Origin of the sequence: Arthrobacter sp. 'calajunan' (assembly GCF_046940185.1) — a bacterium.
Classification (GTDB): domain Bacteria; phylum Actinomycetota; class Actinomycetes; order Actinomycetales; family Micrococcaceae; genus Glutamicibacter; species Glutamicibacter soli.
Window position 1 is genome coordinate 114236 of the sequence record NZ_JBKZDY010000008.1, and the last position, 56235, is coordinate 170470.

General features: G+C 65.3%; 54 protein-coding genes and 2 pseudogenes (1 of these 56 running past the window's edge). 34 read left to right on the forward strand and 22 right to left on the reverse strand.

What is annotated here, in order from left to right; all coding sequences use genetic code 11:
* Positions 1-93, forward strand: partial view of a DUF3073 domain-containing protein gene (locus tag RF641_RS13380; RefSeq protein ID WP_082123962.1) — the end only. Its footprint begins 126 nt before the window's first position; the window shows 93 of its 219 coding nt (coding positions 127-219); the start codon falls outside the window, past its left edge; it ends in the stop codon at positions 91-93.
* A 164-nt stretch (positions 94-257) separates the two neighbouring features.
* A complete protein-coding gene (locus RF641_RS13385) occupies positions 258-1178 on the forward strand; it encodes a Sir2 family NAD-dependent protein deacetylase (protein WP_424573387.1) in 921 nt (306 codons plus the stop codon).
* A 5-nt stretch (positions 1179-1183) separates the two neighbouring features.
* On the opposite strand, the gene RF641_RS13390 is transcribed toward RF641_RS13385, so the two are convergent.
* From RF641_RS13390 to RF641_RS13400, 3 genes and pseudogenes are all read right to left on the reverse strand, one after another.
* On the reverse strand, positions 1184-1957 hold the full coding sequence (locus tag RF641_RS13390) for a helix-turn-helix transcriptional regulator (protein ID WP_272926297.1): 774 nt from the start codon (positions 1955-1957) through the stop codon (positions 1184-1186).
* Between the two features lie 36 nt (positions 1958-1993).
* Positions 1994-2122: a hypothetical protein gene (locus tag RF641_RS13395; RefSeq protein WP_272926295.1), complete on the reverse strand. Its 129-nt coding sequence runs from the start codon at positions 2120-2122 to the stop codon at positions 1994-1996.
* A 623-nt stretch (positions 2123-2745) separates the two neighbouring features.
* A pseudogene (locus RF641_RS13400) lies at positions 2746-3366 on the reverse strand (transposase); the annotation flags it as partial.
* 280 nt (positions 3367-3646) lie between these two features.
* Between RF641_RS13400 and RF641_RS13405 the strand changes: the two are divergent.
* Positions 3647-4072, forward strand: a complete 426-nt coding sequence (locus RF641_RS13405; RefSeq protein WP_053798616.1) for a hypothetical protein — start codon at positions 3647-3649, stop codon at positions 4070-4072.
* A gap of 118 nt (positions 4073-4190) precedes the next feature.
* Here RF641_RS13405 and purM read toward each other — a convergent pair whose 3' ends face one another.
* The 5 genes from purM to RF641_RS13430 all read right to left on the reverse strand — a co-directional run bounded on the left by purM (position 4191) and on the right by RF641_RS13430 (position 8782).
* Positions 4191-5333, reverse strand: coding sequence for a phosphoribosylformylglycinamidine cyclo-ligase (gene purM, locus RF641_RS13410; protein WP_053798615.1), 1143 nt, complete (start codon positions 5331-5333; stop codon positions 4191-4193).
* A gap of 84 nt (positions 5334-5417) precedes the next feature.
* Positions 5418-6941, reverse strand: a complete 1524-nt coding sequence (purF, locus tag RF641_RS13415) for an amidophosphoribosyltransferase (protein WP_047119857.1) — start codon at positions 6939-6941, stop codon at positions 5418-5420.
* A gap of 104 nt (positions 6942-7045) precedes the next feature.
* Complete coding sequence (locus tag RF641_RS13420) at positions 7046-7372, reverse strand: hypothetical protein (RefSeq protein ID WP_047119856.1); 327 nt, start codon at positions 7370-7372, stop codon at positions 7046-7048.
* A gap of 4 nt (positions 7373-7376) precedes the next feature.
* Positions 7377-7757, reverse strand: coding sequence for a sterol carrier family protein (locus RF641_RS13425; RefSeq protein ID WP_047119855.1), 381 nt, complete (start codon positions 7755-7757; stop codon positions 7377-7379).
* A gap of 41 nt (positions 7758-7798) precedes the next feature.
* The gene (locus RF641_RS13430; RefSeq protein ID WP_082344814.1) at positions 7799-8782 is read right to left on the reverse strand and encodes an asparaginase; all 984 of its coding nucleotides are present in this window, start codon (positions 8780-8782) and stop codon (positions 7799-7801) included.
* A 98-nt stretch (positions 8783-8880) separates the two neighbouring features.
* Here RF641_RS13430 and purD point away from each other — a divergent pair, with 98 nt between their 5' ends.
* Positions 8881-10167, forward strand: a complete 1287-nt coding sequence (gene purD, locus RF641_RS13435) for a phosphoribosylamine--glycine ligase (protein WP_424573388.1) — start codon at positions 8881-8883, stop codon at positions 10165-10167.
* A gap of 14 nt (positions 10168-10181) precedes the next feature.
* Positions 10182-11087 (forward strand): phosphoribosylaminoimidazolesuccinocarboxamide synthase, encoded by a 906-nt coding sequence (locus RF641_RS13440; protein ID WP_047119853.1) that lies wholly within the window; start codon positions 10182-10184, stop codon positions 11085-11087.
* 83 nt (positions 11088-11170) lie between these two features.
* Here the strand turns inward: RF641_RS13440 and RF641_RS13445 are convergent, their stop codons facing one another.
* The 4 genes from RF641_RS13445 to RF641_RS13460 all read right to left on the reverse strand — a co-directional run bounded on the left by RF641_RS13445 (position 11171) and on the right by RF641_RS13460 (position 18244).
* The gene (locus RF641_RS13445) at positions 11171-12979 is read right to left on the reverse strand and encodes an ABC transporter ATP-binding protein (protein ID WP_424573389.1); all 1809 of its coding nucleotides are present in this window, start codon (positions 12977-12979) and stop codon (positions 11171-11173) included.
* Positions 12976-14811: an ABC transporter ATP-binding protein gene (locus tag RF641_RS13450; RefSeq protein ID WP_120989088.1), complete on the reverse strand. Its 1836-nt coding sequence runs from the start codon at positions 14809-14811 to the stop codon at positions 12976-12978. Before RF641_RS13450 ends, RF641_RS13445 begins: the two co-directional genes overlap by 4 nt.
* A gap of 161 nt (positions 14812-14972) precedes the next feature.
* Positions 14973-15926 (reverse strand): metallophosphoesterase, encoded by a 954-nt coding sequence (locus RF641_RS13455; protein ID WP_047119850.1) that lies wholly within the window; start codon positions 15924-15926, stop codon positions 14973-14975.
* Positions 15927-16039: 113 nt separating this feature from the next.
* A complete protein-coding gene (locus tag RF641_RS13460; RefSeq protein ID WP_424573390.1) occupies positions 16040-18244 on the reverse strand; it encodes a transglycosylase domain-containing protein in 2205 nt (734 codons plus the stop codon).
* A 151-nt stretch (positions 18245-18395) separates the two neighbouring features.
* Between RF641_RS13460 and RF641_RS13465 the strand changes: the two genes are divergently transcribed.
* The 3 genes from RF641_RS13465 (at position 18396) to RF641_RS13475 (ending at position 20036) form a co-directional block, all read left to right on the forward strand.
* Positions 18396-18551, forward strand: a complete 156-nt coding sequence (locus RF641_RS13465) for a hypothetical protein (RefSeq protein WP_113607488.1) — start codon at positions 18396-18398, stop codon at positions 18549-18551.
* Positions 18552-18583: 32 nt separating this feature from the next.
* Complete coding sequence (locus RF641_RS13470) at positions 18584-19060, forward strand: RidA family protein (protein ID WP_424573391.1); 477 nt, start codon at positions 18584-18586, stop codon at positions 19058-19060.
* A gap of 82 nt (positions 19061-19142) precedes the next feature.
* Positions 19143-20036: an NUDIX hydrolase gene (locus tag RF641_RS13475; RefSeq protein ID WP_244910888.1), complete on the forward strand. Its 894-nt coding sequence runs from the start codon at positions 19143-19145 to the stop codon at positions 20034-20036.
* A gap of 86 nt (positions 20037-20122) precedes the next feature.
* Here RF641_RS13475 and RF641_RS13480 read toward each other — a convergent pair whose 3' ends face one another.
* Positions 20123-20800: a Crp/Fnr family transcriptional regulator gene (locus RF641_RS13480; protein WP_047119846.1), complete on the reverse strand. Its 678-nt coding sequence runs from the start codon at positions 20798-20800 to the stop codon at positions 20123-20125.
* A 204-nt stretch (positions 20801-21004) separates the two neighbouring features.
* On the opposite strand from RF641_RS13480, the gene RF641_RS13485 reads away from it, so the two are divergent.
* Complete coding sequence (locus RF641_RS13485) at positions 21005-22195, forward strand: MarP family serine protease (RefSeq protein WP_424573392.1); 1191 nt, start codon at positions 21005-21007, stop codon at positions 22193-22195.
* A gap of 36 nt (positions 22196-22231) precedes the next feature.
* On the opposite strand, the gene aroQ is transcribed toward RF641_RS13485, so the two are convergent.
* Positions 22232-22684: a type II 3-dehydroquinate dehydratase gene (gene aroQ / locus RF641_RS13490; RefSeq protein WP_047119844.1), complete on the reverse strand. Its 453-nt coding sequence runs from the start codon at positions 22682-22684 to the stop codon at positions 22232-22234.
* A gap of 168 nt (positions 22685-22852) precedes the next feature.
* Here aroQ and RF641_RS13495 point away from each other — a divergent pair, with 168 nt between their 5' ends.
* Entirely contained in the window at positions 22853-23491 is a 639-nt protein-coding gene (locus RF641_RS13495) for a hypothetical protein (RefSeq protein WP_113607485.1), read from the forward strand.
* A gap of 97 nt (positions 23492-23588) precedes the next feature.
* Here the strand turns inward: RF641_RS13495 and acs are convergent, their stop codons facing one another.
* The gene (gene acs / locus RF641_RS13500) at positions 23589-25565 is read right to left on the reverse strand and encodes an acetate--CoA ligase (protein ID WP_424573393.1); all 1977 of its coding nucleotides are present in this window, start codon (positions 25563-25565) and stop codon (positions 23589-23591) included.
* Positions 25566-25801: 236 nt separating this feature from the next.
* Here acs and nth point away from each other — a divergent pair, with 236 nt between their 5' ends.
* Together nth and RF641_RS13510 are read left to right on the forward strand one after the other, a co-directional pair.
* Positions 25802-26584, forward strand: a complete 783-nt coding sequence (gene nth, locus RF641_RS13505; protein WP_286163394.1) for an endonuclease III — start codon at positions 25802-25804, stop codon at positions 26582-26584.
* Positions 26581-27258: an NUDIX hydrolase gene (locus RF641_RS13510; protein ID WP_424573394.1), complete on the forward strand. Its 678-nt coding sequence runs from the start codon at positions 26581-26583 to the stop codon at positions 27256-27258. The genes nth and RF641_RS13510 overlap by 4 nt, the downstream gene beginning before the upstream one ends.
* A 25-nt stretch (positions 27259-27283) precedes the next feature.
* Here RF641_RS13510 and RF641_RS13515 read toward each other — a convergent pair whose 3' ends face one another.
* Positions 27284-28948, reverse strand: a complete 1665-nt coding sequence (locus tag RF641_RS13515) for a bifunctional 3'-5' exonuclease/DNA polymerase (RefSeq protein ID WP_424573395.1) — start codon at positions 28946-28948, stop codon at positions 27284-27286.
* An 87-nt stretch (positions 28949-29035) separates the two neighbouring features.
* Here RF641_RS13515 and RF641_RS13520 point away from each other — a divergent pair, with 87 nt between their 5' ends.
* The 7 genes from RF641_RS13520 (at position 29036) to RF641_RS13550 (ending at position 33680) form a co-directional block, all read left to right on the forward strand.
* Positions 29036-30175 carry a hypothetical protein gene (locus RF641_RS13520; protein ID WP_424573396.1) on the forward strand — a complete coding sequence of 380 codons (1140 nt, stop codon included), beginning with the start codon at positions 29036-29038 and terminating at the stop codon, positions 30173-30175.
* Entirely contained in the window at positions 30172-31413 is a 1242-nt protein-coding gene (locus RF641_RS13525) for a TadA family conjugal transfer-associated ATPase (RefSeq protein ID WP_424573397.1), read from the forward strand. The genes RF641_RS13520 and RF641_RS13525 overlap by 4 nt, the downstream gene beginning before the upstream one ends.
* The gene (locus RF641_RS13530) at positions 31413-32102 is read left to right on the forward strand and encodes a type II secretion system F family protein (protein ID WP_424573398.1); all 690 of its coding nucleotides are present in this window, start codon (positions 31413-31415) and stop codon (positions 32100-32102) included. Before RF641_RS13525 ends, RF641_RS13530 begins: the two co-directional genes overlap by 1 nt.
* Before the next feature lie 119 nt (positions 32103-32221).
* Positions 32222-32647 carry a type II secretion system F family protein gene (locus tag RF641_RS13535; protein WP_424573399.1) on the forward strand — a complete coding sequence of 142 codons (426 nt, stop codon included), beginning with the start codon at positions 32222-32224 and terminating at the stop codon, positions 32645-32647.
* Positions 32648-32773: 126 nt separating this feature from the next.
* The gene (locus RF641_RS13540) at positions 32774-32956 is read left to right on the forward strand and encodes a DUF4244 domain-containing protein (protein WP_047119835.1); all 183 of its coding nucleotides are present in this window, start codon (positions 32774-32776) and stop codon (positions 32954-32956) included.
* A 2-nt stretch (positions 32957-32958) separates the two neighbouring features.
* Positions 32959-33297: a TadE family type IV pilus minor pilin gene (locus tag RF641_RS13545; RefSeq protein WP_424573400.1), complete on the forward strand. Its 339-nt coding sequence runs from the start codon at positions 32959-32961 to the stop codon at positions 33295-33297.
* Positions 33294-33680, forward strand: a complete 387-nt coding sequence (locus RF641_RS13550; protein ID WP_424573401.1) for an Rv3654c family TadE-like protein — start codon at positions 33294-33296, stop codon at positions 33678-33680. The genes RF641_RS13545 and RF641_RS13550 overlap by 4 nt, the downstream gene beginning before the upstream one ends.
* A 9-nt stretch (positions 33681-33689) precedes the next feature.
* Here RF641_RS13550 and RF641_RS13555 read toward each other — a convergent pair whose 3' ends face one another.
* Both RF641_RS13555 and RF641_RS13560 read right to left on the reverse strand, forming a co-directional pair.
* Positions 33690-36020: a DEAD/DEAH box helicase gene (locus RF641_RS13555; RefSeq protein WP_424573402.1), complete on the reverse strand. Its 2331-nt coding sequence runs from the start codon at positions 36018-36020 to the stop codon at positions 33690-33692.
* A 119-nt stretch (positions 36021-36139) separates the two neighbouring features.
* Positions 36140-36796, reverse strand: coding sequence for a GNAT family N-acetyltransferase (locus RF641_RS13560; protein ID WP_047119831.1), 657 nt, complete (start codon positions 36794-36796; stop codon positions 36140-36142).
* A 163-nt stretch (positions 36797-36959) separates the two neighbouring features.
* On the opposite strand from RF641_RS13560, the gene trhO reads away from it, so the two are divergent.
* Positions 36960-37859 (forward strand): oxygen-dependent tRNA uridine(34) hydroxylase TrhO, encoded by a 900-nt coding sequence (trhO, locus tag RF641_RS13565; protein ID WP_047119830.1) that lies wholly within the window; start codon positions 36960-36962, stop codon positions 37857-37859.
* A 91-nt stretch (positions 37860-37950) separates the two neighbouring features.
* Here trhO and RF641_RS13570 read toward each other — a convergent pair whose 3' ends face one another.
* Entirely contained in the window at positions 37951-38538 is a 588-nt protein-coding gene (locus RF641_RS13570) for a GNAT family N-acetyltransferase (protein ID WP_120989098.1), read from the reverse strand.
* Between the two features lie 74 nt (positions 38539-38612).
* Here RF641_RS13570 and RF641_RS13575 point away from each other — a divergent pair, with 74 nt between their 5' ends.
* The 7 genes and pseudogenes from RF641_RS13575 to RF641_RS13605 all read left to right on the forward strand — a co-directional run bounded on the left by RF641_RS13575 (position 38613) and on the right by RF641_RS13605 (position 47885).
* Positions 38613-40202 (forward strand): DUF7059 domain-containing protein, encoded by a 1590-nt coding sequence (locus RF641_RS13575; RefSeq protein WP_053798596.1) that lies wholly within the window; start codon positions 38613-38615, stop codon positions 40200-40202.
* Between the two features lie 23 nt (positions 40203-40225).
* Positions 40226-40876, forward strand: a complete 651-nt coding sequence (locus tag RF641_RS13580; protein WP_052772456.1) for an ArsR/SmtB family transcription factor — start codon at positions 40226-40228, stop codon at positions 40874-40876.
* Between the two features lie 152 nt (positions 40877-41028).
* Positions 41029-43818, forward strand: a complete 2790-nt coding sequence (gene topA / locus RF641_RS13585) for a type I DNA topoisomerase (RefSeq protein WP_424573403.1) — start codon at positions 41029-41031, stop codon at positions 43816-43818.
* A gap of 30 nt (positions 43819-43848) precedes the next feature.
* Entirely contained in the window at positions 43849-44865 is a 1017-nt protein-coding gene (locus RF641_RS13590; protein WP_047119825.1) for a Ppx/GppA phosphatase family protein, read from the forward strand.
* 55 nt (positions 44866-44920) lie between these two features.
* Complete coding sequence (locus RF641_RS13595) at positions 44921-45742, forward strand: sugar phosphate isomerase/epimerase family protein (protein ID WP_181728120.1); 822 nt, start codon at positions 44921-44923, stop codon at positions 45740-45742.
* 4 nt (positions 45743-45746) lie between these two features.
* The gene (gene proC / locus RF641_RS13600; protein ID WP_047119823.1) at positions 45747-46589 is read left to right on the forward strand and encodes a pyrroline-5-carboxylate reductase; all 843 of its coding nucleotides are present in this window, start codon (positions 45747-45749) and stop codon (positions 46587-46589) included.
* 120 nt (positions 46590-46709) lie between these two features.
* Positions 46710-47885, forward strand: a pseudogene (locus RF641_RS13605) (FAD-dependent oxidoreductase).
* Positions 47886-47897: 12 nt separating this feature from the next.
* Here the strand turns inward: RF641_RS13605 and RF641_RS13610 are convergent.
* Together RF641_RS13610 and RF641_RS13615 are read right to left on the reverse strand one after the other, a co-directional pair.
* Positions 47898-48569, reverse strand: a complete 672-nt coding sequence (locus tag RF641_RS13610; protein WP_047119821.1) for a potassium channel family protein — start codon at positions 48567-48569, stop codon at positions 47898-47900.
* A complete protein-coding gene (locus RF641_RS13615) occupies positions 48562-49995 on the reverse strand; it encodes a TrkH family potassium uptake protein (protein ID WP_047119820.1) in 1434 nt (477 codons plus the stop codon). The genes RF641_RS13610 and RF641_RS13615 overlap by 8 nt, the downstream gene beginning before the upstream one ends.
* A gap of 202 nt (positions 49996-50197) precedes the next feature.
* On the opposite strand from RF641_RS13615, the gene RF641_RS13620 reads away from it, so the two are divergent.
* From RF641_RS13620 to RF641_RS13640, 5 genes are all read left to right on the forward strand, one after another.
* The gene (locus tag RF641_RS13620; RefSeq protein WP_047119819.1) at positions 50198-51367 is read left to right on the forward strand and encodes an acetoin utilization protein AcuC; all 1170 of its coding nucleotides are present in this window, start codon (positions 50198-50200) and stop codon (positions 51365-51367) included.
* Between the two features lie 180 nt (positions 51368-51547).
* The gene (locus tag RF641_RS13625) at positions 51548-51922 is read left to right on the forward strand and encodes an ArsR/SmtB family transcription factor (RefSeq protein ID WP_231735915.1); all 375 of its coding nucleotides are present in this window, start codon (positions 51548-51550) and stop codon (positions 51920-51922) included.
* A gap of 194 nt (positions 51923-52116) precedes the next feature.
* On the forward strand, positions 52117-53460 hold the full coding sequence (gene gdhA, locus RF641_RS13630) for an NADP-specific glutamate dehydrogenase (RefSeq protein WP_047119817.1): 1344 nt from the start codon (positions 52117-52119) through the stop codon (positions 53458-53460).
* 265 nt (positions 53461-53725) lie between these two features.
* Entirely contained in the window at positions 53726-53950 is a 225-nt protein-coding gene (locus tag RF641_RS13635; protein ID WP_047119816.1) for a helix-turn-helix domain-containing protein, read from the forward strand.
* Between the two features lie 139 nt (positions 53951-54089).
* Positions 54090-54188, forward strand: coding sequence for a 30S ribosomal protein bS22 (locus RF641_RS13640; protein WP_005504750.1), 99 nt, complete (start codon positions 54090-54092; stop codon positions 54186-54188).
* Between the two features lie 104 nt (positions 54189-54292).
* Here RF641_RS13640 and RF641_RS13645 read toward each other — a convergent pair whose 3' ends face one another.
* A complete protein-coding gene (locus RF641_RS13645; protein ID WP_047119815.1) occupies positions 54293-55099 on the reverse strand; it encodes an HAD family hydrolase in 807 nt (268 codons plus the stop codon).
* Between the two features lie 71 nt (positions 55100-55170).
* Between RF641_RS13645 and RF641_RS13650 the strand changes: the two genes are divergently transcribed.
* Both RF641_RS13650 and RF641_RS13655 read left to right on the forward strand, forming a co-directional pair.
* A complete protein-coding gene (locus RF641_RS13650) occupies positions 55171-55407 on the forward strand; it encodes a glutaredoxin family protein (protein ID WP_047119814.1) in 237 nt (78 codons plus the stop codon).
* 60 nt (positions 55408-55467) lie between these two features.
* Positions 55468-56103, forward strand: coding sequence for a redox-sensing transcriptional repressor Rex (locus RF641_RS13655; protein ID WP_082124070.1), 636 nt, complete (start codon positions 55468-55470; stop codon positions 56101-56103).
* Positions 56104-56235 lie beyond the last annotated feature (132 nt).

Below are 56235 nucleotides of genomic sequence, written 5' to 3' on the forward strand. Positions count from 1 at the left end.
GATACTGGGCGTAATGATTCATCGTATGACGACGATTATTCGGATTACGACGAGTTGACTAAGAAGTATTCGGGAGAAGGCGAAGACGACTAAGGTCGTCGACGTTTACCGGGATACTTTTAGCTCGGGGTGCCACACCTGTGCAGTAAGTGGTACAGCTCTTCAATACATTTTTACGATAAGCCGCAGCGAATAAGCTAAATTAGCTTTGAGGTCGCTGCGGCCTTTGTCGTACCCGGAACGGTGAAAGGTCGAACATGAGCACGCCCGAGGAACTCTCGATCCAGATGGCGCACCACTCGGCGATCCGCTCCATGCAGCGCATCGTGGAACAGCAGGCCGAGGCATCACCCGAGGCCGAAGCCCGCGACGGGGTGCAATCCATGCTGGACGAGGGCAAGGTTCTGGTGGTCACCGGGGCCGGCGTCTCCACCGATTCGGGCATCCCGGACTACCGCGGTCCCAACGGCTCGCTGCAACGGCACCGGCCGATGACCTTCCAGGAGTTCCGCTACCGCCCCGAGGCCCGCCAGCGCTACTGGGCGCGCGGCTACGTGGGCTGGCGGCACATGGGCAATGCCGAACCAAACGACATCCATCGGCGTCTGGTCCAGTGGGAGCGCGAGGGTCGGATCAACGGGATCATCACCCAGAACGTCGACGGGCTGCACCAGCAGGCCGGATCCCGGCGCGTGATCCCGGTGCACGGCGACCTGTCGATCGTGCGCTGCCTGGACTGCGGCCACACCGAGGACCGGCTGCACTTTGAAGCGCGCCTGCAGGCGGCCAACACAGGATACCTGGAAGCGGTGGAAATCGACCCCGAAGCGGTCAATCCGGACGGGGACGTGGAACTGCCGCAGTACCTGGTGGACCAGTTCGCCATGGTCGCCTGCGAGAACTGCGGTTCGCTGGTTCTCAAGCCTGACGTGGTCTACTTCGGCGAAAGCGTGCCGCCGGCCCGCAAGGAAGCCATGGCGCAGCTGCAGGCGGAATCCACCTCGCTGCTGGTGCTCGGTTCCTCGCTGGCCGTGATGAGCGGCTACCGCATCCTGCTGGACTTCGTGAAGCTGGGGCTTCCGGTCGCGCTGATTACCAACGGGCACGTGCGCGGCGAACAGAAGGCGACCTGGCGTTGGCGGGTTCCGTTGGGGCAGGCGCTGGACCAGCTCTCCTAGCCTCGCTAGGCAAGGTGGTGGGCGAAGGTCCAGGCGGCCGCCGCGGTGCGCGACCCCACATCGAGCTTGGCGAAGATGTTGCTCAGGTGCCGGGCCACGGTCTTTTCGCTGAGATACAGCTGCGCGGCGATGTCCCGGTTGCTGCGCCCGGCGGCCACCAGCTGCAGTACCTGCACCTCCCGCTCGGTGAGCCCGACGGGATACCGGCCCGGTAGCGGAACCGGCAGCTGGTTTTGGGCCTCCCTCGCCTCGGGCAGTGCGCCCAAGCGCCGGAACGTGTCTGCGGCGGCCTGTAATTCAGCGTGGGCTGACCCCTGGTCGCCCAGCTGGCGCAGTGCACACCCCGGCACGAGCCTCGACCGGGCGGCCCGGTAGGGGCAACCGACCCGGTCCCAGCCCTGGATCGCCTTGCGTGCGTAGAGCAGTACCGCCGGCGCATCGCCGCGGGCCAGCTCCAGGCAGGCATAAGCATGGGCGGCCGCGGCCAGCGCACTCTCGCACCCCGGCTGCTGGGCCAGCGGCTCCAGCTCGGCAGCCAGCGCGCCCGCGCGTTCGGTGTCGCCCGCCATCAGGAACACGTCGTTTGCCTGGGGCAGCAGCCGGTTCCGTTGCGCGGGAACGGTGCGCACGCGCAGGCAGCGTTCGACCGCGGCCACCGCGGCCTGGGTGTCGCCCCTCCCGGCCCACAACCGCGCCAGCCCCGGCTGCGGGTCGCCGCCGTGCTCGGCCGAGACCTGGTAGGCCTGCTCCGCGGCGGCCAGTTCGCCGCAGATGAGCATCAAGTCCCCGCGTTCGCGTTCGGCCGCCCCCGCCGCCTAGATTTGGGAGTTGCTCTCGAAGCGCCGGCCGGCAGCGGAGAATTCCTCCATGGCTTCGTCCCACGCACCGCGCAGCGCCAGGAGCTGCCCGGTGTACAGCGCGCATTCACCTCCGAACGCGGTCATGCCCGGGTTGCTGCGTCGCCACTGGTCCAGGGTGTGTTTCGGCTTTTTGGAACTAGGCCATTAAGGCGGCGAGGCCAGGCCATTTCAGTGGCCTAAAGTAGACCATTTCGGCGCATGGGTTACCACCATGGTCATGCTCAACTACCTGACTGCTTTCAGCGGGGGTCAACCTTGCTTCGGGGATTGCTACTTCTGGGAGGGCTGCTTTACTGTCTCTTGCGGCTCGATGACTATGATCATGCGTTGCCCCTTTGTGTGACTAGGGCGTTCTTCACATGATGTTCCAACGGCCTCGGGGCACCATGGATTTCTACAGGTGCTGTCACTCTGCTCCGGAGTGCTGTTGATGAGTTGAGAGCTACTGGAAATGAGGATCCTGAGCCGGTGACTTAGCATTTATGAATCTCATAGTCAGGAGGATTTGTTGGGGTGGGATGAAATGGCCTAAGTTCGCGCTGAATTGGCCCACTGTCTTAGCGCTTTAATGGCCTAGTTCTAGAAGCCGAAACACATCCAGGGCCGCGGTCCATTCGCCGACCCGTTCGAAGGCCCCGATCTTTTGGCAAGCCTCGATGGCGGCGCACCAGATCAGCCCGTTGGGGATGGGGGCCCTATGTATTTTGTCAAGCAACTTCCGGCACCGGGGCATCGTAAAGCGACCCGTCGCGGATCATTGCGAACATGACCGTTAGCCTCCGGTGGGCCAGCGCGAGGAGCGCCTGGTTGTGGCGTTTGCCCAGAGCCCGTTTCCGGTCATAGTAGGCGTGGCTGGCCGAGTCGAAACGGATGGACGCGAACGCCGAGAGGAACAACGCTCGTTTCAGGCGTCTGTTGTCTGAATGGCTGACCCATCCGGACTTATTCGAGGTGCCCGACTGACGGGAGGTTGGCGCCAGCCCGGCATAGGAGGCCAGTGCTGCGGCACTGTCGAAGGTCTTGCCGGAGGTCTAGGCGATGAAGATCGCAGTGGCCCTGACGGCGACCCCTGGCATGGAAGTCAGGACCGGGTAAAGAGGGTGCGCCCGACCCATGGCTTCAAGATGCGTGGCCACGTCGGTCCGCTGGGCATGCAAGGCGATCAGCTGCCGGGCCAGGTGAGGAATGACCAAACCGGCGGCCTCGGTGCCAACCACGACTGCTGTCTGCTCATCCACGGCGTCCAAGATGGTGTTGGCCCACGCGGTGTGCCGGCGGGCTCCGTGCTTTGTGAGCTTCGCGTCGATCCTGGCCTGGCTGGCATGCTGTCGATCTTGGCCTGGCTGGCATGCTTTAGCTGGGCCGGGGCGGGCTGGCGGTCGGCGGGAAGTCCCCGGACCGTTCACGCAGTCCACGCTACGGGCGGCGCAGGATCCGCGCGTTGGGCGGATCACCCATCATGCGGAGGAGGCCATGGGTCAACTTACCCAGACGCTGGCAAGGCCCGAGGCGAGGGCATTTCGCGTCGCGGCCAGCCTTGCCGCACCGGCCCGGGCAGAAGCTCATCGGGCACCGGCTGCCGACGTCAGTCACCTGCATAATTGATGCATGTGCCAAACCGTGCTCTGGGCGATCAACGCCCACTCGTTTACTGAGCGATTCGTCGCAGAAACCGCATCGCGGCTGGGCGTCGCCCCGCAGGACACCGAGCTGCGGATCAAGTCTTCACGCGTCCGCAGCAGCTCCAGGCACTTTGAACTGGTGCCGAACATGTGCAACTGCGGGAGCCTGGTGGGGCTCGGCCCCGGGAAAAAGCCCAGCGACGGACTCGACCCACAGACCCTGATCGCCTGGCTGCACGTACTGCCAAGCATCGCCGAGCACGTGTCGCGAATCGCCATCCTCAATTGCTGGAGCCCGGCGGAAGCGGAGATTGTTCCGCGCCGTGCCTCGGGGATCCAAGTCTCGCAGCTTGCGGAGCAGTCGTTGCGATCGCTGCCGGGGGACTCGCTGCTGACCATCGACTACCGCTGAATCGATTCCTGTACGCCGGCCACGCGGAACCCATCCGGTTAATCATGCGTGTCGGGAAACGCAAAACCCCCTGCATGCCGGCCTTCCGGCCGGTATGCAGGGGGTTGAAGCGTTAGCCCTACTTGGCGTAGCTGCCGGTCAGCAGCACTGCGCCGCCGTCCACGCCCTTGGCGCCCTGGACGAAGTCCAGGCCTGCGGCGGAAGCCGACGGATCCAGGTTCTCGACCTCGCCCATGACCCAGGCGCCCATGCCCGCGGCGTTGAGCAGTTCGACGGCGCGGTCGGCCACGGCAGGATCCACGACGGCGACCATGCCCACACCCAGGTTCAGGGTGCGTTCAAGGTCGGCCTGCGGCACGTTGCCCAGCTGCGCGATGGTGGAGAAGACCGCAGGCAGCGACCAGGTCGAGCGGTCCACGCGGGCCATCAGGCCCTGCGGGAGCACGCGGGCCAGGTTGGCGGCCAGGCCGCCGCCAGTGACGTGGCTGAAGCCGTGCACGCCGAAGTTCTCTCCGTCGTTCAGGGCGCCGACCAGATCCAGGCAGGCGCTGGTGTAGATGCGGGTCGGAACCAGCAGTTCCTCGCCCAGGGTGCGGCCGAACTCGGCGACCTCCCGGTCGAGCTCCCACTTGGCGTGGGCGATGACGCGGCGCACCAGCGAGTAGCCGTTGGAGTGGATGCCGGAGGAGGCCATGCCGATGACCACGTCGCCGGCCTTCACGCGTTCCGGGCCCAGCAGCTGGTCTGCCTCGATGACGCCGGTGGCGGCGCCTGCCACGTCGTACTCGTCCTCGGCCAGCAGCCCCGGGTGCTCGGCGGTTTCGCCGCCGACCAGCGCGGTGCCTGCCAGCTTGCAGCCCTCGGCGATGCCGCGCACGATGTCGGCGATGCGCTCCGGAACGACCTTGCCGGTGGCGATGTAGTCGGTCATGAACAGCGGCTTGGCGCCGACCACAACGATGTCGTCCACGACCATGCCGACCAGGTCCTGGCCGATGGTGTCGTGGATGTCCAGCTTCTGGGCGATGGCGACCTTGGTGCCCACGCCGTCGGTGGAGGTGGCCAGGTACGGCTTCTTGTAGCCGGTCAGGAAGGAGACGTCGAAGAGTCCTGCGAAGCCGCCGACCCCGCCGACAACGCCGGAGGTGTGGGTCGCCTTGATCGCGCCCTTCATCAGCTCGACCGCGCGGTCGCCGGCTTCGACGTCTACACCTGCGCCGGCGTACGTGATGGACGTGGGCTGATCTTGCGTGCCGCTCATGGCAGGGGGTTCCTATCTGTCGTGGACACCGCAGCTGTGCTGAGGTGCGCTTGCAACGAGGTGGGTTACGTGGGTGGGCGTGGGCTAGAGGGTGACTTCGAGCTCGGAGTCCGGGCCCGGCTCGCAGCCGGCCTGGTTGGCGGCTTCCAGCAGGTTCTTGCCGCGGCGGGTGGCATCCGGCAGGGCGATCGGGTAGTCGCCGGTGAAGCAGGCGGTGCACAGGCGCTCGCGCGGCTGGCGGGTGGCCTCGATCATGCCGTCCTCGGAGATGTAGGCCAGCGAGTCCGCGCCAATCGACTTGCCGATTTCCTCCACGGCGGCGCCGTTGGCGATCAGCTCCGCGCGGGTGGCGAAGTCGATGCCGTAGAAGCAGGGCCACTTCACCGGAGGGGAGGAGATCTTCACATGAACCTCGGCCGCGCCGGCCTCGCGCAGCATGCGCACCACGGCGCGCTGGGTGTTGCCGCGCACGATCGAGTCGTCCACCACTACCACGCGCTTGCCGCGCAGCACGGTCTCCAGGGCGTTGAGCTTGAGCTTGATGCCCAGCTGGCGCAGGGTCTGCGACGGCTGGATGAAGGTGCGGCCCACGTAGGCGTTCTTCACGAAGCCGTGGGTGAACGGGATGCCGGATTCCTCGGCGTAGCCGATGGCCGCCGGGGTGCCGGATTCCGGAACCGGGATCACGATGTCAGCCTCGGCGGAGTTCTCGCGGGCCAGCTGGCGGCCCATCTCCACCCGCGATTCGTAGACCGAACGGCCGGCGATGGTGGCATCCGGGCGGGCCAGGTACACGTACTCGAAGACGCAGCCCTTGGGGGTGGCTTCTGCGAAGCGGGTGGAGCGCACGCCGTTCTCGTCGATGGCGATCATTTCGCCCGGCTCGATCTCGCGGATGAACGAGGCGCCCACGGTGGCCAGGGCGGGCTGCTCGGAGGCGACAACCCAGCCGCGGTCCAGACGGCCGAGCACCAGCGGGCGGATGCCGTGCGGGTCGCGGGCTGCGTAGAGGGTGTCCTCGTCCATGAAGACGAAGCAGAAGGCGCCTTCGATCTTCGGCAGCAGCTCCAGGGCGGTGTCTTCCAGGCTCTGGCCTTCGGAACCGGCCAGCAGCGCGGTGACCAGCGCGGTGTCGGTGGTGTTGCCCTGGGCGAGCTCGCCGCGGACCTTGCCGCCTTCGGCGAGCTGCTTGGCGCGGACCATGTCCGCCAGATCTGCCGAGTTGGTGAGGTTGCCGTTGTGGGCCAGGGCCACGGTGCCAGTGGTGGTCGGGCCCAGGGTCGGCTGCGCGTTGGCCCAGTGGCTGGAGCCGGTGGTGGAGTAGCGGCAGTGGCCGATGGCCAGCTGGCCGGTCATGGAGTTCAGGGTGTTCTCGTCGAAGACCTGGGAGACGAGGCCCATGTCCTTGTAGACGTTGATGCGTGCACCATCAGAGGTTGCGATGCCAGCGGATTCCTGGCCTCGGTGCTGCAGTGCATAAAGACCGTAATAGGTCAGCTTCGCGACTTCTTCACCCGGAGCCCAGACGCCGAAGACGCCGCATTCATCCTGCGGCCCCTTCTCGCCCGGAAGGAGGTCGTGATTTAGAAATCCATCGCCACGCGCCATGTAATTATTCTCTCATGTTTCTCAGAGGTCGACACCGACCAAATATGTGGTGGGTGGCGGCCAGGTGCGCGGCCGCCTGCCTTCCTGGGAAGGGGAAGGGAGCCCTAGCCTTGTGGTCCGCTGGAGTCGGTGTCCTCGGCCAGGGGAACCGCCAGATGATTGCTGGATTTGCGCATGGTCACGCGATCAACGATCACGTAGACCACGGCGCCGATACCGACGCCCAAGCCGCCGCAGAACATGGCAAAGAACCCGGAGGCCGATGCACGTGAATATTCCTCGGACGGCTCCCCAACCAGGCCGACAATCAGTCCAACCAACGCGCCTATGACGAGGAACGTCAAGACGAAAGGCCAGAACTTCGGTGATGCGTGAACCTGGACTTCGATGGGCTGATCGGCAGACGACGGGGTGGCGGGGTGTTGCTCCATACCTTTAAGGGTACTCAATCAGGGGAAGATGTGCCGACAAGTCTGCCCTAAGTCCAGAGGCGTGCAATTGCCCACTTTGCAGGGCCTGCGCCCAGACGAGCTTCCCTGTTGCCAGGCGAAGCCATAGATCGGCTGGCATTTCGACCACATTCGGAGGGGTCCCGCGGGTGTGCCGGGGCCCGGGTATGCACTGAGTCACACCGAAGGGCGGCACCCTGACTTCCACCGAGTTGCCCTCGGCCCGCGAGGCGAGCTCCTCTAGGGTGAAACGCACCGCGGTGGCCAGCACCGGGCGGGGCAAGGAAGCTTCGGCTTGCAACGAATTAACCCATTCCCTGAGCGCGGAGCGCCCGTCGGTGTCGTTGATGCGCCGTTTGATGGCCATGTGCCAGGCCCCTTCGCTTGATGACGGTGAGGCGTCATGATTCAGTTTCCGGAGAAATCCCTACCCGCCAACTCTAGTCCAGCCGCGCGCGCCCCGGGTGTCGAGGCGGCCGGCGCCAGCGCTGCGCGAAGCTGCCGGTGCTCCTCCTTGCCCAGTGCTCCGGCGGAGGCCAGCAGGTCCAGTGCCAGCAGGTCGGTGCCGCGCGAGGAACCGTCGAGCATTTTCAGCGCCACGCTGTATCCGCCCGGGGTTCCCATGGCCAGCACGCCCTCGGCGCCGAGCTTGGCGATGATGCCGGTGCGCTCGATCACCAGGGTGTTGGCCGACCCTTCGCCGCGGATGGCCCACGGATTCTCGCGGATTGACTGCACCACCTGCTCGGCCTGGGGGTCCGTGGAAGAAACGAGCCGGCCGAATCCCCGGGCCAGGGACAACAGCGACATTTGCGGGGCCGGAGCGCCGCAGCCGTCGATCCCGACGAAGCTGATCGGTCCGCAGAATTCCTCCATGGCATCCAGCGCCGCGCGCTGCACCGGGTGGCCGGGGGAGAGATATGAGCCGGTTGGTTCGCCGGCGTGAACCGCGGCATTCAGGAAGGCAGCATGCTTGCCCGAGCAGTTGAATGCCAGCCTGCCAGGCCCCAGGCCTTGGCGATTCATTGCATCCCGGGTCGCGGAGTCGCCCGGCCAGGAACTGGGGCACTGCAGGTCGGTTGTGCCCAGCCCCGCGGCTTCCAGCGTCTGCTCGGCGATGCGCTGGTGCCGGAAGGTGCCCAGGTGGCTGGCGCAGGCTAAAGCGGTACCCTGGGATGAGAGTTGCGCACCGGCGCGCAGCGAGCCGATGGCCTGGAAGGGCTTGAGCGCGGAGCGCGGGAAGATCCGTGCCTGCGGCTTGCCCAGCACGGCCGCCACCTGCCCGGAGGGGTCCAGCACCACGGCTACCCCGAGATGGCGGGATTCAACCACTTTATTGCGGGTGATGCGCACCAATTCGGCGCAGTCGGACAACTCAAGGCCAAGTTCCATGCCTGCCAGTCTAGGCCCCGGACCCGCCGCTGGGGATGTGTGGCATCGCGCGGTCACACACGCCTGGGGGAGCGGGGATCTCCGGTAAACTTTGGCATGTGAAGGTACTGGTTATTGGCCCAGGCGGCCGCGAACATGCAATTGTCCGAGCACTGAGTGCAGACCCCTACGTCAACGAGGTCCATTGCGCGCCCGGCAACGCCGGCATGGCGCAGGACGTCACCACCCACGCGATCGACGCCCAGGATCCGGCAGCAGTGCTCGCCCTGGCCCGCGAACTGGCCAGCGACCTGGTGGTAGTCGGCCCGGAAGCCCCGCTGGCAGCCGGTGTGGCCGACGAGCTGATCGCCGCGGGCATCCCGGTCTTCGGTCCGACCAAGGCCGCGGCGCAGCTGGAAGCTTCCAAGGCCTTCGCCAAGGACGTCATGGCCGCCGCCCAGGTGCCGACCGCCATGGCGCACGTCGCCACGAACACCGATGAAGCCGCCCGCGCGCTGGACGAGTTCGGCGCGCCCTACGTCGTCAAGGACGACGGGCTGGCGGCCGGCAAGGGCGTGGTAGTCACCTCCGACCGCGCCGAAGCGCTGGCCCACGCCGAGGCCTGCTTCGCGGCCGGAGGCACCGTGGTCATCGAGGAATTCCTGGACGGCCCGGAAGTGTCCCTGTTCGTCATCTGCGACGGGCTGCACGCGGTGCCGCTGTCTCCGGCCCAGGACTTCAAGCGCATCTTCGACAATGACGAAGGTCCGAACACCGGTGGCATGGGCGCGTACTCGCCGCTCGAATGGCTGCCGGAAGGCTTCGTGGACGAGGTCATGGAACGCGTGGCCTACCCGACCCTGCGCGAGATGGAAAAGCGCGGCACCCCGTTCACCGGCGTGCTCTACTGCGGCCTGGCCATCACCAAGCGCGGCATCCGCGTCATCGAGTTCAACGCCCGCTTCGGCGACCCGGAGACCCAGGCAGTGCTGGCCCGCCTGAAGACCCCGCTGGGCGGCGTACTGCTGGCCGCGGCCCGAGGCAAGCTGGATGACACCGAGCAGCTGGTGTGGTCCAAGCAGACCGCGGTGGACGTGGTCATCGCCGCGGAGAACTACCCGGACACCCCGGTCAAGGGTGCGGTAATCGCCGGCCTGGACGCGGCCAACGCCATCGACAACGTGCATGTCATGCACGCAGGCACCGCCAGCGACGAGCAGGGCAACATCACCGTGGCCGGCGGCCGTGTGCTGGCGGTGGTCGGCCTGGGCGAAGACCTGTCGGCGGCCCGTGCTGCGGCGTATGCCGGCGTGGCGGAAATCAGCTGGCCCGGTGCCCAGTCGCGCAGCGACATCGCACTGAAGGCAGAACGCGGCGAGATCGTCGTGGCAAACGAAAGCAAGTAGAGGACTACAGATTCATGGCAGGATTCCAGACCGACGTGCTCGCCCTTGAGGGTTGGGACCACTTCTACTCGGGCAAGGTGCGCGACCTCTACGTTCCGGCGGGCGTCAGCTTCCAGGACACCGACCGCGTGCTGGTGGTGGCCTCCGACCGCATCAGCGCCTACGATTTCGTGCTGACCAGCGAAATCCCGGACAAGGGCAAGGTGCTCACGCAGCTGAGCCTGTGGTGGTTCGAGCAGCTGGGCGACTTCGCCAACCACGTGATCTCCACCGAGGTCCCGGCCGAGGTGGCGGGGCGCGCAATGGTCTGCAAGAAGCTGGAGATGTACCCGATCGAGTGCATCGCCCGCGGCTACCTGACCGGTTCCGGCCTGGCCGAGTACAAGGTGTCCTCGACCGTCTGCGAGCTGCCGCTACCGGCAGGCCTGGTGGATGGCTCGCGCCTTGAGCCGGCGCTGTTCACCCCCTCGGCCAAGGCCGAAGTGGGTGAGCATGACGAGAACATCTCGTTCGAGCAGACCGTGGACCGCGTAGGCACCCAGGTGGCCGAGGCGCTGCGCGAGAAGACCGTGGCGCTCTACGAGCAGGCCGAGAAGATCGCGCGCGAGCGCGGCATCATCCTGGCCGACACCAAGGTAGAGTTCGGCGCGGATCCGGCCACCGGCCAGATCACCTTGGGCGACGAGGTGCTGACCCCGGATTCCTCGCGCTTCTGGGACGCGCAGTCCTACGCGCCGGGCCAGGCCCAGGCAAGCTTCGACAAGCAGTTCGTCCGCGACTGGCTGACCTCGCAGGCTTCGGGCTGGGACAAGACCTCGGGCCAGCAGCCTCCGGCGCTTCCCGCTGAAATCATCGAGAAGACCCGCGCGCGCTACATCGAGGCGTACGAGCGGCTGACCGGGCGCACCTTCACCGCCTAGTTTGCCCAGACGCCTTACGGGAGAACCCCGCACACTTCGGTGTGCGGGGTTCTCCCATTCCAGCAGGCCGTCGTTGCGTCCTGCTATACCAGCGAGTCCAGCCAGGCCTTGTGCAGGGCCGCGAAGCGGCCCTCGGCGGTGATCAGTTCCTCCGGGCTGCCGTCCTCCACGATCTTTCCGTCGTGCACCACCAGCACCCGGTCGGCGATCTGCACGGTGGACAGCCGGTGGGCGATGATCAGCGCCGTGCGGTTGCCCAGCAAGGTCTGCAGACCATGCTGCACCGCGCGTTCGGAGGGGATGTCCAGCGAGCTGGTGGCCTCGTCGAGGATCAGCACCGCCGGGTCGGCCAGGAACGCCCGGGCGAAGGAGAGCAGCTGCCGCTGTCCGGCCGAGACGCGGCCGCCGCGCTTGTTCACGTCGGTGTCGTAGCCGTCGGGCAGGTCCAGGATGAACTCGTGCGCTCCCACGGCCCGCGCCGCGTCGTGGATTTCCTCCAGCGAAGCGCCCGGACGCCCCAGCGCGATGTTCTCAGCCACGGTGCCGGAGAACAAGAACGCCTCCTGGGTCACCATCACCACATGCCGGCGCAGCTCCTCGTTGGACAGCTCGCTGATCGGCACCGAATCCAGCTCCAGGCTACCGGAGCGTAAGTCGTAGAAGCGGGCGATCAGCTTGGCCAGCGTCGACTTGCCGGCACCGGTCTGGCCGACCACTGCCACGGTCTGCCCGGCTTCGATCGCCAGGTCGAAGCGGTCCATGACCACCGGCCCGTCGCCGTAGCCGAACACCGCGTCCCGGAAGACCAGTTCGCCGCGGACGCGTTCGATGCTGCGAGGGGAGCGCGGCTCGCGGACCGTGGGCTCCTCTTCGAGCAGGCCGGAGACCTTCTCCAGAGCCGCGGTGGCGGACTGCAGCGAGGAGTAGAACATGGCGATCTCGTCCATGGGCTGGAAGACGCGCTTGGCGGCCAACAGGATCGCGACCAAGACGCCCACGGCCAAGGTTCCGTCGATGATGCGGAATCCTCCATAGGCAAGCAGCGCGGCAACCGTCAGGTTGCCGATCAGCACCAGCCCCGGCTGCAGCACGCCGAAGAGGTTGAAGGAACGCACGTTGTTGTCCCGGTACGCCCCGGCGATATCCGCGTAGTTCGCGTCGTTGGCGCGTTCGCGGCGGAAGGCCTTGACCGCGCGGATGCCGGTCATGGTTTCCACGAAGGTGGAGATCACCTTGGCGGAGACCACGCGGGATTCGCGGTAGAGCACCTCGGAGCGGCTCTGGTACCAGTGGAACAGGACGGCCACCGGCACCGCCGCGATGCAGACCACCACGCCCGAGCGCCAGTCCAGCGCGAAGATGGAGATCAGCGTGAAGATGATGAACACGCAGGAGGAGGCCAGCTCGGAGACACCCTGGTCCAGCAGCTCGCGCAGGGTCTCCAGGTCGGAGGTCTGGCGGGAGATGATGCGCCCGGAGGTGTAGCTCTCGTGGAATTCCAGGCTCAGGCGCTGGGTGTGGCGGAAGACCTTCTGGCGCAGGTCCAGCAGCATGGCCTGGGAGATCCTCGCGGCGCACTTGATGTACCAGGACAGCAGCACGCCGGCTAGGATGGCGCAGAGGATATAGGCCCCGCCGGTGACCCCCAGCGAGGCCCAGTTGCCCTGGCGCACCTGCGGCAGCGTCCAGTCGATGGCCAGCGCGATGAGCACCGGCAGCAGCACGCGGGCCGCATTGGTGAACAGCACCAGCACGATGGTCAGGATGAATAGCTTCTTCTGCGGCAGCGCCAGCGTGGCGAGCAGGCGGAAGGAACGCCGGCGCACGTCCTTGCGCTCGGCGCCGGTGAGCTTGACGGTGTCTTCGTTGGCGACGCCCAGGGGCCTGCTCATCGGACGACCTCCGATCGGATCTCGGGCTCGTTCTCGTCCAGGCTGGCGATGACGTAGCGGTAGTGTTCGTTGGTGCTCAGCAGGTTCGCGTGGCTTCCCACCGCGTCGATGCGCCCGTCGCGCAGCAGCGCCACGCGGTCGGCCAGCATCACGGTGGAGGGACGGTGCGCCACCACCAGCGTGGTGGTTCCGGACAGGACGCTGCGCAGCCGTGCGGTGACAGCTTCCTCGGTGCGTACATCCAGCGCCGAGAGCGGGTCGTCGAGTACCAGCACCCGCGGGCGGGCCGCGATGGCGCGGGCCAGGGCGATGCGCTGGCGCTGCCCGCCGGAAAGGGACAGGCCCTCCTCGCCGATCAGCGTGTCCACCCCGTCGGCCAGCTGGTAGGCGAACTGCGCCTGCGCGACATCCAGGGCTTCGGCCAGCAGCGCTTCGCGCTGTTCGGCCGTCAGGTCGCCGGGCGCGCCCATGAGCACGTTGTCCCGGATGGTGGTGGAGAACAGCGTGGTGTCCTCGAAGGCCACCGCGACCTCGGTACGCAGCTCGTCAAGGTCCCAGTCGCGCACGTCGACCCCGTGCACTTTCACCGTGCCGGCGGTCGCGTCGCGCAGCCGGGGGACAAGGTTCAGCAGCGTGGACTTGCCCGAGCCGGTGATGCCCACCAGCGCCATGGTTTCCCCGGGGCGGATCTCGAGGTTGATCTCCGCCAGAATCGGACGGGCGCGGCCCGCGTCGTCTGGGTAGGCGAAGCGGACGTGCTCCAGCTGCACCGCACCGGAGTATTGCGCCGGCCGCACCGGCGCTTCAGGGGAAGTGATGTCGTTGACCGAATCCATGACCTCGAAATGACGTTCCAGGGCCGTTTTGGTGCTCAGCGTCATGCCCAGCAGCATGCCCATGGCTTCCACCGGAATGGCGATGACCGCGGCGATGGCAAAGAAGGCGACCAGCGAGCCCACGCTCAGCGTGCCGCCGGCCACCTGGGCGATGCCGATGATCAGCCCGATGCCGAGAATGGTTTCCGGGATGGCGACCACGGTGAGCAGGAAGCTGGCCAGCGTCCTGGCTTTGGACAGCTCGGTTTCCTGCAGCGACTTGGCCTGCTCGTTGAATCCCTCGTAGATGTCGCCCCCGCGGCCGAAGGCCTTGATCACGCGGATGCCGTGCACGGATTCCTCCACGGCGGTGGCCAGGTCGCCGGCCTGGTCCTGGCTGAGCCTGCTGGCGGCGCGGAAGTCGTTGCGGAAGCGGTAGGCCTTGATGGCGATCGGGATGGAACCGAGCAGGAACAGCAGGCCAAGGATCCAGGAGTGGGTGAACATCAGCACCAGGCCGGTGATCACGGTGACGGTGTCCACGATCAGCATCATGGCGCCGAAGGCGATCCAGCGGCGCAGCAGCGACAGGTCCGACATGCTGCGCGAGAGCAGCTGCCCGGAGCCCCAGCGTTCGTGGAAGGCGACCGGCAGGCGCTGCAGGTGCTGGTAGAAGCCCACACGCATGTTCATTTCAACGCCTGCGGCGGGGTTGAGCACGAACTGGCGGCGCAGGAAGATCAGCAGCGCTTCGACGAAGCCGAGCAGGGTGATGATGCCGACGGCAAACCAGACCTGCCCGGAGGCGCCGTCGACCGCGAGGACGTCGTTGACCAGCTTGGCCAGGACCTGCGGAATGGCCAGCGCCACGATACCCGCGCCCAGCGCGCAAAAGAATCCGCCGATGAGCCGGGGCAGTACCGGTTTGACGAAGGGTGCGAGTCTTTTCAATGTTTTTGACAGCGGAACGACCTCGGCGGTTCCACCGTTCTTGCCCTGCGCCACGATTCCCCGCATTCACCCAGATTTTCGACAGAGCTACAGACTACAGTCACTAGTTGGGAGAATTCAATCATTCACGGGATTGAGAAGTGAATGTTTCACATAGGACGAAAAAATGGCTTCGCGCCTGTCGCGCAACAATGCGGCAGGCACGAAGCCATCAGGATTAGAGGAGGTCAGTCTCGGGCGGTCAGCGTTACCAGCACGGCTTCCGGCGGGCAGGCGATGCGGATCGGGGCGAAGCGGGAATGCCCCAGGCCGGCCGAGACATTCAACGGCACGCTATTGCCTGCGTGCTCCCAGTAGGTCAGGCCGCGGGCGCGCCAGGTCGGCAGGTCGCAGTTGGACACCAGAGCCCCATAGCCCGGGATGCAGACCTGGCCGCCATGGGTGTGGCCGGCGAAGATGACGTCGGCGTTTGCCGCGGTGAACTGGTCCAAGACCCGCTGGTACGGGGCGTGGGTCAGGGCGATGCGAACATGCGGCGCCTCGTTGCTGGTGGAGGAGCCGCGGGTCCAGCCGGCGAAATGGTCGCGCGCGATGTGCGGGTCGTCCACGCCGGTCAGGTCCAGACGGATGCCCTTCAGCACGGTCGAGTAGGCCTGGTTGGACATGTTGATCCATCCGGCCGCTCCGAAAGCCCGGTGCATCTTCTCGAAGGGCAACGCGTCGCGTTCCGAAGGGTTCGGGGTGCCGGTGTGCCGGATCAGGTAGCGCAGCGGGTTCTTCGGCCGGGGAGCGAAATAGCAGTTGGAGCCTGGAACGAAGGCGCCGGGCACATGCATCAGCGGCTCCAGCGCGTGCAGCAGGTCGGGCACGCCGTCCAGGTGGCTGAGGTTGTCGCCGGTGTTGATGATGTAATCGGGGTTCAGCCTGGCAAGGTTCCGGATCCATCGGGTCTTCAGGTGCTGTCCAGGAATCATGTGGATGTCGGACAGATGCAGGATGCGGATGTCGGCGGAGCCTCGGGGGAGCACCTTCAAGGTCTCGCGGCGGACCCCGAACTTCTGGGTCTCGTACATGCCGTAACCGATGAGGGCTCCGCCTGCAGCCAGCGCTCCGGCGGCCAGCAGGGCCGCGGTGCCGGCAGCATGGCCCAATGCCGATGCAAAGTTTTTCTGTTCCGCCATGACCTGTCCGTCATCGTCCTTTCAATACGGCTTTCCACAAAGCCTTCAATAAGCCAATCTAAACCGAAGGGCCGCGTTCAACCAAAGTTGAACGCGGCCTTCTCAGCTACAAGCTAGTCATCAGATTTTGATTCTTTCTCGGAATCGGACTTGGATTCCTTGGACTCCGACTTGGACTCCTTCTTGGATTCCTTTTCATCCGACTTCGACTCCGAGCTCGATTCCTTCTTGGAATCGGACTTCGAGTCTTCCTTCGAATCAGACTTCGAGTCTTCCGTGGAATCCTCGGCAGGCTCCTTCTTCTTCACAACCGGGGCCTTGCGTGCCGAGCCGAGGGATTCGTGCGGGTAGTCGTAAACGGCTTCCTGCATGAAGTCCAGCCACAGCGGTGCGGCATAGGTCGAGGAGTCAACCATGGATGGTGCACGCTGGTCGTTGATCATGGCGCCGTGCATCAAGTTTTCCTCGCGGTCCTCGCCCTGGCCCTTCAGTCGGCCGACCCACGAAGCGGTGGAAATGCCGCTGGTGTAGCCGACGAACCAGGTGGAGGTCGCGCCGTTGTTCGTACCGGTCTTGCCGGCGATCGGGACGTCGATGCTTCCCTTGGCCACACGGGTCTTGGCGATCCGCGAAAGGGTGCCGTTCAGGTCGCTGACGTGCTGCTCCTCAACGGCTTGGCTGCAGGTGGTCTTCTTGACCTTGTACGAGTTGCCGTCGCGGTCGGTGACCGAGGTCAGTGCACGCGGTTCGCAGAACTCGCCCTTGTTGGCGAATGCCGCGAAGGCTGCGGCCTGGCTCAGCGGGGTGATCTTCTCGGAACCGATGATGAACGACGGGTTGGACGGGGTGAAGTCGGCCGGGGTGCCGTTCTCGCCCGCGTCCTGGGCTTTCACACCCAGCGCGTTGATGTAGTCGGTGATGTTGCACAGGTCGAGCTTGGCAGCTTCCTGCACGGTCGCGGAGTTGATCGACCAGTACAGGCCGTAGTCGACCTTCATCGAGCGGTAGAAGCCACGCGAAGCGTTCTTAGGTTCCCACGGGGCGCCGACGGTGGTGGTTCCTCCGGGAAGGCAGGATGCCTTGAACTTGTAACCAACAGGGAAAGTCTGCTTGCGGGCATTGATCGTGTCCCACATGTTGTGGCCTTCCTTGAGCCACGCGAGCGTGGTGTAAGGCTTCATGGTGGAACCGCCCTGGAAGCCGCCGGCGCCGCCGAGCGAACGTTCCACGGCGAAGTTGATCACGGTGTTTCCCATGCCGCCGGATGGGTCGTACGTGGTGTTCTGCGCCATGGTCAGGATGTTGCCGGTTCCCGGCTCAACCGAAACGATCGAGGAGAAAACGTCCTTGTTCGACTTGGCCTTCGGATCGATGGCCTTGCGTGCGTCCTTGGCAGCCTTCTTGTTCAGCTTGCTGTTCAGCGTGGTCTTGATGGTCAAACCGCCGCGGTACAGCAGGTTTTCGCGGTCCTGCTTGGTCTCGCCGTAGGCGTCGTCGGTGAGGATCAAGTTGGTGACGTAGTCGCAGAAGTAGGCGTTGTCAGCCGCGGCGATGCAGCCCGAAGGGGAGCGGCTCGGATCCAGCTCCAGATCGCTCTTGACGGCCTTGTCGTATTCGGCCTTGGTGATCGCGCCGGCGCGCAGCATATTGCCCAGCACCTTGTTGCGGCGATCCAGCGAACGCTCCGGATTGTTGATCGGGTTGTAGACGTTGGGCAGCTGCACCATGCCGGCGAGCATTGCCGACTGCTGGAGGTTCAGGTCCTTGGCGTCAACGGAGTAGAAGTACTGTGCGGCAGCCTGCACCCCATACTCGCGGCCCGAGAACAGCACCAGATTCAGGTAGCCCTCGAGGATCTCGTCCTTGGACATTTCCTTCTCGATGGACACGGCGTACTTCAGCTCGCGGATCTTGTCCGCGTAGTCCTTCTGGCCGCTGATGGTGCTTTCCTCGGAACCTGTCAGTTCCTGGTTGTTCACCAGCAGGTTGTTCACGTACTGCTGGGTCAGGGTCGAAGCACCCGAGCGCGAGGAACCCGTGAGGTTGCCGACCACTGCACGGGCGATGCCCTGCGGGTCGATGCCCTTGTGCTCGTAGAAACGTTCGTCCTCCACCGAGACGATTGCCTTGCGCATGAAGGGCGAAATGTCATCAAGTTTCACCGGCTGGCGGTTCTGCTCGTAGAACTTCGCGATTTCCTTGCCCTCGGCATCCACGATCGTCGAAGGCTCCGAAATCGGGAGTGCCTCGAACGAGCTTGGAAGCGCGCTCACAATGTTGTTACCGGTGGTCAAGCCGGATTTTGCGATAGCTGCCACGGGCACAATCATGCCGGCGGCGAGCACACCACACAGAGCACTGATTCCGAAGAATGCGACGATTTTGCCCAGAGTGGTAGCTGTATCAAAAAAGGGTGACTTCTTAGCTGCCATACCCACTAGTTTACAAGGACACGCTAACGTATCGAGTATGACTAAATGGGAATACGCCACATTACCTCTGCTGATCCACGCGACGAAGCAGATTCTCGACCAGTGGGGAGACGACGGATGGGAACTGGTAACCGTTGTTCCAGGCCCTAACGGCACCTCTCCGGTGGCTTACCTCAAGCGCCCGAAGCAGTAATAACCAAACCTCGAAAAAAGGAGTAAAACCCCATGCAAGAAGCCACTTCCTCGCGTGTCGAAGCTCGCCTGTCCGAGCTTGGACTCACCCTTCCCGCCGTCGCCAAGCCGGTCGCCGCCTACCTGCCTGCCGTCACCACCGGCAACTACGTTTACACCTCAGGCCAGTTGCCGCTGATTAATGGTGAACTCTCAGCCGTGGGAAAGGTCGGCGCAGAGGTCTCCGCCGAGACTGCCAAGGGCATGGCCCAGACTGCGGCGTTGAACGCGTTGGCGGCCATCAAGGCCGAAATCGGTGATCTGGATCGCATCAAACGCATCATGAAGGTTGTCGGCTTCGTGGCCTCGGCACCTGAGTTCACCGGCCAGCCGGGCGTCATCAACGGTGCCTCCGAGTTCTTCGGCGAGGTGCTCGGCGACGCAGGCCTGCATGCCCGTTCGGCTGTCGGCGTGGCAGTCCTGCCGCTGGATGCTCCGGTTGAGGTTGAGGTCATCGCGGAATTTGAGTAGTCCACGACGCGATTCCGTAGCGCGGTCTCGGCGGGCATTCCCGTCGGGACCGCGCCACGGCGTGGTGCGACGGCTCTTCGACGTGCCGCCGCATGAAGTCTCCGCGGCGGAAAACTGGTTCGCCTTCGGCACGCGCACCCCGCGCGCCGCCCGCAAGGCCTCCTCGGTGAGCCTGGTGCGCGACACCTCCCAGGGTGTGGAGACCTATCTGACCTACCGGCCCGGGGGATCCCCCCTGGGCAACGTGGCATTCCCCGGAGGCAGCCACGAAGCCAGCGACAGGGCCACCTACAAGTGGTTCGGCCCGAGCTTGTCGCAGTGGTCCAAGCGCATGGACGTGCTGGACCAGCAACTGGTGCAGGCGCATATCGTCTGCGCCATTCGAGAACTTTTCGAGGAAACCGGCATCCTGTTGGCCGGCACCGACGAGCAGTCGGTGGTGGAAATGAGTGATCCCGAGGAATGGATGACCGCCCGGGAAACGATTGCGGGTCAGGACTTGGGCTTCGATGAATTCCTCAAACGCCGCGGGTTGGGGCTGCGCACCGACCTGCTGCGCCCGGTGGCCCATTGGCTCAGCCCGAACTTCGCATTCAGGCGCTTCGACACCTGGTACTTCGCCGCGACCGTCCCGCTGCGGCAGGAGCCGACGCTGCTGCGCGGCAAGGGCAAATGGGGGCGCTGGTGCGTTGCCAGCCAGGTAGTGGCCAAACGCAACAGCAGCACGCTAGGGGACATGGTCGGCCAGCCGAACACCGTCGGCATGAGCCTGTCGCAGATCACCTACCCGGCGGTGGAAATCATGCTCGAACGAATGACCGATGCCAATGGCGTGGTGGCCTACCTGTCCCGGGTGCGCTCCTTCGACCTGCAGCATCCTGATCTTCTGGTGCGCGACGGCACCTACTATCTTGAGGTCATCGGAACGCAGAAGGCCGACTCGGCCAGCTCGTGGCAGGCCACGGCCGGCCACTGAGCCGGCGGCTGTGAGCCGGTGCGAAAACAGCGAGGGCCGAATACCTGTGACAGGTATTCGGCCCTCGCTGTTTTCGCTGGTGCGGCTTAGCGCGAACGCTGGCGCAGACGCTGGATATCCAGAATCACGACGGCGCGTGCTTCCAGACGCAGCCATCCGCGCTGCACGAACTCGGCCAGGGCCTTGTTCACGGTTTCGCGCGAGGCGCCGACAAGCTGTGCCAGCTCTTCCTGGGTCAGCTCGTGAGCGACCAGGATGCCGTCGGTGGCCGGGCGACCGAAGCGGTCAGCCAGATCCAACAGGGCCTTGGCCACACGGCCAGGGACGTCGGAGAACACCAGGTCGGCAAGCGACTCGTTGGTGCGACGCAGACGGGCAGCCAGAGCCTGCAGCAGCTGGATCGAAACCTCAGGAGAGTTCAGGATCGCCTTGCGCATGTTCTCGTGGCTCAGACCGGCCAGTCGGGTTTCCGACACAGCGGTCGCCGTTGCGTTGCGCGGGTGTGGATCGAAAAGAGCCATTTCGCCGAACAGCTCGCCTGGGCCGAGAACGGCAATCAGGTTTTCGCGTCCGTCCGACGAAGTGCGGCCAAGCTTAATCTTGCCCGAGACGATGAAGTAGAGGCGGTCGCCCTGATCGCCTTCACGGAACACCGATGCACCACGGGACAGATCGACCTCGGTCAGTTCTTCGGTTAGCGTGGCGAATACTTCATCACCGAGCGACGCGAAAAGTGGCGCACGACGCAGTACCTCGATATCCATTAAATCTCCTGTCAACAGTAGTAGGCGCTTACTTCATTGTGCCGTATTCGGTAACAATGTGACAGTTTCCACACGTGGTTTACCCAAGAAAATGTTGAAAATCACGCAGTTTCGAACAAAACTCGCGAATATGCTCGCAGAAATCCATCAGCTTCTAAGGGTACCTTGGATTAATACCGTTTAGATGAATGAAGTGGAGTCTCGGTGCTCGAAGTTTTCGGCTGGCTGGACGCGGTCATTTGTGTTGTTCTGCTGACCTTTTTCATTATCGGGCTCCGCCGCGGCTTCCTCCTGACGGTCGGGGACATGCTCGGACTGGTCGTCGGCGGCGTGGCAGCCTTCTTCGCCATTCCGCTGGTTTCGACGCTGGCCAGCAACCCGTGGTGGAGGGTGGGCCTGATGGTCGCCACCGCCGCGGTGCTGATCATCATGGGGCAGGCCCTGGGCCGTTTCATCGCCACCAAGATCCGCCATTGGATGAACGTCGATTTCCTGCGTGCCGCGGACCGGCTGGCCGGTGGCGCGCTCTCGATCCTGATTACCGCCACCATCATCGGCGCACTGGCCTTCTCCGCCTCCAGCATGGGTATTCCGCGTCTGTCCGCCGAAATCGCCAAGTCCAAGATGATCGAAACGATCCGCGGCCTGACCCCGGACTTCGTCACCTCCGCCATTTCCACTGCCCGTTCCGCAGTGATGGCCCAGACAATTCCCGCGCTGATCGAGCCCTTCGCCCCGCCGGTCGCGCCGGTCGAGGACACCGATTGGAAGCCCAACGACCTGCAGCTGGCCTCGGCGAAGTCCGTGGCCAAGATCTCGGGCACCGCGGTTGAATGCGGCGTGAACCTGACCGGGTCCGGCTTCGTCATCGACGACGACCTGGTGATGACCAACGCCCACGTGGTCGCCGGCTTGAGCGCCGCCACCGTGGAAACCGGCAAGGGCCAGCTGAACCGCGGCAAGGTGGTGTACTTCGACCCGGAGGCGGATATCGCGCTGCTTTACGTGGAGGGGCTTGCCGCCGAGCCGATCGACCTGGCCACCGAGGACATGGTCCGCGGGAATTCCGCGGCATTCGTCGGGTATCCCGCCGGCGGCCCGCAGCAGGTGCGCGGCGCCGTGGTCGCTTCCAAGGCCACCGTGTCCATCGCGAACATCTATGGCGAAGACCCCTCGCAGCTGTCGGTCTACCAGCTCACCGCCGAGGTGGCCCAGGGCAACTCCGGCGGCCCGCTGCTGGATGAGTCCGGCGACGCCGTGGGGCTGATCTTCGCCAAGTCGCGCAGCGACGACGAGGTGGGCTTCGCCCTGAGCCTGGCGGAAATGCGCGAGGCGCTGAACGCCGGCGGGCATAAGACCACCTCGATCAAGACCGGCGCCTGCATCAGCGACTAGCGCCCGTGGCGGCAACCGCCCACGGGCCCTGCCGCGCTACTTGCCCAGCAGGTGGGCCATCTGCTCCACGGCCAGGCGGTAGCCGTTGACCCCGGCGCCGATGATGATGGAGCTGGCCACGGGGGAGATGTACGAGTGGTGGCGGAACGCCTCTCGCTTGTGCACGTTCGAGATATGCACCTCGATGGCAGGCAGTTCCACGCCGCTGATGGCATCAGCCAGCGCAATCGAGGTATGGGTGAAGGCCCCTGGGTTGATCACGATTCCCGCAGCGGTGGTGCGCGCCTCGTGTATGGCGTCCAGCAGCACGCCCTCGTGGTTTGACTGCACCGCGGTGAGCTCGAAGCCCAGGGACTGCGCCGTGCTGCGGGCCAGGGCCTCGACATCGGCCAGCGTCTCGCGGCCGTAGATCTCGGGTTCGCGGGTGCCCAGCAGATTCAGATTGGGTCCGTTGAGCAGCAGGATGGTGCGTGAGGCGTTTTCAGTCATGAAGTCAATCTAGTACAGCCACGCACTCCGTCGACGTTCCATGACGAACTAATCCCTAGGCGAAGAACCCGTCGCCTCCCTGCCGTCACCTGGCCGTTCGGAATACCGGAACCTGTTTCCCCTGGGTATATTCGATGGAGGAAAACAGGGAATCACCGGGAGGTTCGTGTGAACAGGAACGCCAAGCGCATTGTCGGCAACATTTCGGTCGGCGCGTTCCTGGCCGGGGTTGTCGCGATTCTGGCGGTGAACCACGTCGACCCTGACTTCCTGACAAATGATGCGGAGCTCACCGCCGAAGCCAACGCCGGCACCCCGATCGTCCAGGGCCCCATCGTGCCCCTGGAACTCCCCACCGCCAAGGCGACCACTCCGGCGCAGGTCGAGAACGCACGCCAGATCGCTCTGGACATGGGGCGCTCGGAAGCGACCTGGGACAAGAACTGCGTCGCCTGGAATCCCGCCGAGTCCGGGGGAGCGCGGCAGCAGTGGGCCAATCGGGTGGCCGCGTCGTGGCTGGAGTCCGCGGGGGCAGGGTGCCCCGATGCCATGACCTGGCCGTATTACTATGTTGAATCATTCGACTCGACCGCGCCCGGGCAGCTGCGCATCACCATGGAGCAGGCAGTAGCCTCCGACCCGCAGATCTTCACCGACGCACCCGGAGACCTCGAATTCATCGCCGAGGAAGTCATCGACGCGACGCACCAGAAGTTCACTGACCTGGAGACGGTCCACGTGGTGGTCGAGGGCCACAGCTCCACGTCCTCGGTCGGTGTCGCTGGACGCCTAGAGTCCGCGCGCTAGAGCCTGCTGACGCCGGGCACGACACAGGCCGCCGCCCGGATGAGCTCCTCCTACTGGGAAGCACGACCGGACGGCGGCCTGGTGCGCCGCGTGGCGGCTACTTCTTCATCGACTGCGCGATCTGTGACATGACGGTGTTGTCTGCCAGCGTGGTGGCGTCGCCGACCTCGCGGCCCTCGGCCACGTCCTTGAGCAGGCGGCGCATGATCTTGCCCGAGCGGGTCTTCGGCAGCTCGGGGACCACCAGCACGTGCTTCGGCTTGGCGATCGGCCCGATGTCCTTGCCTACGTGGTTGCGCAGGGTCGCCACGACATCCTCGTCCTCGGCCGGTTCGGCCTGCAGGATCACGAACGCGACAACTGCCTCGCCGGTGGTCTCGTCCTTCGCACCGACCACGGCGGCCTCGGCCACGTACGGGTGGGCGACCAGGGAGGACTCGATCTCGGTGGTGGACAGGCGGTGCCCCGAGACGTTCATGACGTCGTCCACGCGGCCCAGCAGCCAGATATCCCCATCGTCGTCCTTCTTCGCGCCGTCGCCGGCGAAGTACATGTTCTCGAAGCGGGACCAGTAGGTGTCCTTGTAGCGGTCCATGTCGCCCCAGATGCCGCGCAGCATCGCAGGCCACGGGTCGCGGATGACCAGGAAGCCGCCCTCGCCGTCGGCGACCGAGTTGCCGGCCTCGTCGACCACGTCGATGCTGATGCCCGGCACGGCGACCTGGGCGGAGCCCGGCTTGGTCTTGGTGACGCCCGGCAATGGCGCGATCATGTGGGCGCCGGTTTCGGTCTGCCACCAGGTGTCGACGATCGGGGTCGGGTTGTCCTTCTTCTCGCCGTTGGCGCCGTTGTTGGAGCCGATGACCTCGCGGTACCACATCCAGGCTTCCGGGTTAATCGGTTCGCCCACGGAGCCGAGCACACGCAGGGAGGACAGGTCGTAGCCGTCCGGGATCTGCCGTCCCCACTTCATGAAGGTGCGGATGGCGGTCGGGGCGGTGTACAGGATGCTCACGCCGTACTTCTGCACGATCTCCCACCAGCGGCCCTGGTGCGGGGTGTCCGGGGTGCCTTCGTAGATGACCTGGGTGCCGCCGTTGACCAGCGGCGCGTAGGTGACGTAGGAGTGGCCGGTGACCCAGCCGATGTCGGCGGTGCACCAGTAGACGTCCGACTCCGGATGCAGGTCGAAGGTGTCGCGGTGGGTGACGGCGGTCTGGGTGAGGAAGCCGCCGGTGGTGTGCACGATGCCCTTGGGCTTGCCGGTGGTGCCGGAGGTGTACAGCACGAACAGCGGGTGCTCGGAATCGTGGCCCACGGCGGTGTGCTCGGTGCTGGCAGAATCCACCACATCGTGCCACCACGAATCCAGCGGGCCGAACTCGGTGGGCTCGCCGTTGCGCTTGACGACCACAACGTTCTGCACGGTGTGGCCAGGGGCGGACAGCGCCTCGTCGACCGCTGGCTTCAGCGGGCTCGGCTTGCCGCGGCGCCAGGTGCCGTCGGCGGTGACCACGAGCTTGGCGTCCGCGTCGTCGATGCGGCTGCGCAGCGCGTCGGCGGAGAAGCCGCCGAAGACCACCGAGTGGATGGCACCGATGCGGGCGCAGGCCAGCATGGTGATGACCGCTTCCGGGATCATCGGCAGGTAGACGGCCACGCGGTCGCCCTTTTCGATGCCCAGGGACTCGAAGGCGTTCGCGGCCTTCTTGACCTCGTCGGTCAGCTGTGCGTAGGTGTAGGTGCGGGTGTCGCCCGGCTCGCCCTCGAAGTAGATGGCCACGCGGTCGCCCAGGCCGTTCTCGACGTGGCGGTCCAGTGCGTTGTAGGCCGCGTTGACCTTGCCGCCGACAAACCACTTGGCGACCGGCGCTTCGGACCAGTCCAGGGTTTCGGTGAAGTCCGTGTCCCAGGTGAGGACCTGCCGCGCCTGGTCGGCCCAGTAGCCCAACCGGTCGGCCGCCGCGGCGTCATAGCGGGCCTGGGTGGCAACGGCGTTGTCGCTGAATTCCTTGCTCGGTGCGAATGACCGGGTTTCGTTCGACAGGTTATCCAAGGTCTTGGACTCGCTCACGGTAGGTTGGTCCTTCCAGTTAGACACGTTTAACTCTGTGATCAAAGTTACACGCTTCAGGGCCCGTCTGTGTGGTTTGTGTCACGGATTGGCGCGGGAGTGGGTGAATTCTGCGCCAAGCGGTCGAAGCGCGCGCTGAACTGCATGCCAGCCGTTGCGCGAATGCGCCGCAGAACTGGGATTGGATTAGTGAAAACCGCTGCGGTCCGTGGCAGTATCGAAGCGTGGCTGTGAATGTGAAAATTGAAACGGAGCTGGGGCTCAAGCGCCGGGCACGCAAGATGAACCGTCTGCTGGCAGAGGCCTACCCCTATGCGGTGCCGGAACTGGATTTCGAGAATCCCTTCGAACTGCTCGTCGCGACGGTGCTCTCCGCACAGACCACCGATGTCCGCGTCAACGCGATCACCCCCGCGTTGTTCGCCCGCTTTCCGGACGCCCACGCCATGAGCCAGGCCGACCGCGGCGAACTGGAGGAACTGATCCGGGCCACCGGCTTCTTCCGCGCCAAAACCGAATCGCTGCTCGGGCTCTCAGCCGCCCTGGTCGAGCGCTTCGACGGCGAGGTCCCGCCCAAGCTCGACGAGCTGGTCAAGCTGCCGGGCGTGGGGCGCAAGACCGCCAATGTGGTGCTGGGCAATGCCTTCGGCGTTCCGGGCATTACCGTGGACACGCACTTCGGACGCCTGGCCAACCGCTTCGGGTGGACCGATGAGACCGACCCGGTGAAGGTCGAGCACGCCGTCGGCAAGCTGTTCGAGAAGCGCGACTGGACCATGCTCAGCCACCGTGTGGTGTTCCACGGCCGCCGGGTCTGCCACTCCCGCAAACCCGCGTGCGGGGCCTGCGTGCTGGCCAAGCTGTGCCCTTCCTACGGCATCGGCGAGGAAATACCGGCCAAGGCAAAAGCGTTGCTTAAGTACGAACTCGCTCCGGGGCGTGAAGAGCTGCTGGACAAGATGCTCGCCGGAGCCACCCGCCGTGAACTGCGGGCCGAGGGATTTGGATTGGACGCATGAGCGCACTGAAGGACTTGAAGCAGGTTGTCGCCGAGCATTCGCACACGGTGGGTGCGACGCAAAAACTCCCGGATTCCTGGGCATTCAAGCAGCTTGACGCCAACAGCGTGCGCCGCGCCGCGATCCTGATGCTCTTCGGCTCGGCCGACGGCCGGGGACTGACCCAGAACGCGGATCCCGCCGACCTGGACCTCCTGTTCGTCGAGCGCGCCGAGACCCTGCGCTCCCATGCCGGGCAGATTTCATTCCCCGGCGGCGGGATCGATCCCGAGGACGCCTCGGAAACCGACGCCGCGCTGCGCGAAGCCTGGGAGGAAACCGGCGTGCAGACCTCGGGCATCGAGGTGCTGGGTCAGCTGGCAGCGACCGAGCTGCCGGTCTCCAACTTCATCGTCACCCCGGTGCTTGGATGGTGGCACACCGAATCCGCGGTGTTCCCCGTCGATCCCGGCGAGAGCGCGGGAGTCTTCCGCGCACCCGTCGCCCACCTGCTGGACCCGCGCAACCGGGTGCTGGGCGTGGTGCAGCGCGGAGGGCGCAAGTTCAGTGCTCCCGCCTTCGAATACGAGGGCCGGGTGATCTGGGGCTTCACCGCGATGCTGGCGGACAAGCTGTTCAACGAGTTGGGCTGGACCAGGCCGTGGTCGCCCAAGCGCGAAATCCGCATGCTCTAGGCAGGCCTGCCAAACCTGTTTCCTGCTATTTCGCCTCGGCGTAGTTCTGGGTGATCGCCACGCTGACCGGGAAGCTCACCGACTGCTCCCCGAACAGCGTGCGCCCGGCGAGCGCGGCCGCATGCCTGATGATCTCGGCCAGCTGCGGAGCCAGCCCGGTGGGGCATTCGAAGACGATTTCGTCGTGGACGAAGAAGACCTGGCGGCACTCTTGGCTCCAGCCGGCCTGGTGGATCAGATGGCGGGCGTGGCCCATCCAGATCAAGGCCCATTCGGCGGCGGTCGACTGCACCACGAAATTGCGGGTGAACCGGCCGCGGGAACGGGCCGCCAAGTCGGCGGCGCGCTGGGAGGCTTCGTCGCGGGTGCCGCGCTGCGCCTGCATCCAGCGTTCATCCGCCGGCGGGCACCCGCGGCCCAGGTAGCTGCTCACCCCGTCGCCGCGTTCGCCGGCGCGGGCTGCCGAATCGACGAAATCCATGGCTGCGGGGAAGTTCTTCTTCAACGCGGCCCCCACGGCCTGCGCGCCCCCGGAAGTGCCGCCGTAGATGACCGACAGCATGCCCAGCTTGGCTTCGTTGCGGTCCTTGACCAACCCTGCGTCGATGAGCCACTGGTAGAGGTCGTCCTGCAGACCCGCCTGCTGGAGATTGCGGTCCCGGGACATGGCGGCGAGGATCCGCGGTTCCAGTTGGCGCCCGTCTGCCACCACGAAGGTCCGGCCTTCCGGGGTCCGCACGACCTGGCGGATGGAATGCGGCAGCTGCAGCGCCCCGCCACCCGAGGCTGCCCAACGTCCGGAGGCGACGGTGCCCAGGACATAGTGGGGATGGAATCGTCCGTGGGCGACCCACGCGTCCAGCCAGGCATCCCCGTGGGTGCTGGCAAGCCGCGACAGCTTCTTGTATTCGAGCACCTGGGTGATGGCGGGGTGCGTGATCTGCTCCAGTTCCCAGGCCCTGATCGACTGCACCGCGAATCCCGCCCGGTGCAGGGCGCGCAGCAGCTCCTGCGGGGAGTCGGGGTTCAGCCCCGGGGACTGCAGGTTCTGCCCCAGCTGCTGGGCCAGGGCGGCGAGCTTCGGCGGGCGCACGGAGTCCGGGACGCGCTCGCCGAGCATCCGGCGCAGCAGTTGCCGGTGCCCGTGCTCGTCCCAGGACAGCCCCGCGCTCTCCATCTCCGCGGCGATCAGCGCACCCACGGATTCGGCATGGATCAGCAGCTGCAGCCGCTTGAAGGCCGCGGGGTCCGAGGGCATGGCCTGCAGCTGGGCGGCGAACATGTTCACCAGTTCCTGCAGTGACTCCCCGCTGACCGGGGCGGAGAACAACGCGCCTTGGTCTCCCGTGTCCCGGGACGAGGGCGGGTTCTCCAGATCAATATCCGGAAGCCGCACCGCGGCCAGCGGGCTGCGGTGCAGGATGCGCTGGGCCAGCGAGAGCACATGCGCCTTGGCGAGGTGGACATCTACGGAGGTCAGCAGCTCCAGCCACGGGGAGGTGCGCAGCATCACCCAGCGCGGGGAGCGCGACTGCTCGATCTCGCCGACGACCTGGCAGAGCTCTTCCCGTGAGGCGGTCCGGGCCGGGGTGAGCGGTTCGCCGCTGGCGGCATCGCGTAGCTGCAGCAGGGCGAATCCCTCGGGATCCGCTGCGAGAAAGGCCAGAACGCCAGATTGTCCACGGGGCATGCTTCCATTGTGCCGTGGCCAGGGGCGATATCCCCAGTTCGCGGGCGCCGGGAACCGACCGGAACCGGGGGATGGCAACTTCGACCCATGAACTGGTTACCCTTTCGCCCGCACGACCCCGGGCCCGGAGTCGATTCTCGGTTCGTCCCGCTGTCCTTGGACTCCGCGCTCCGGGAGGCGCCGCCGCTCCGCGTCCAGCCCCGGGAAGTCCAACGGGCCGAGCCCGGGGGACCTGCCTGCGTGCTGGTGAGCGACGACGAAAACCTGGTGGCGCAGTGCGCGTTGATTTCCCTGGGCGCCGCGGTCCGGATTTCCCGGTGTTCCAGCTCCTCGCCGATGATCCATGACGCCGAGGGGCCGGTGCTGTGGGGCGCGGATGCGCTAGGCGAGGCCTTGGCCGGCTCCGCCCGGTGCGATGTGCTGGTGGGGCACGACGAGCAAGCGCAGACCTTGTGGGAAGCGGCCAGCCGGCTGCCCCTGTCGAGGGTTGCGATCCTTCCCGGCGCGAGCCAATGGCTGGGCGAGTACCTGGGGCTGTGGTGCATGAGATCGGGGCATGGGCATACCGTGGCCTTGGGCTCACGGGCCGGAGGGGTGGGCACCAGCACCCTTGCGGTGTTGCTCGCCCACGCCGGAACGCTGAGCGGTCTGCACAGCCTCGTGGTGGACCTGGATCCCCACTCCTGCGGGTTGTGGCCGCGGATCTGCGCCAGGCCTCCCACCGGCATCAGATGGGACGAATTGGCGGGCTCGGGCGGGGCGCTGGCCTCGCATCAGTTGGTCGAGACGCTTCCTACGGTGCGGGGGACTGCGGTGCTCACCTGGTCCGGAACTCCACCTCGTGCAGCGGTGGACGGAGCATTGACAGCCAGGCTGTTGACGGCTGCGCGGCAGGGATTCGACCTGCTGGTACTGGATACCGGGCGGACACCGCATCCGGGGTCGGAGGCGATAGGCCATTTCACCGACCGGCAGATCACGGTGTGCGATGCCTCGAGCATTCCGCCGCGCGGGGACTACGTGCTGCGCGCGGATCACAGAATGCCGACGGCGGCAATGGAGAGCCGCTCCCTGCTGGGCAAGCTGTCCCATACAACCTCGATAGAACGGGCCGTTGACCGCGGCGACCTGCTCGATGCCCTGAGATCCCGAAGGCTCAGGCAGCAGCTGGCGGACCTGCGCCTGCTCCCGGTGGCAGAGGACGCGGGATCGCGGGGCGCACCATGAGCCCCGGGCGCCATTCGCCATCAGCGCAGAAATTCGCCAGCACTCACGAACTGGATTCGCGCATCCTGCAATCGGTCCGGGACCGCGCCCTGGCCAGCGGAGGAGAACTCGACGCCATCTCCCTGGCGAGCGCCGTCCACGAGTCGGGAGCCGCCCTCGGCTCGCGCGGCGCGACCGAATCGCTGAAGGCCTTGCAGGACGAAGTCGCCGGTCTGTCGATCCTTGAGCGTTTCGCCCAGGGACCCGGGATCACGGATGTGCTTGTGGACGGCCAAGGCCAGGTGTGGACCGATTCGCCCCGCGGACTGGAACTCACGGGGTTCCGCTTTTCTTCACCTGAACAGGTGCGCTCGCTGGCCGTGCATCTGGCGACCCTGGCAGGACGGCGATTGGACGCTTCCAGCCCTTTCATGGACATGAGCGTCAAGAACTACCGGGTGCACGCGGTGCTCCCGCCCATTGCCACCGAAGGACCGCTGATTTCCATCCGCGTGAAAACCGAACAGCTGCTCTCCCTGGAGACCGTCCTCGCCCAAGCACCGGAATTCTGGCACACGGTGCTGAGCGAAGTGATGGGACGCCAGTTGAATTTCCTGGTGACCGGCGGCACCGGCAGCGGTAAAACGACCCTGCTCCAGGCCATGCTGGCACAGGCCAGCGGCAAGCAACGACTGGTGATCATCGAGGACTCCCATGAGCTCAACGTCGACCACCGCCACGTGGTGAGCCTGCAGACACGCACCGCGAACGTTGAATCCGCAGGCCAGATAGAGCTCAAGGACCTGGTCGCCCAAGCACTGCGCATGAGACCCGACCGGCTGGTCATAGGCGAGTGCCGCGGGGCGGAGATCCGGGATTTCCTTGCGGCCATGAACACCGGCCACCAGGGAGCAGCCGGCACTCTGCACGCCAATAACCCAGAATCCGTCCCGGCCCGCCTGGCCGCATTGGGCGCCCTGGCCGGGTGGGGCCTGCAAGCCACCTCGCTGCAGGCAGCCAGCGCCTTTGACCTGATCATCCATATGCGTCGGCAGCCCTCCGGGGTGCGCTCGCCGGTGGCGTTGGGAAGCCTGTCCACCGATTCGAACGACCGCTTGGACGTGCGCATGCTGATTGACACGGGAACACCGAACTGCCCGGATGCCGGTAGCCTGAGACTGCTGCACGAGAAACTCGGTGCGCAGGCCTCTGCCGAGGTCGCCCAGTGGCATGCCAACCGTGCACGGCAGGGGGAGTGATGACTGCGGTACTCCTATTGCTGCTCGCCGGGTGGTGGCTGTGGCACCCTGGGCGGCAGTTGTCCGGCGGGACAAGGCAAATCAGCATCCTGGGCAGCGGAAAATTTCCTGCCCCACGAGCCGGCGCACAGCAGCAGGCACTGGCCCTGGACGCCCAGATCATTCGCGAGCTGGCCGCGCTGATGCGCAGCGGCTTGATGTTCCCGCAGGCCATCGAAGCCCTATTGCAGGTACGTACCGAACAAAGCCCGGTACTGGCCGCCTTGCGCCGGCTGAAAGCCCAGGCCGCGTTCCGTGGCGCGCAGGCCGAAGCAATGGAGCACACCGGGGAACACGAGGACGGTGGGCCGGTCCAAAGGCTCTCCTGGTGCCTGGATCTTTCATCGCAGACCGGCGCCCCGCTGGCCGGGGTGCTGGACCAGCTGGCCGAGGACCTGGAAGCGGAATTGCTCGCCCGGCAGTCGTTCGACGCCGCCATGGCAGGTCCCAGGGCGACCACACGGCTGTTGACCTGGTTGCCGGTGGTGGGGCTCGGTGCGGGGTTCATCCTCGGCATCGACGTCGGAACCACCTTGCTGACCTCATGGCCCGCGCAGCTGAGCCTCGCCGTGGGAGCAGGGCTGTGGGCGCTGAACAGGATCTGGTGCCGGCGGCTGCTCGCGGCAACAACTGCGCAGGCCCTGCAATGACTGCGGTGGCGTTGCTCTGCCTGGTGTCCGCAGTCCTGCTGTGGAATCCCCGCAGGCCTGCGTGGACCCGCGAACGGGGGGTCAATCCGCCGGCCGTCCGGGTCCGGGACAAGTCTTCGGTGCAAGGAAGTGAACCCATTGACCTGGTCCTGGACCTCGGGGCCAGCCTCATGGATTCCGGGCTGCCCATGACCACGCTGCTTGAATCGATGGGGCGCTGCATTCCGCAGTGCTCGGCGTTGCGGACCGTGGCCCGATGCCTGGAGATGAACATGGAGTGGGACAAAGCCTGGGAACCCGCCCCGGCGTGGCTCGCCCCGCTGCAACGGTCCCTGGGCTTTGCCCAGGCTACCGGAGCGCCGGCGTCCGCGCTGCTGAGGAATACCGCCCAGCTGCAACGCCGGCAACGGGTCCAGCACGTCGCCCGCTGCGGCGCGCAGTTCGCCACCAAACTGGTGCTGCCGCTGGGAGCCTGCGCCCTTCCTGCCTTCATCGCCCTGGGCGTGGTGCCGCTGATCATCGCGTTGTTCCCGCACTTCGGCTGACCCCGGCGGGTTATGCCCACCTTGCAGCCAACCCCAACCGCGGCAGCGGAATCAGTGCGAGCCTGAAAACACCATCGCCTCCCCACCCGGGAAGGAAACGATGCCACCCGAGCGAAAGGAACGGACATGACTACCACCCTGAACAGGCTGCGCGAACGGCTCGACGAGGAACAAGGCTCTACCACCGCGGAATTCGCCATGGTCACCCTCGCGGCCGTAGCCTTCGCCGGCCTGCTGATCAGCATCCTGTCCAGCGGCGACGTGCGGGGCATGCTGATGGGCCTCATCAGCAAGGCCTTGAGCCTGTAACCATGGACCGCATGGATGACCGCGGCAGCAGCACGGCGGAATTCGCCGTGCTGCTGCCGGCCATCGCGGTCATGCTGTCGCTGCTGCTGTGCCTCGGGGTCCTGGGGATGCGGCAGATCCAGGTCCAGCAGGCGGCCGGGGCGATGGCCAGGGAGCTGGCCCGTGGCGAGGACACCGACGCGGCCCGGGCGCGGGGCATTCAGTTGGCCGGGACCTCGGCCCGTTACACGGTCGGCAACGGGGGAGGATACGCCACGGTCACGGTGGCCAAATCGGTAGACCTGCCGGTGGTGGGAGCGGTCGAGGTCCGAGGCACCGCACGCGTGGCGAACGAAAAATGAGCTGCGCGGAATTCAGCTCGCAACGGGGGAGCAGCACCGTCGCGGCCACGGCACTGGTGATCGCCGCACTGCTGCTCGCCGCGGGCATTCTCGTCTGGTCCGCGGTGACCCGAGCGGCGATGCAGGCCGCCTCAGCGGCGGACCTCGCCGCCTTGGCTGCGGCTGATACGGCCCGGGGACTGCGCGCCGGGGATCCGTGCGCCGCCGCCGGGCTGCTGGCCTCGGCCAACGAGGCACGGCTGGAATCCTGCGTCATCGAGGCGGACGGAACCACAGTCCGCGTGCAGGTTTCGGTGGCGATCACGTTTTCCGCGCTGGGAATCGAGTTCCCGGCGGCCTCCGCCCAAGCCCGGGCGGGCGCTCCGCCGCTGACCCGGCACTAGCTGAACCAGTTAGAAATGGTGCCGCGGCTGGACATCCTCCAGCACGGCGCTGAGCAGCAGCACCGCCCCGGCCTTGTCCAGCGGATTGTTCCGATTGCCGCATTTGGGAGACTGCACGCAGCTGGGGCAGCCGCTTCGGCACTCGCACGCTTCGATGGCATCCCGGGTGGCCCGCACCCAGGTGGAGAACTTCTCGAAGCCGCGCTCGGCGAATCCGGCCCCTCCCGGCTGCGCGTCATACACGAAAATCGTTGGATGGCCGGTGTCCATGTGCAGCGCGGTGGACACCCCGCCGATATCCCAGCGGTCGCTGGTGGCCACCAGCGGCAGCAACCCGATCATCGCATGCTCGGCCGCGTGCAGCGCGCCGGGGAACTGGTCCACGGTCAGCCCCGCGCGCAGCAGCCGCTGCTCGGGCAAGGTGAACCAGACGGACTTGGTGTGCAGGTCCCGCGCTTCGAGGTCCAGCGGCTCCTCGGAGAGTACCTCGTTGGAGGCGATGGACTTGCGCTGGTACGAGACCACCTGGGTGGTCACGATGACATCGCCGAAGTAGATCTCCAGCTCGCGGTGCGTGCTGGTGCGCTCCTGGGCCTCGATGGCCACCGTGGTCAGGTCGCGGGCGGTGGTGTAGTAGTCGGGGTTCACCCGTGTCACGATCACCACGTGGTTCTGCTCGTCCAGTTCTTCCACGTGGTAGCTGGCGCCCTGGTGCACGTAGATGGCGCCCGGGTGGGCCTGGTAGTGGCTCTGCGGCGAGTCCATGGTCCCCAGCAGCGCGCCGGTCTCGGCATCGATGATGTCCACCGGCCCGCCCCCATCGGCCCGGATGGAGAACATCCCGGCCGCATGCTGGGGATGGGTCCAGAACCATCCGGCAGGCCGCCGCCGCAGATACCCGCGCTGCACCAGGGACTCAAGCAGCGCCTCGGTGTGCGGGCCGAAGATCTCCAGCTCCTCGGGGCGCAGCGGATTCTCCTGGGCTGCCGCGCACAGATGCCCGCTGAGGACATACTTGTTCTGCGGGTCGAAGACGGTAGCTTCCACGCCGAGGTCGAAGATCGCCTCCGGGTGGCTGACCAGGTAGGTGTCCAGCGGGTCCTCGGCGGCCACGAACAGCGCCAAGGCGTCCTGGCCGGAGCGCCCCGCCCGGCCGATCTGCTGGAAGAAGGATGCGCGGGTTCCGGGCCAGCCGGCGACCACCACGGCATCCAGCCCCGAGATATCGATTCCCAATTCCAGCGCTGAGGTGGAGGTGACGCCGAGCAGCTCGCCGGAACGCAGCTTGCGTTCAACCTCGCGCCGCTCTCTTGGCAGATAGCCCGACCGGTAGGCGGCCAGCCTGACGGACAGCTCGGGCGCGAAATTCTCCAAATGCTTGCGCGTGAGGGTGGCGATGGTCTCAGCCCCTCGCCGGGATTTGATGAAGACGATGGTTCGCACGTGGTCCGCCATCAGGTCGGTGAGAATCGACGCGCTCTCGGCGATGGCGGTGCGGCGCAGCGGGGCGCCGTTTTCCCCGGTGCGCTCGGACAGGGGCGGTTCCCACAGCCCGATCACCAGTTCGCCGGAGGCCGAGAAATCGCGCGTCACCGCCGACACCTCGGCTCCGATGAGCCGGCCGAAGGATTCCTCGGGATCGGAGCTGGTGGCCGAGGCACCGATGAACACCGGATGATTGCCGTAGTGCGCGCAGATCCGGCGCAGCCGCCGCATCAGGTTCGCCACATGGGCCCCGAAGACCCCGCGGTAGGAGTGGGCCTCGTCGATGACCACGTACTTCAGCCGCTTGAAGAAACGGGACCAGGCCGGATGGTTCGGCAGGATGCCGCGGTGCAGCATGTCGGGGTTGGTGAAAACGAAGTTCCCGTGCTGCCGCACCCAGGCGCGCGTGCCCTGGTCGGTGTCGCCGTCATAGGCTGCCGCTCGGACTCCGGGGACCTTGAGCGCTTCAACAGACGAGAGCTGGTCGGCGGCCAGGGCCTTGGTAGGGCAGATATACAGCACGGAGGCCTGTGCGCTGGCGTCGTTGGCGGCAGTGTCCTTGGTGCGGAAAAGCGCATCGATGGACGGCATGAGGTAGGCCAGGGATTTGCCCGAAGCGGTTCCGGTGGAGATGATCGTGTGCTTCCCTGCATGGATCAGGTCCGCGGCCTGCACCTGGTGCAGCCATGGTTCATTGATGCCCAGCCCTTGGAACGTCGCTTTAACTTCCTCGGCCAGCCAGCCGGGCCACGGTGCGGTGATCTGGTCCTTGGCCGGGACGCTGCGCCGGTGCATCACGGCTTCCGGATCGTTGCTCCGATCGTAGGGATCAAGCAGGGCGCGCACAGACTTCACGAAACACAGCCTTTCGACGCCGGAACGGTGGGATGCGCCGCGGTGGAGTCCGCGGTGTTAAAAGACTAGCGCCGTCGCAGCCGGGAACGGCTGCAACGGCGAGAGCAAAGAATTGTACTTTAGGCTTTGAAGTTGACGACCTTGCCCAGGGAAGTCCATCCCAGGGAGGCGTAGAGCTTCTGGCCGTCCACCGAAGCGATCAGCAGGCCCTCGTCCACGTCGTGCTCCTGGGCCAGCGAGGCCAGTGCACGCATCACCAGGGTGCCAAGACCCTTGCGTCGGAAGTCCGGTCCGGTGATGATGCGGTCGAAAATGGCGTAGCCTTCGACTGCGGAAACGTGGCCGGACGCGGCGACGATTTCCTGGTTGTCCTCGGGGTGCAGGGAGACGTATGCATGGGTGCCGTCGCGCTCGATCTGGAATATGAAGCCTTCGGCAGGCAGCGGGACCTCGACGTCGTGCACTGCCAGCTCCGTGACCATCAATACTTCATCGTCGGCGGCGACCTGCAGGCCAACCTCGGACGCGGTGGCCAGCAGCTGCTCGACGGAATCGTCGAATGCGGTCAAACGGCGGTTCGGGTGCTTCTTCAGGGTTTCGGCGACAGCGGCGAGCTCTTCCTTCGAAGGGCCGTAGATCACGTATTCCCAGTCTTCGGTGGTGTCGTGACGCAACGCTGCATGGACGCGTCCCTCATTACGGGTCTCGTAACCGCGGGCTCCCGCCCAGCCGGCGACCCAGGTGCCAATCAGTTCATCGCTTGCGTTTGATGCCATGTCTTGACCCTACCTTGTCTTTCCTAGGAATTAGCTGACATTGCGCCAATCGTTGCCTAGTTGAAACGAAAGAATCCTCCCGGCCCCCGGAATAGCGCGCCGGAGAATGTGATTTTGCTCGTTCACCCGGCGTTTCATGCCGTTCAACCACTAAACTTGGGGTGTGGCCATTGAACGCATTGTCTTGTATTACGCATTTACTCCGCTCCCCGATCCGGAGGCTGTCCGCCTGTGGCAGCGCTCGCTGCTGGAACGCTGGGGACTGCGCGGACGCATCATCATCTCCAAGGACGGGATTAACGGAACCGTCGGCGGCGAACTTTCAGCCGTCAAGAAGTACGTGAAAGCGACCCGCGAATTGCCTGCCTTCAAGAAGATGGACATCAAGTGGTCCGAGGGCTCCGCGGCGGACTTCCCGCGCATCTCGGTGAAGGTCCGCGACGAGATCGTCACCTTCGGAGCCCCGGGCGAACTCGAGGTCGACGAGAACGGGGTCGTGGGCGGCGGAACGCACCTGCGTCCCGAGGAGCTGCACGAATTGGTGGAGGCCAAGGAGCAGTCGGGTTCCAAGGTGCACTTCTTCGACGGCCGCAACGCCTTCGAAGCCCAGATCGGCAAGTTCAAGGACGCCATCGTCCCCGACGTGGACACCACCCGGGACTTCGTCGCGGAACTGGATTCGGGCAAGTACGACCACCTGAAGGACCAGCCGGTGGTCACCTACTGCACCGGCGGCATCCGCTGCGAGGTGCTCTCCGCACTCATGGTCAAGCGCGGCTTCCAAGAGGTCTACCAGATGCAGGGCGGCATCGTCCGCTACGGCGAGAAGTACGGCGACGCAGGTCTCTGGGAAGGTTCGCTGTATGTCTTCGACAAGCGCATGCACACCGAGTTCACCGAGGATGCGGTGACCATCGGCGAATGCGTGGGCTGCCAGGGTCCGACGAATAAGTTCGAGAACTGCTCGAATCCTTCCTGCCGGAACCTGCGCTTGTTCTGCGAGGACTGCGCCCAGGACGAGAAGCTGCGCACCTGCCCGGACTGCAGCATGGCAGCCGTCTAGGACCCATCGTATTAAATGGCGGCAGGCCACCGGAAAACCGGTGGCCTGCCGCCCTTTTTTCGTGCCCGGAAGGGGACAGGCTTCTTTGAAGCTAGCCCGCGTGGACGCTGGTTTCCGGCCACAGTCCGATCGAGGCGTCCTTGACGTCGGTTTCCTCGGTTTCTTGCTTGTAGACCTTCAAGCCGCGGGCCTCGTAGTTCGGCAGCGCGGCCGGACCGTCCAGCGAGCAGGTGTGCAGCCAGACGCGGCTGACCGGAGGCAGCCCGGCGGTGCGCGAATCCACGGCCCAAGCCTGGCGCAGCACCTCTGTCAGCAGCAGGCCGCCCAAGCCCTGTCCAATGGCCTGCGGGAAGAGCCCGAAATAGAAGACCTCGACTTCGCTGCGTCCGTCGACCACTTCGGTCACCAGCTCCACGTAGCCTTGCGGCGCGCCGCGGCGGTACAGCACCCAGGTTTCCGAACCGTCCTGGCGCAGGACGGCGTCCCATTCTTCACGGGTCGAATTCAGCCGGTCGGCCCAGTTCAGGTCGCTGCCCACGCTGCGGTAGAGAAACTTTGAATACTCGGGCGAGATGTCCTGCACCAGCTCGATGCGCACATCTTGGGGCGCGGGACGTGAGGAAGGCTTGATTTCCTCGGGGGCGAGCAATTGCAGGTAGGTAATGGTGACGTTGGTCATGACCTATATTTTAGGCAAGCCGGGCGGGGAAATGCTCATCGGATCCTCTGTGTGCACTCGGTAGACTGGTTGGCGTGAATGCCGCCGAATTTTCAGCCCTTGAAGACGCCCCGCAGAGTTCAGATCTGCAGCTGCTCGAACGACTCGCCGAAGACCTGACCGCTATCGGGTTCAGCTACGACGAGGTTTCGCAGATGCTGGGCGAAGAAGCCTCCGCAGCGCTGGCCCGCGACCAGATCCTGCCGGCCCTGCGCGTGATCGAGCGCGACGCCGCCGACACGGAACTGGCCTGCGCCTTCCGGATCTTCCAGCTGGGCCGGACCGAGGAGGCCGCGGCGCTGAACAAGGCGTTCCCGAGCCTGAAGGTCGACGGGCTGCTGAAGCTCGGCCTGATCGAGCCGTGGGCCTCGGGGTACCGGGCCACCGTTGCGCTGACCTTGCATTCCTCGGACGCCGATGGCGAGCTGTGGGTTGCCCACGACCTCGGTGCGCACCAGCGCCCCGGGGTACTGCGCACCGACCACGTGCTGGGCATCGGGCAGGCCTCGCTGACCCTGGCCCAGATCACCCTGCGCGAAAAGGTCGACCGCGCGCTGGATCTGGGGACCGGCTGCGGCATCCAGCTCTTCCACCTGCTGGGCCACGCCAACCACGTCACCGCCACCGATCTGTCGGCTAGGGCGCTGGCATTCACCCGGTTCAACCTGCTGCTGAACCACAAGGTGCTGAAGCTGGATCCGCGCAATCTCCAGGACCGTGTCAGCCTGCTGCGCGGAAGCCTCTTCGAGCCGGTCGCCGGTCAGAAGTTCGACTTGATCGCCTCCAACCCGCCGTTCGTGATCACCCCGCGCCGCGCCACCGAGCGTGAAAAGGACCGCTTCACCTACCGTGACGGCGGCATGTCAGGGGACCGTCTGGTCAGCACGCTGATCGCCCAGGCGGGGGACTACCTGAACCCGGGCGCATCCATGCAGATGCTCTCGAACTGGGAGATTCATCGTCTGGATGACGATTCGAATGAGCCATGGGACCGCCGGGTCAAGAGCTGGTTCCCCGAGGACCTTGACGTGTGGGTCATCGAGCGCGAGCAGACCACCCCGAGCGTCTACGCCGAAACCTGGCTGCGCGACGCCTCGCAGACCGAGGACAGCTCCTCGTACGCCGCCGCCTACAACGCCTACCTGGATGATTTCGAATCACGCGGGGTCGGGGCCATCGGCTTCGGGCTGGTGTATTTCCGCAAGGCCGCTACCGGCGCGGCAACCCTCCGCCGCTTCGAGCAGATCACCCATCCCATCGAGCAGCCGGTGGCCGGGACGTTGCAGCGCGACATCGCGATGGCCGACGAACTGGCCGCGGCCGGCGAGGCTTTCCGCGACTGGCACCTGCTCGTGGCCGATGACGTCACCGAAGAACGCCACCAGCGTCCGGGGGCCGAGCATCCCGGAGTGATCCTGCTGCGCCAGGGTGCGGGGCTGCGCCGCACCGAGCTGCTGGACACTGCGCAGGCGGGTTTCGCCTCGGCCTGCGACGGCGATTTGTCGGTCGCGCAGCTGGTCAATGCCCTTGATTCGTTGATCGGGGAAGGGGAGGAAGACTTCACCGAACGGCTTTATGAAGCGGTGTCACGACTATTGCGACATGGCTTGCTTCGAAAAATGTGAAACAAGCGCTAAAGTTTTTCGGTATGACAGGGAACACACACCAGGAGCACGCTTTGGCGACGCAGGACGGCAACGGCACCGTGCCGCACGTCGTCTCCATAACCGATCCGCAGGCGATCCGGGCCCTGGCTCACGATGCACGTCTGATCGTGCTTGACGAACTTTTCGCTTCACAGACCACGCGCACCGCCACGGAGCTGGCGTCGCTGTGCGATCTGACACCCAGCGCCATGAGCTACCACCTGCGCGCGCTGGAGAAATACGGCTACGTCATCCGTGCCGCCAGCGAGGGCGACGCCCGGGAGCGCCGCTGGCGCGCCGCGGGCGAGCGCCTGGAGCTGAACACCCAGATCGACTCGGCCAACGCCAAGACCGCCTACCTGAATGTGCAGTTGAACGCATTCAGGACGCGCTTGAATGACGAGGTGCAGCGCCGCGAGGCGGAAGCGAAGGCGGGCATCGCCCCGTCTCCGGACAGGCCGCCCATGCTGACAAGCGGATTGGTCTTCCTTTCCGAGGAAAAACAGCTTCAATTCAACCGCCGCCTGCTGGACCTGGTCTACGAGTATGAAGCCATGGCCACAGCCGAGGAACGCAGCATCGACTCACAGCGTATGTTCTACTTAATCTCGTTGCTTCCCGAGTACCCGAGCGTCGGGGAGGCCAAGTCCTAGAAATATGTCTGGCGCAGGATCTTTTGATTTTCGGTGTAATATCATCGGGAATTGGGCCTGGCACTGCAGGCTCAATGAGTCAAAGCTGCGCTGGCGGCATGAGGGGCACCCCGCAAGGGGCTCCGGCATGCCGCGTTGTCTGAAGGAGAGCCGTGCCCGCCAAGGCCAAGGAAAAGACCGGTAAGAAACTCGTCATCGTCGAGTCTCCTGCCAAGGTGAAGTCGATCGCCAAGTATTTGGGTGAGGGCTTCGATGTGGACGCCTCGGTGGGCCACATCCGTGATCTTCCGCAGCCCTCGGAGCTTCCAACCGAGCTAAAAAAGACCTCGGTCGGCAAGTTCGCCGTGGACCTGGACAACGACTTCGAGCCGTATTATGTCGTCTACCCGGACAAGAAGAAGCGCGTCTCCGAGCTGAAGGCAAAGCTCAAGGAAGCCGACGAACTCTACCTCGCAACCGATGCGGACCGCGAAGGCGAAGCCATCGCGTGGCACCTGCTGCAGGTCCTGAAGCCCAAGGTTCCGGTACGCCGCCTGGCGTTCACCGAAATCACCAAGGAAGGCATCGCCCGCGCACTGGAGAACATGCGCGAGCTGGACACCGACCTGGTCGACGCGCAGGAAACCCGCCGCGTGCTGGACCGCCTCTACGGCTACGAGATCTCCCCGGTGCTCTGGCGCAAGGTCGCCCGCGGCCTGTCCGCCGGCCGTGTGCAGTCCGTGGCCACCCGTCTGGTCGTGGAGCGCGAGCGCGAGCGCATGGCGTTCATCTCCGCCGGCTACTGGGACATCAAGGGCACCTTCGCCACCTCCAACGGCGAATCCTTCGCCGCCAAGCTCTCGGCAGTGGACGGCGCCCGCGTTGCCTCCGGCCGCGACTTCGACGACCGCGGCCAGCTCAGGACCGCCCGCACCAAGCTGGCGCATCTGGACCAGGCCTCGGCCGAGTCCCTGGTGGCGAACCTGGCCAACACCGACTTCGCCGTCACCTCGGTCGAGGACAAGCCGTACACCCGCCGTCCGGCGGCCCCGTTCACCACCTCCACGCTGCAGCAGGAAGCCAGCCGCAAGCTGCGCTGGAGCTCCAAGGTGACCATGCAGATCGCCCAGCGCCTGTATGAAAACGGCTACATCACCTACATGCGTACCGACTCGGTGTTCCTGTCCAACGAGGCAGTCACCGCGGCGCGCAAGCAGGCCACCGAGCTCTACGGCGCGGAATCCGTGCCGGACAAACCGCGTGTCTACAAGGCCAAGTCCGACGCCGCCCAGGAAGCCCACGAAGCCATCCGCCCGGCCGGCGACATGTTCCGCCGCCCTACCGACGTGCGCTCCTCGCTGTCCAAGGACGAATACACCCTCTACGAGCTGATCTGGAAGCGAACCGTCGCCTCCCAGATGGCCGACGCCAAGGGTTTCACCGCCACCATCAAGCTCGCCGGCACCGCCAGCGACTCCCGTGTGGCCGAATTCTCCGCCTCCGGCACCGTGATCACCTTCCGCGGCTTCCTGTCCGCCTACGAAGAGGGCAAGGACCAGGAGCGCTCGGAGAACGCGGAGTCCGAGAACGCCGAAGCCCGCCTGCCGCAGCTGGCTACCGGCCAGCAGCTGGCCGGCGACGAGCTGACCGCGCTGGGCCACGAAACCACCCCGCCGGCCCGCTACACCGAGGCCTCGATCGTGGCCGAGCTGGAAAAGCGCGAGATCGGCCGCCCGTCGACCTACGCGCCGACCATCTCCACCATCATGGACCGCGGCTACGTCACCAAGCGCGGCGGCGCCCTGGTCCCGAGCTGGATCGCGTTCTCCGTGATCCGCCTGCTCGAAGAGCACTTCGCCCAGTACGTTGACTACGACTTCACCGCCCGCCTGGAAGACGACCTGGACGAGATCGCCAAGGGCCAGCGCGCCCGCACCGACTGGCTGAACCTGTTCTACTTCGGCAAGGACAACTCCAAGGGCCTGAAGCACGTGGTGGAGAACCTGGGCGACATCGATGCCCGAGCCATCAACTCCATCAAGATCACCGACGACATCACGCTGCGCGTGGGCAAGTTCGGACCGTACCTTGAACGCGCCCTGCCCGAGGGCGCCGAGGAAGGCACCGAGCCGCAGCGCGCCAACGTGCCCGAAGACCTGGCGCCGGACGAACTGACCGCGGAAAAGGCCGAGGAGCTGTTCGCCAATTCCAAGGTCTCGGAGAAGGAACTGGGTGTGGACCCGGAAACCGGCCGCAAGATCGTGGCCAAGGACGGACGCTACGGCGCCTACGTCACCGAGGTCATCCCGGAGCTGACCGAAGCGGAAATCGCGGCCCTGCCGGTCGAATACTACAAGAACGGCAAGCCCAAGCCCCCGAAGAAGCCGGCCAAGGTCAAGCCGCGCACCGGCAGCCTGTTCAAGTCCATGTCCGTTGAGACCGTGACGCTGGAGGACGCGCTGAAGCTGCTGAGCCTGCCGCGCGTGCTGGGCACCGACGCCGAGGGCGAAGAGATCACCGTGCAGAACGGCCGCTTCGGCCCGTACCTGAAGAAGGGCAGCGACTCGCGCTCCATCGAGAGCGAGGAGCAGATCTTCACCATCACCCTGGACGAGGCCCTGGCCATCTATGCGCAGCCCAAGCAGCGCGGCCGCCGCGCCGCGGTGCCGCCACTGGCGGAATTCGGCGTGGACCCGACCAGCGAGAAGAACATCGTGGTGAAGGACGGCCGCTTCGGCCCGTACATCACCGACGGCGTCACCAACATCACCGTTCCGCGCGGCACGTCTCTGGAGGAGCTGACCCGCGAGCAGGCCATCGAGCTGCTGGCGGATAAGCGCGCCCGCGGCCCGGTGAAGCGCACCGCGGCTAAGAAGGCGCCTGCCAAGAAGGCTCCGGCCAAGAAGCCGGCAGCCAAGAAGGCTCCGGCCAAGAAGCCCGCCGCGAAGAGCACCGAGAAGTAGACCGAGCACCACCCTGTTGAGGAGCGCACCATGAGACTAGGCGTACTGGATATCGGGTCCAATACCGTGCACCTGCTGCTGGTCGATGCGTACCCCGGCGCCCGTCCGGTGCCCTATGCCTCGCACAAGCGTCCGCTGTCGCTGGTGCGCTACCTCAACGAATACGGCGCGATCACCGAAGAAGGGCAGAACGAGCTGATCTCGTTCATCTCGGAGGCCGCCGAGTTCGCCCGCAGCCACCAGGTGGAAGACTTCATGGCCTTCTGCACCTCCGCCATCCGCGAGTCCTCCAACGGCCACGCGGTGCTGGAACGGGTCAAGAACGACACCGGGGTCACCCTGATGGAACTGTCCGGCGAGGAAGAAGCCGGGATGACGTTCTACGCGGTGCGCCGCTGGTTCGGCTGGTCCTCGGAATCCATCCTCAACCTGGACATGGGCGGCGGCTCCCTGGAGCTGGCCCTGGGCACCGACGAGTTCCCGCAGGTGGCCTTCTCGGTGCCGCTGGGCGCCGGACGGCTGACCCGCGAATGGCTGCCCAACGACCTGCCCGGCATCAAGGAAGTCCGGGAGCTGCGCAACTACGTGCGCGACGTGCTCACCGACCCGACCACCGAGCTGCGCCAGTACGGCAAGCCCACCCTGGCCACCGCCACCTCCAAGACCTTCCGGTCGCTGGCCCGCATCACCGGTGCCGCGCCGAGCACCGAGGGACCCTACGTCAAGCGGGTGCTGCACCGCGACGCGCTGAAGATCTGGACCAATCGCCTGACCGCCATGAGCTGGGCCGAACGTTCCGAGCTGCCTGGTGTGTCCGAGATCCGCGCGCCCCAGCTGCTGGCCGGCGCGATCGTGGCGCACGAGGCCATGAGCGCGTTGAAGCTCAAGACCGTGCGCATCTGCCCGTGGGCCCTGCGCGAAGGTTTGATGCTCCGGCGTTTTGATCACGTGATGTTCGACTCTACGACACCGCTCAGTAGTAGCGTGGGGGTAGGGGAAGTTGCCTTGGGTTCCGCCATCCCACAGACGGCGGCGACGCAACACTAGGTATCCTCGGATATAAGCGACCGGCGTCAGTCGGTTCGGTTAGGAGGGCATGACCATGGAAGCACATTCACCAGCGAAGGTCCCGGTGACGCTTTCAAGTGCCTCGGTCTATCCGCTGACGGTCCACGATGCCTTTGCCATCGCGAAAGACGTCGGTTATGACGGCTTGGAGGTGCTGATCACCGGCAACGCGGCCAGCCAGTCGGCCACCGCTCTGCGGGCGCTGATGGACAAGTACCAGCTGCCCATCATGGCGATCCACGCGCCGACCCTGCTGCTGACCCAGCAGGTGTGGGGATCGGCCTGGGCCAAGATCGAGCGTTCGGTCATCCTCGCGCAGGCCGTGGGGGCCAGCGTCGTGGTGGCGCACCCGCCGTTCCGCTGGCAGGGCAGCTACGCGGAGGAATTCGCCGAAGGCGTGCACCGCATCACCGAGAGCACCGGCATGAAGATCGCGGTCGAGAACATGTACCCATGGCGGGCCCGCGGCCGCGAGGCCAAGATGTACCTGCCGCACTGGAACCCCGTTCCGCAGCCCTACCAACACGTCACCTGGGACTTCTCCCACGCGGCCATCGCCAACATGGACTCGCGCCAGGCCATGGAGGACCTGGGCGCCCGGCTGGCCCACGTGCACTTGTGCGACGGCCTGGACAACGGCAAGGACGAGCATCTGGTCCCCGGCCTGGGAACCCAGCGGGTCTCGGAATCCCTGCAGTACCTGCATGAGAGCGACTGGGAAGGCGTGATCGCCGTGGAAGTCTCCACGCGCAAGGCCAAGAACGCCGGCCAGAAGGAAGAATGGCTGGGCAACACCTTGCAATTCGCCCGGGATCACTTCAACGTCAGCAAAGATCCCAAGCCAGTGGCAAAATAGCCATATGAGCGAAGCAACCAGCAATCTGAAACTGTCCTTCCTTGGCGCCGGTTCCATGAACGGCGCCATCCTGCGCGGCATCCTGGCCTCGGGCCACGACCCGAAACTGGTCACGGCCACCGTGCGCAGCGAGAACCGCGTGGACGAGCTGCGCGAACTGGGCATTGCCGTGCTGGTCAATTCACAGGACGAGGAGGCGAACCGGAGCGCCGCCGCGGACGCCGACGTGGTCTTCCTGGGTGTGAAGCCGGTGGGCATCACCGCGCTGTGCGAGGAGATCGCCCCGGCCCTGAAGCCGGGCACCGTGGTGGTTTCGGTCGCTGCAGCCATCACCCTGGCCTCCATGCAGGACAAGCTGCCCGCAGGCCAGCCGGTCATCCGCTCCATGCCGAATACCCCGCTGATGGTGGGCGCCGGCGTAGTGGGAATCTCCCCGGCAAGCACCGTCAGCCACGCGCAGGTCCAGTCCGTGACCGACCTGCTCTCCGGCTCGGGGGACGTGCACGTGATCGACGAGGAGCAGCAGAACGCGCTCTCAGCGATTTCCGGCTCCGGCCCTGCCTACGCCTTCTACCTGGCCGAAGCCATGGCCAAGGCCGGCATCGCCCTGGGGCTGGACGCCGAGCTGTCCACCAGCATCGCCCGGGCCACCGTGGCAGGCGCCGGCAAGATGCTGTCCAATCCGGATGCCGACCCGGCGGCACTGCGCAAGGCAGTCACCAGCCCGAACGGCACCACCGAGCGGGCCATCGCCGCCTTCGACGAGGGAGGCATCCGTGCCGTCATCGAGGCCGGCGCCCGCGCGGCCTCCGAACGCGCCGCGCAGCTGAGCCGGGAACTGGGCTAGCCGCTTGGCACCCTGCCTGCGCCCGGCGGAAGCAGGCGGCCATCGCCTTGGAAAGTCCTTCCTGAAGGCGTCTGGCAGGCAGTAGCTTCCAGTCAAGGAAGAAGACGCCGAGGAGGCATCATGGCCCATAGCGCAGTCGTCGTGGGCGGCGGAATTGCAGGACTTGCGGCGGCGATTTCCCTGGCCGGACAGGGATGGCAGGTCACGGTCCTGGAACGCTGCGGGGAGCTTGGCGAAGTCGGCGCAGGCGTGGCGATGTCCCGCAATGCGGTGGCCGCTTTCCTGGGTCTGGGCTTCGAGCCAGAGCAGGCCCGGGCGCTCGGCTTCCCGACCGTTGCCGAAGGTACCTGGACGGCCAAGGGCACACCTATCCTCGCGATTCCCGAGGACCCGGTGGTTCGTGAAGCGGTAGCGGTGACCGGCGTGCACCGGCGTCGCCTGCACCAAGCACTTCACCGCCGGGCGGAGGCCCAGGGTGTTTCAATCCTGACCGGTGTTCAAGTGGCCCAGCTGTAGCCCGGCGACCCCGAGGGGGCGCTGGCGCAGGTGGCCGGGCACGAGGCGGACTTGGTGGTGGCAGCCGACGGCATGCGCAGCACGATCCGTGAAAAGCTTTTTCCATCCAGCACCTTGGCCTACAGCGGATTCTCCAACTGGCGGGCGGTGATTCCCGGTATTTCGAACGGCCGCACGCTGCGCCAGTATTGGGGTGCGGAAGCAGAGTTCGGTTTCATGCCGGTAGACGCCGAGCAGACCTATTGGTACGGATACGTCTCGATGCCCGAGCTCACCGTGATCGAGGACGAGCTCGCCGCCGCCCGCGAGCGTTTCGCAGGTTGGGCGGACCCCGTGCAACGGCTTCTCGCCGCCACGGACCCGGGAGCGCTCTTGCGCCATGATGTCTACCATCTGCCGGGCGGGGTGCCGCGCTATGCGCTGGGCCGGGTGGTCATGATCGGCGACGCCGCGCACGGCTTCCTGCCGACCATGGGCCAGGGTGTGGCAACGGCGTTGGAGGACGGCCTGTGCGTGGGGCTGCTCGTGGGCCATCCAGTAGCCGCCGGCGGTTCGCTCAGCGCGGCGCTTGAAGGCTTCGACCAAGCCCGCCGGCCGCGGTGCAGCGCGCTATCCAGGGCCGCCGGGCTGTCGGCCCGGTTCGGCGCGCACCTTGGCCGCGGCTGGCGCCAGCCGATGCGCAATGCCCTGATGAGACTCACGCCCCCGGCCCTGCTCACCCGCGGCGCTGATGCTGCGATGGGGTGGATACCGCCGGAGCCCGCGCAACCGGTGCACTGAGAGCCGGCAGGGCTACGGACGCGCCGCGAAGCGTTCGAGCAAATCCACGTGCCCGGAGACGATCAGCATGTCGCGCCGGGTGACCATGGTGTCGGGCACCGCGTAGGTGAAGTCCTCGCCCGGGGACTTCACCCCGACAATGGTGACGCCGTATTTGGAGCGAACCTGGGACTCGCCGAGGGTGAAGCCCTGGGTCTCCTTCGGCGGGTACATCTTCACGATCGCGAAGCCGTCGTCGAATTCGATGAAGTCGAGCATGCGACCGCCCACCAGGTGCGCGGCGCGCACCCCGGCATCCGCCTCGGGGTAGATCACGTGGTTCGCGCCGATGCGGGTGAGGATCTTGCCGTGGGACGGGGTGATGGCCTTGACCCACAGGTGCTCGATGCCCAGGTCCACCAGGTTCACCGTGATCAGCACGGAGGATTCGATGGAGGTGCCCACGCCGACCACCGCGGAGGAGAATTCCTGCGCGCCGAGCTGGCGCAGCGCGTCGATGTTGGTCGCGTCCGCGGCGACCACGTGGGTCAGCGTGCTGGCCCACTGCTGGACCAGTTCCGGGCTGCGTTCAATGGCCAGGACCTCGCGCCCCTGCTTGACCAGGGTTTCGGCGACGGACGCGCCGAAGCGGCCCAGCCCGATCACCAGTACCGGGGCGTTGTGGTCAATGTTCTTGTCAGCCAATGATCGGCCTTTCTTCCGGGAGCTTGTACAGCGTATCGCGATGTCTCATGGTCAGGGCGCTGGCCAGGGTGATGCTGCCGATGCGGCCTGCGAACATGAGGGCGCTGAGCACGTACTTGCCGGCCGGAGGCATCTCCTGGGAGACGCCGGTGCTCAACCCCACCGTGGCGAAGGCGGAGATGGACTCGAACAGCGCCCGCGAAATGCCCACCTCTTCATCGATGGTCACCAGCAGGCCCGTGGCCAGCGCGACCAGCGAGGCGCCCAGGGCGACCACCGAGATGGCCACGCGCATGGTTTCCTCCGGGATGCGGCGGCCGAAGGCGCGGGTCTCGCTGTCGCCGCGCACCTCGGCCATGATAGCCAGGAACATCACGGCGATGGTGGTGACCTTGATGCCGCCGGCCGTGGAGGCCGAGCCGCCGCCGGCGAACATCATCGCGTCGGTGATCAGCATGGTAACTTCGTGGATGTCGTTCTGGTCCACCAGGTTCATGCCGCCCGAACGCATCATGACGGAGGAGAACAAGGCATGGATCAGCTTGTCCGACATGCTCAGCGTGCCGATGGTCTTGGGATTGTTCCATTCGGCCAGCAGCCACAGCAGCGCGCCGGAAACCAGCAGGATGGTGGTCACCAGTAGCGTCAGCTTGGTGTGCAGGTTCCACTTCTTGGTATTGAAGCGGTTGGCCAGCAGCACCATGATCACCGGGAAGCCCAGCGAACCGACGAACACGCCGGCCATCAGCGGCCCGAGGATCCACAGGTCGGTCTCGTAGGGCACCAGCCCGTCGGAGTGGGGCGTGAAGCCTGCGTTGTTGAACGCGGAGACCGCATAGAACACGCCGTGCCAGATGGAGGAGAGCAGGCTCTCGCCGAGGATGTAGAAGCGCGGGATCAGCAGCAGCGCGATCAGCGCCTGCAGGCTGATGGCCGTCAGGATCACGATGCGCAGCAGCGAGCCGACCTCGCCCAGCGCGGAAGCTCCAGAGGTGTTCATGGAGTTCTGCGCCATGAGCTTCGCACGCACGCCGAGCTTGCGGGAGACCGCCAGGGACATGATCGAGGCGAGAGTCAGGATGCCCAAGCCACCGACGAAGGTGCCCACGATCATCACCAGCTGTCCAGCGAAGGACCAGTGCTCTGCGGTCGAGACCGTGGTCAGCCCGGTCACGCAGACCGAGGACACGGCGGTGAACAGCGCATCGTGCAGTGGCGTGGGCTTGCCGGTCGCGGAAGCGAACGGCGCGGCCAGCAGCGAGGTGAACAGGGTGATGACGATCAGGAAGGAGCTCAAGGCCAGACGGGCGGGAGAGCGGATGGTGAAGTTGGCGATCAACGTGCGCAACGCCAGCCACCTGCGGCGCGCCTCGCCGCGCGATTCGCCGGGCTGCCTTCCGGCGCCCGGACCGCTCAAGCTGCTCATTGGAATAGGCTCGGTCTTTCCCTAGGAGATCAATGTCTGGAAACCCTACTCCATGTAATTTACGCGGTTGACGGCGACTTCGCCCGTCCAACGGCCATGTCCTCAGGCTCCGGAGCAATCAGGACGCCACAAATGCATGAGTTGCATCACGATCAGGTAGCCTGAAATTGTGTTAGAGCCCCAGCATGCCCCACGACCAACGATGGTGATGTGGGACGAGAAGTACCTGAAATACAAATTTAGCGACTGGCACCCGATGCATCCGGCCCGACTGGAACTGACCTATCGGCTCAGCGAACAGCTCAATGTCCTGGGTGCGCCGAATATCAGCATCGAGCCCCCGGCGGTGGCGGAAGACTCCGTGATCGCCACGGTTCATGACCAGTCATTTATCGACCAGGTACGCAAGGTCAGCCTTGATCCGAGCATTGTCGCCGAGGATTTCGGGCTGGGCACCGAGGACGATCCGGTATTCGCCGGGATGCACGAGGCTGCGGCCCGCATCGTGGGCGGCTCGGTCATCGCGGCAGACGCGATCATGGACGAAACCACCGTGCGCGCCGTCAACTTCGCCGGCGGCATGCACCACGCCGCGCGCAGCAAGGCCAGCGGCTTCTGCATCTACAACGATGCCGCCGCCGCCATCCACCGCATGCTCGAGCGCGGGGCGCAGCGCGTGGTGTACATCGACGTGGATGCGCATCACGGCGACGGCACCGAATCGATCTTCTGGGACGACGAGCGCGTGTTGACCATCTCCATCCACGAATCGGGCCTGAGCCTGTTCCCGGGCACCGGCTTCGCCAACGAGATCGGCGGGCCCAAGGCCGAGGGCAGTGCCGTGAACATCGCGGTGCCGGCCATGACCTCGGATGCCGGGTGGATGCGCGCCTTCCATGCGGTCGTTCCGCAGCTGGTGCGCGCCTTCAAGCCGGAGGTGATCGTCTCCCAGCACGGATGCGACGCGCACCGCGATGACGACATGACCAACCTGAAGCTTTCGGTGGATGCCCAGCGCCAGGTGGCCATGGACATCTCCCAGCTTGCCGACGAACTGTGCGAAGGCCGCTGGTTGGCGACCGGTGGGGGCGGCTACAACGTCACCGCCGTCGTGCCGCGCACCTGGACGCACCTGACGGCAATCGTCGCCGGCAAGCCGGTTCCGCTGCGCACCTACGTTCCGGAGGAATTCCGCCGCTACGTGCTGGAAACCTACGGCCGGGCGATGCCTTATCTCATGGGAGACGACGCCCAGCTGTGGTGGCGCAACTGGGAAGTGGGCTACGACCCGGCTGACCCGGTGGACCGCTCCATCATCGCCACCCGCAAGGAAGTGTTCCCGCTGTTCGGGCTGGACCCCTGGTTCGATTAGCGGCCGGCGTTTCGTCCAGCGCTGCGGGGCGGGACGCGGCAAATCCTGCAAGGCTGTTGCCATTCGCAGACATATGCCTACGTTGCAGATCGGTCATATGCCGCTAGGGTTATGTCTGTGGCTATAGACGAAGTTTTTTCTGCGTTGGCTGAGCCGACGCGGCGCAGGATCATTGAAGCATTGAAATCCGAACCCAAGGCAGTGGGTTCGCTGGTAACCGAGCTGGAAATTTCCCAGCCGACGGTTTCCAAGCACCTGAAGGTGCTGCGCGAGGCCAACCTGGTCAGCATGACGGCGGCCGGGCAGCGGCGCATCTACAGCATCGATACCGAAGCGGTCGAGGTGCTGCTTGGCTGGTGCGCCGATATCCTGCCGGTTCCGGATTCCCCGGCGCAGCTGGAAGAGGTGGCGCGCAACGAGGTCCAGGACGACCTCGCCGGCACCGCGCCCGCTGCGCAGCATTTGGGTCGAAGTGTAGGCCGCGGGCTTGAACAAGTCACGGGCCGAGCCCAGGAATTTTTCGACAAGCTACCGCGTTTCGGGCGCCGCCGGTAGACATTTGACCAGTGGATCGCGCGCTGGGTCGACAAAATGGCCAAAAATTTACGTTACGCGGACATTCCTGTTTTGTAACGTGAAATTTTCGTTCAGATCGCCTTGCATGGCATTCTCGTGTCTGGGGCAGTGACGCCGGGTATTTTGTGGCCCCGTCACGGCCCGTGCCTGCCCCAAGTGATGAGGAGAGAAACTTGGATAAGCACTTAGCGACGATTCGCGACGAAGTCTTCCGCCGCAATCCCGGCGAAGCAGAGTTCCACCAGGCAGTCACCGAGGTTTTTGAAAGCCTTGAAGCGGTATCGCTGAAGCACCCTGAATACGCCGAAGCCGCCATTCTGCAGCGTCTGTGTGAACCTGAACGCCAGATCATTTTCCGCGTTCCCTGGGTCGACGACGACGGCAAGGTCCAGATCAACCGCGGCTTCCGCGTTGAATTCAACTCTGCGCTGGGCCCTTACAAGGGCGGCCTGCGCTTCCATCCATCCGTCTATCTGGGCATCGTCAAGTTCCTTGGTTTCGAGCAGATCTTCAAGAACTCCCTGACCGGCATGCCAATCGGCGGCGGCAAGGGCGGCTCTGACTTCGACCCGCGCGGCAAGTCCGACGGCGAAGTCATGCGCTTCTGCCAGTCCTTCATGACCGAGCTGTACCGCCACATCGGCGAATACACCGACGTGCCTGCAGGCGACATCGGCGTCGGTGGCCGCGAAATCGGCTACCTGTTCGGCCAGTACAAGCGCATCACCAACCGCTACGAGTCCGGCGTCCTCACCGGCAAGGGCCTGTCCTGGGGCGGCTCGCTGGTCCGTCCGGAGGCTACCGGCTACGGCGCCGTCATCTTCACCGAGGAAATGCTCAAGACCCGCGGCCTGTCCTTCGACGGCCAGCGCGTCATCGTCTCCGGCTCCGGCAACGTGGCCCTGCACGCCATCGAAAAGGCTCAGTCCCTGGGCGCCAATGTCGTTACCGCCTCCGACTCGGGCGGATTCATCGTGGACGAGGGCGGCATCGACCTGGACCTGCTGCGCCAGATCAAGGAAGTCGAGCGCGGCCGCATCTCCGAGTACGCCGAACGCCGCGGCAGCAAGAAGGTCAAGTACGTCGAAAGCGGCAACGTCTGGGACGTGCCGGGTACCGTGGCCCTGCCATGCGCCACCCAGAACGAATTGGGCGCGGCCTCGGCCAAGAAGATGGTTGCCGCAGGCACCATCGCCGTCGCCGAAGGCGCCAACATGCCGACCACCGCGGAAGCGACCTCGGTCTTCCAGGACGCTGGGGTGCTCTTCGGCCCCGGCAAGGCCGCCAACGCCGGCGGCGTGGCCACCTCTGCGTTGGAAATGCAACAGAACGCCAGCCGCGACTCGTGGTCCTTCAACCACACCGAACGCCGCCTGAGCGAAATCATGGTTGGCATCCACGACCGTTGCGCAGCCACTGCGGACGAGTACGGCATGCCGGGCAACTACGTGGCCGGCGCCAACATTGCGGGCTTCGTCAAGGTCGCTGACGCAATGCTGGCCCAGGGCCTTATCTAGCGCCTAGTAGCAGCCGGAGTACCTGTAGCCCAGAGTATGTGAAGTGGAAAACACTTCAGATACTCTGGGCTGCTGTCGTTGCCCGGTAAAAAGTCGGATTGTCCGTGACACGTGTGTGTTTCGTGATGCGAAAGTTATGAAAGTGCGACTAGACTGGTACAAAGCAAACGTGAATCCGATCGCCGGTGTTGATCCAAAGTCGTGTAAGTTCACGTGTGCTAGTCACGCGACGAACAAAGAGATCAGCGTCAGGAGAATATCCCGCATGCAGGATAAACAGAATTTTGCAGGAGCCCGTTTCATGACGGTGGCCGAGGTGGCCGACATGATGCGCGTTTCCAAAATGACGGTTTATCGTCTGATCCATGCGGGCGATCTGCCTGCGGTTCAGTTTGGTCGCTCCTATCGCGTTCCGGAAAACGCCGTAGAAACCTATCTGCAGTCTGCGGCAATCGATCCGCAACGCGGCACGGGTTCCCTCGGTCGATAAGCCAAGCGGTGGTCAGAGCATGGCCGAAAAGCGGGTAATCTATTAAGGAACGTTTAACGTCCGGTCAACCTTGCCGTGTGCTTCGGCGCAGGGGGAGCATCGAGGTTGGCGCATTTTAATTAGTTTGTGAGGAACCAATATGGGCTCTGTTATCAAGAAGCGCCGCAAGCGTATGTCGAAGAAGAAGCACCGCAAATTGCTTCGTAAGACCCGCCACCAGCGTCGCAATAAGAAGTAAATTTACTTCGAGCAGCTTGCCGCTTGGCATTCATCGCCACCGCATCAGGATTCTGTCCTGGACGGTGGCGATTGCTTTACCCGCAGAAAGCCGCAGGGGCCCTGCTAGCGGCCGCTGCGGTCCTTGAGAGACCGCTTGGCGGCCCAGATGAATCCGATGACGCCAGCGGCTTTCAGGCTGAACTTGGCGGCGCGCTGTCCTGTGCGGAAGTCGTAGACCTGCCAGCCGCGGCGCTTGGCATAGGCGCGCAGCCGGGCATCTGGATTGATGCAGACCGGATGCCCCACCGCTTCGAGCAGCGGGACGTCGTTGTAGGAGTCCGAGTAGGCCCAGGACTTGGACAGCTTGATCCCGCGTTCCTTGGCCAGGGCGCGGACTGCCTGCGCCTTCTCCGCGGCGTGGAGAATGGGGCTTGCCAGCGCTCCGGTATAGACCCCGTCCACGCTCTCCACCACGGTGCCCAGCGCGCCGGACAGCTTCAACCGGTCGGAGATGACGTTGGCCACTTCAAGGGGAGTGGCCGTGACGAGCCAGACTTCGCGGCCCACCGTCAGATGCTGGTGGGCGATGGCCACGGTTCCGCGCCACAGCTTGGGCTCGATGTACTCGTCGAAGATCTCGTTGCCGATCTCCTCGATTTCGGAAACCTTGATGCCCTTCGCCATGAGCAGGGCGCGGTCGCGGATCTGGTGGATATCACCCAGGTGCTCGCCGCGGGCCGCGAAGCGCAGCTGCTTGAGCGCGAACCACAGGATCTCGCGCATGCGGAAGAACCGGTGTTCATGCAATTTGCGGGCCAAGAGATAGAGCGAGGCGCCGCGAACCAGGGTGTTGTCGACGTCGAAAAATGCGGCGACGATTTCGGGACGCTGCTCGGGCTCGGGCGCGGAGGCTGAATCGATGGAAGGCATTTGCTCCAGTTTATTTCATTGCGAAGTTTAAGACCCGTCGGGGCTCATGAGAATATGAAGGAGTGAAGACAATGCATGAAATTCAGTTGCTGGTACGCCAAGGATGCCACCTTTGCGAGGCCGCACGGGCGACCGTCAGCGAGGTCACCAACCGACTGGAGATGCAGTTCACCGAGCTGGACATCGACGGCGACCCGAAGCTGCTCGAGCGACATCATGAAGAAGTCCCGGTGCTGATGATCGACGGGCAGGTCAGGGATTTCTGGACCATCGACCCGGTCCGGCTTGAACGTCTGCTCAGCAGCTAATGAACACGACCGCGCGCTACCAGCGTGCCTTGGGGAATCAAACCGATGGGGGGACGCGGCATGTCCGAGCTTGAGGCAAAGGTGCTTCCTGAAGCCACGGTTGCACGCCTGACCCAGTACCTACGGGCGCTGAATGCCCTTGAATCACGGGGAATGGAACGCACCAGCTCCGGGGTGCTGGCCAAGGAATCCGGCGTGAATCCAGCGATCCTGCGCAAGGACTTGTCGTGGTTGGGTTCCTACGGCACCCGCGGCGTGGGCTATGTCGTACGTGAGCTCTCGGAGCACATCAACAACACGCTGGGCCTGAACCGGGACTGGCGCGTGCTGATCCTCGGCGCCGGCAACCTGGGCCGAGCGCTCAGCGGCTATGCAGGCTTCACCACCCGCGGCTTCAAGGTCAGGGCTATCCTCGACGTCTCGCCCGACCTGGTAGGCACGGACGTCGGGAACCTGCATGTCGAGTCGCGCAACGACCTGGCCGAGGTGGTACGCCGCGAAGAGATCAATATCGCGGTGCTGGCGGTCCCCGGCGATGCCGCCCAGGACCTAATCTATGAGCTGGGGGAGCTGGGCGTGAATTCCGTGCTGTCCTTTGCGCCCAAACCACTGGTTGTTCCGCGCGGCATGAACCTGCGCCGGGTGGACCTGTCCACCGAGCTTCAGATCTTGGCGTATCTGGCCGTTCAGCCATAACAATTTTTTGGGCAAACGCAGAGGCGGCCTGAACCCTTCCGGGTTCAGGCCGCCTTTCTATAATAAAAAACTCACCCCCACCCCGCCCAGAAAAATCCTGTTGGGGAGTCCGGTATTGTAAATATTCGTGTT

What these genes read in the sequence shown, in the direction of transcription:
- RF641_RS13450 (WP_120989088.1), bottom strand. Translation starts at nt 14,811, where the DNA reads ATGCGGGGAATCGTGGCGCAGGGCAAGAACGGTGGAACCGCCGAGGTC.
- RF641_RS13480 (WP_047119846.1), bottom strand. Translation starts at nt 20,800, where the DNA reads ATGGATATCGAGGTACTGCGTCGTGCGCCACTTTTCGCGTCGCTCGGT.
- RF641_RS13640 (WP_005504750.1), top strand. Translation starts at nt 54,090, where the DNA reads ATGGGCTCTGTTATCAAGAAGCGCCGCAAGCGTATGTCGAAGAAGAAG.
- RF641_RS13515 (WP_424573395.1), bottom strand. Translation starts at nt 28,948, where the DNA reads ATGCCCCGTGGACAATCTGGCGTTCTGGCCTTTCTCGCAGCGGATCCC.
- RF641_RS13540 (WP_047119835.1), top strand. Translation starts at nt 32,774, where the DNA reads ATGACTACCACCCTGAACAGGCTGCGCGAACGGCTCGACGAGGAACAA.
- RF641_RS13420 (WP_047119856.1), bottom strand. Translation starts at nt 7,372, where the DNA reads ATGGAGCAACACCCCGCCACCCCGTCGTCTGCCGATCAGCCCATCGAA.
- RF641_RS13645 (WP_047119815.1), bottom strand. Translation starts at nt 55,099, where the DNA reads ATGCCTTCCATCGATTCAGCCTCCGCGCCCGAGCCCGAGCAGCGTCCC.
- RF641_RS13570 (WP_120989098.1), bottom strand. Translation starts at nt 38,538, where the DNA reads ATGACCAACGTCACCATTACCTACCTGCAATTGCTCGCCCCCGAGGAA.
- RF641_RS13390 (WP_272926297.1), bottom strand. Translation starts at nt 1,957, where the DNA reads ATGCTCATCTGCGGCGAACTGGCCGCCGCGGAGCAGGCCTACCAGGTC.
- RF641_RS13615 (WP_047119820.1), bottom strand. Translation starts at nt 49,995, where the DNA reads ATGAGCAGCTTGAGCGGTCCGGGCGCCGGAAGGCAGCCCGGCGAATCG.
- RF641_RS13595 (WP_181728120.1), top strand. Translation starts at nt 44,921, where the DNA reads ATGGAAGCACATTCACCAGCGAAGGTCCCGGTGACGCTTTCAAGTGCC.
- RF641_RS13425 (WP_047119855.1), bottom strand. Translation starts at nt 7,757, where the DNA reads ATGGCCATCAAACGGCGCATCAACGACACCGACGGGCGCTCCGCGCTC.
- RF641_RS13650 (WP_047119814.1), top strand. Translation starts at nt 55,171, where the DNA reads ATGCATGAAATTCAGTTGCTGGTACGCCAAGGATGCCACCTTTGCGAG.
- RF641_RS13455 (WP_047119850.1), bottom strand. Translation starts at nt 15,926, where the DNA reads ATGGCGGAACAGAAAAACTTTGCATCGGCATTGGGCCATGCTGCCGGC.
- RF641_RS13590 (WP_047119825.1), top strand. Translation starts at nt 43,849, where the DNA reads ATGAGACTAGGCGTACTGGATATCGGGTCCAATACCGTGCACCTGCTG.
- RF641_RS13620 (WP_047119819.1), top strand. Translation starts at nt 50,198, where the DNA reads ATGGTGATGTGGGACGAGAAGTACCTGAAATACAAATTTAGCGACTGG.
- RF641_RS13635 (WP_047119816.1), top strand. Translation starts at nt 53,726, where the DNA reads ATGCAGGATAAACAGAATTTTGCAGGAGCCCGTTTCATGACGGTGGCC.
- purM (WP_053798615.1), bottom strand. Translation starts at nt 5,333, where the DNA reads ATGAGCGGCACGCAAGATCAGCCCACGTCCATCACGTACGCCGGCGCA.
- RF641_RS13655 (WP_082124070.1), top strand. Translation starts at nt 55,468, where the DNA reads ATGTCCGAGCTTGAGGCAAAGGTGCTTCCTGAAGCCACGGTTGCACGC.
- RF641_RS13385 (WP_424573387.1), top strand. Translation starts at nt 258, where the DNA reads ATGAGCACGCCCGAGGAACTCTCGATCCAGATGGCGCACCACTCGGCG.
- RF641_RS13520 (WP_424573396.1), top strand. Translation starts at nt 29,036, where the DNA reads ATGAACTGGTTACCCTTTCGCCCGCACGACCCCGGGCCCGGAGTCGAT.
- RF641_RS13440 (WP_047119853.1), top strand. Translation starts at nt 10,182, where the DNA reads ATGGCAGGATTCCAGACCGACGTGCTCGCCCTTGAGGGTTGGGACCAC.
- RF641_RS13445 (WP_424573389.1), bottom strand. Translation starts at nt 12,979, where the DNA reads ATGAGCAGGCCCCTGGGCGTCGCCAACGAAGACACCGTCAAGCTCACC.
- RF641_RS13580 (WP_052772456.1), top strand. Translation starts at nt 40,226, where the DNA reads ATGACAGGGAACACACACCAGGAGCACGCTTTGGCGACGCAGGACGGC.
- RF641_RS13470 (WP_424573391.1), top strand. Translation starts at nt 18,584, where the DNA reads ATGCAAGAAGCCACTTCCTCGCGTGTCGAAGCTCGCCTGTCCGAGCTT.
- RF641_RS13530 (WP_424573398.1), top strand. Translation starts at nt 31,413, where the DNA reads ATGACTGCGGTACTCCTATTGCTGCTCGCCGGGTGGTGGCTGTGGCAC.
- RF641_RS13465 (WP_113607488.1), top strand. Translation starts at nt 18,396, where the DNA reads ATGACTAAATGGGAATACGCCACATTACCTCTGCTGATCCACGCGACG.
- RF641_RS13510 (WP_424573394.1), top strand. Translation starts at nt 26,581, where the DNA reads ATGAGCGCACTGAAGGACTTGAAGCAGGTTGTCGCCGAGCATTCGCAC.
- RF641_RS13430 (WP_082344814.1), bottom strand. Translation starts at nt 8,782, where the DNA reads ATGGAACTTGGCCTTGAGTTGTCCGACTGCGCCGAATTGGTGCGCATC.
- RF641_RS13550 (WP_424573401.1), top strand. Translation starts at nt 33,294, where the DNA reads ATGAGCTGCGCGGAATTCAGCTCGCAACGGGGGAGCAGCACCGTCGCG.
- RF641_RS13405 (WP_053798616.1), top strand. Translation starts at nt 3,647, where the DNA reads ATGTGCCAAACCGTGCTCTGGGCGATCAACGCCCACTCGTTTACTGAG.
- aroQ (WP_047119844.1), bottom strand. Translation starts at nt 22,684, where the DNA reads ATGACTGAAAACGCCTCACGCACCATCCTGCTGCTCAACGGACCCAAT.
- RF641_RS13560 (WP_047119831.1), bottom strand. Translation starts at nt 36,796, where the DNA reads ATGGCATCAAACGCAAGCGATGAACTGATTGGCACCTGGGTCGCCGGC.
- proC (WP_047119823.1), top strand. Translation starts at nt 45,747, where the DNA reads ATGAGCGAAGCAACCAGCAATCTGAAACTGTCCTTCCTTGGCGCCGGT.
- RF641_RS13395 (WP_272926295.1), bottom strand. Translation starts at nt 2,122, where the DNA reads ATGACCGCGTTCGGAGGTGAATGCGCGCTGTACACCGGGCAGCTCCTG.
- purF (WP_047119857.1), bottom strand. Translation starts at nt 6,941, where the DNA reads ATGGCGCGTGGCGATGGATTTCTAAATCACGACCTCCTTCCGGGCGAG.
- RF641_RS13525 (WP_424573397.1), top strand. Translation starts at nt 30,172, where the DNA reads ATGAGCCCCGGGCGCCATTCGCCATCAGCGCAGAAATTCGCCAGCACT.
- RF641_RS13545 (WP_424573400.1), top strand. Translation starts at nt 32,959, where the DNA reads ATGGACCGCATGGATGACCGCGGCAGCAGCACGGCGGAATTCGCCGTG.